Origin of the sequence: Nocardia sp. NPDC004068 (genome assembly GCF_042874315.1) — a bacterium.
GTDB lineage: Bacteria > Actinomycetota > Actinomycetes > Mycobacteriales > Mycobacteriaceae > Nocardia.
Map to the genome: position 1 here is coordinate 278,423 of NZ_JBIAMW010000004.1, position 57,671 is coordinate 336,093.

Annotated in this window: 38 protein-coding genes (2 of these 38 running past the window's edge); 26 read left to right on the plus strand and 12 right to left on the minus strand. The window is 69.0% G+C overall.

The window, feature by feature from the left end:
* The 3 genes in view from ACFYTQ_RS12140 to ACFYTQ_RS12150 are tightly spaced (at most 52 nt apart) and all read left to right on the plus strand, a layout consistent with a single transcriptional unit that may run on beyond the window.
* Positions 1–1,395: the 3' portion of a non-ribosomal peptide synthase/polyketide synthase gene (locus ACFYTQ_RS12140; protein ID WP_387359697.1), read on the plus strand. 23,595 nt of this gene lie to the left of the window's left edge; the window shows 1,395 of its 24,990 coding nt (coding positions 23,596–24,990); its start codon lies off the left edge, out of view; the stop codon is at positions 1,393–1,395.
* On the plus strand, positions 1,388–1,594 hold the full coding sequence (locus ACFYTQ_RS12145) for an MbtH family NRPS accessory protein (RefSeq protein ID WP_387359699.1): 207 nt from the start codon (positions 1,388–1,390) through the stop codon (positions 1,592–1,594). Before ACFYTQ_RS12140 ends, ACFYTQ_RS12145 begins: the two co-directional genes overlap by 8 nt.
* A 52-nt stretch (positions 1,595–1,646) precedes the next feature.
* The gene (locus ACFYTQ_RS12150; protein WP_387359701.1) at positions 1,647–2,357 is read left to right on the plus strand and encodes an NUDIX domain-containing protein; all 711 of its coding nucleotides are present in this window, start codon (positions 1,647–1,649) and stop codon (positions 2,355–2,357) included.
* A 13-nt stretch (positions 2,358–2,370) separates the two neighbouring features.
* On the opposite strand, the gene ACFYTQ_RS12155 is transcribed toward ACFYTQ_RS12150, so the two are convergent.
* Positions 2,371–3,735 (minus strand): TetR/AcrR family transcriptional regulator, encoded by a 1,365-nt coding sequence (locus ACFYTQ_RS12155; RefSeq protein WP_387359703.1) that lies wholly within the window; start codon positions 3,733–3,735, stop codon positions 2,371–2,373.
* Between the two features lie 190 nt (positions 3,736–3,925).
* Between ACFYTQ_RS12155 and ACFYTQ_RS12160 the strand changes: the two genes are divergently transcribed.
* Entirely contained in the window at positions 3,926–4,366 is a 441-nt protein-coding gene (locus ACFYTQ_RS12160) for an SRPBCC family protein (protein ID WP_387359705.1), read from the plus strand.
* On the opposite strand, the gene ACFYTQ_RS12165 is transcribed toward ACFYTQ_RS12160, so the two are convergent.
* Complete coding sequence (locus ACFYTQ_RS12165) at positions 4,367–6,469, minus strand: prolyl oligopeptidase family protein (protein ID WP_387359707.1); 2,103 nt, start codon at positions 6,467–6,469, stop codon at positions 4,367–4,369.
* Positions 6,470–6,859: 390 nt separating this feature from the next.
* Here ACFYTQ_RS12165 and ACFYTQ_RS12170 point away from each other — a divergent pair, with 390 nt between their 5' ends.
* Positions 6,860–7,180, plus strand: a complete 321-nt coding sequence (locus tag ACFYTQ_RS12170) for a hypothetical protein (protein WP_387359709.1) — start codon at positions 6,860–6,862, stop codon at positions 7,178–7,180.
* Here ACFYTQ_RS12170 and ACFYTQ_RS12175 read toward each other — a convergent pair.
* A complete protein-coding gene (locus tag ACFYTQ_RS12175; protein WP_387359711.1) occupies positions 7,145–7,624 on the minus strand; it encodes an NUDIX hydrolase in 480 nt (159 codons plus the stop codon). The genes ACFYTQ_RS12170 and ACFYTQ_RS12175 overlap by 36 nt on opposite strands.
* 97 nt (positions 7,625–7,721) lie before the next feature.
* On the opposite strand from ACFYTQ_RS12175, the gene ACFYTQ_RS12180 reads away from it, so the two are divergent.
* The 8 genes from ACFYTQ_RS12180 (at position 7,722) to ACFYTQ_RS12215 (ending at position 15,317) form a co-directional block, all read left to right on the plus strand.
* Positions 7,722–8,501: a GntR family transcriptional regulator gene (locus ACFYTQ_RS12180; RefSeq protein ID WP_387359713.1), complete on the plus strand. Its 780-nt coding sequence runs from the start codon at positions 7,722–7,724 to the stop codon at positions 8,499–8,501.
* 115 nt (positions 8,502–8,616) lie between these two features.
* Positions 8,617–9,651 carry an NAD-dependent epimerase/dehydratase family protein gene (locus ACFYTQ_RS12185; protein ID WP_387359715.1) on the plus strand — a complete coding sequence of 345 codons (1,035 nt, stop codon included), beginning with the start codon at positions 8,617–8,619 and terminating at the stop codon, positions 9,649–9,651.
* On the plus strand, positions 9,648–10,661 hold the full coding sequence (locus ACFYTQ_RS12190) for a hypothetical protein (RefSeq protein WP_387359717.1): 1,014 nt from the start codon (positions 9,648–9,650) through the stop codon (positions 10,659–10,661). The genes ACFYTQ_RS12185 and ACFYTQ_RS12190 overlap by 4 nt, the downstream gene beginning before the upstream one ends.
* Positions 10,658–11,593: a glycosyltransferase family 2 protein gene (locus ACFYTQ_RS12195; protein ID WP_387359719.1), complete on the plus strand. Its 936-nt coding sequence runs from the start codon at positions 10,658–10,660 to the stop codon at positions 11,591–11,593. The genes ACFYTQ_RS12190 and ACFYTQ_RS12195 overlap by 4 nt, the downstream gene beginning before the upstream one ends.
* Positions 11,577–12,446: a phosphotransferase gene (locus tag ACFYTQ_RS12200; RefSeq protein WP_387359721.1), complete on the plus strand. Its 870-nt coding sequence runs from the start codon at positions 11,577–11,579 to the stop codon at positions 12,444–12,446. Before ACFYTQ_RS12195 ends, ACFYTQ_RS12200 begins: the two co-directional genes overlap by 17 nt.
* Positions 12,446–13,570: a glycosyltransferase family 4 protein gene (locus ACFYTQ_RS12205; protein ID WP_387359724.1), complete on the plus strand. Its 1,125-nt coding sequence runs from the start codon at positions 12,446–12,448 to the stop codon at positions 13,568–13,570. Before ACFYTQ_RS12200 ends, ACFYTQ_RS12205 begins: the two co-directional genes overlap by 1 nt.
* Positions 13,571–13,572: 2 nt before the next feature.
* On the plus strand, positions 13,573–14,655 hold the full coding sequence (locus tag ACFYTQ_RS12210) for a glycosyltransferase family 4 protein (protein WP_387359727.1): 1,083 nt from the start codon (positions 13,573–13,575) through the stop codon (positions 14,653–14,655).
* Positions 14,652–15,317 (plus strand): histidine phosphatase family protein, encoded by a 666-nt coding sequence (locus ACFYTQ_RS12215; protein WP_387359729.1) that lies wholly within the window; start codon positions 14,652–14,654, stop codon positions 15,315–15,317. The genes ACFYTQ_RS12210 and ACFYTQ_RS12215 overlap by 4 nt, the downstream gene beginning before the upstream one ends.
* A 222-nt stretch (positions 15,318–15,539) precedes the next feature.
* Here ACFYTQ_RS12215 and ACFYTQ_RS12220 read toward each other — a convergent pair whose 3' ends face one another.
* Both ACFYTQ_RS12220 and ACFYTQ_RS12225 read right to left on the minus strand, forming a co-directional pair.
* Positions 15,540–15,944, minus strand: a complete 405-nt coding sequence (locus ACFYTQ_RS12220; protein WP_387359731.1) for a DUF397 domain-containing protein — start codon at positions 15,942–15,944, stop codon at positions 15,540–15,542.
* Positions 15,941–16,846, minus strand: a complete 906-nt coding sequence (locus tag ACFYTQ_RS12225; RefSeq protein ID WP_387359733.1) for a helix-turn-helix domain-containing protein — start codon at positions 16,844–16,846, stop codon at positions 15,941–15,943. The genes ACFYTQ_RS12220 and ACFYTQ_RS12225 overlap by 4 nt, the downstream gene beginning before the upstream one ends.
* 590 nt (positions 16,847–17,436) lie before the next feature.
* On the opposite strand from ACFYTQ_RS12225, the gene ACFYTQ_RS12230 reads away from it, so the two are divergent.
* Positions 17,437–17,895, plus strand: coding sequence for a DUF4254 domain-containing protein (locus tag ACFYTQ_RS12230; RefSeq protein ID WP_387359735.1), 459 nt, complete (start codon positions 17,437–17,439; stop codon positions 17,893–17,895).
* 72 nt (positions 17,896–17,967) lie between these two features.
* A complete protein-coding gene (locus tag ACFYTQ_RS12235; RefSeq protein WP_387359737.1) occupies positions 17,968–18,804 on the plus strand; it encodes a helix-turn-helix domain-containing protein in 837 nt (278 codons plus the stop codon).
* A gap of 18 nt (positions 18,805–18,822) precedes the next feature.
* Here ACFYTQ_RS12235 and ACFYTQ_RS12240 read toward each other — a convergent pair whose 3' ends face one another.
* Positions 18,823–19,416 carry a TetR/AcrR family transcriptional regulator gene (locus tag ACFYTQ_RS12240; RefSeq protein ID WP_387359739.1) on the minus strand — a complete coding sequence of 198 codons (594 nt, stop codon included), beginning with the start codon at positions 19,414–19,416 and terminating at the stop codon, positions 18,823–18,825.
* A 94-nt stretch (positions 19,417–19,510) separates the two neighbouring features.
* Here ACFYTQ_RS12240 and ACFYTQ_RS12245 point away from each other — a divergent pair, with 94 nt between their 5' ends.
* Genes ACFYTQ_RS12245 through ACFYTQ_RS12270 form a run of 6 tightly spaced genes read left to right on the plus strand, consistent with a single transcriptional unit; the run spans position 19,511 to position 27,498 of the window.
* A complete protein-coding gene (locus ACFYTQ_RS12245) occupies positions 19,511–21,088 on the plus strand; it encodes a carboxyl transferase domain-containing protein (protein WP_387359741.1) in 1,578 nt (525 codons plus the stop codon).
* Positions 21,089–21,099: 11 nt separating this feature from the next.
* Positions 21,100–23,109 carry a biotin carboxylase N-terminal domain-containing protein gene (locus tag ACFYTQ_RS12250; RefSeq protein ID WP_387360188.1) on the plus strand — a complete coding sequence of 670 codons (2,010 nt, stop codon included), beginning with the start codon at positions 21,100–21,102 and terminating at the stop codon, positions 23,107–23,109.
* Complete coding sequence (locus ACFYTQ_RS12255; protein ID WP_387359743.1) at positions 23,106–24,266, plus strand: acyl-CoA dehydrogenase family protein; 1,161 nt, start codon at positions 23,106–23,108, stop codon at positions 24,264–24,266. The genes ACFYTQ_RS12250 and ACFYTQ_RS12255 overlap by 4 nt, the downstream gene beginning before the upstream one ends.
* Entirely contained in the window at positions 24,263–24,745 is a 483-nt protein-coding gene (locus ACFYTQ_RS12260; protein ID WP_387359745.1) for a MaoC family dehydratase, read from the plus strand. The genes ACFYTQ_RS12255 and ACFYTQ_RS12260 overlap by 4 nt, the downstream gene beginning before the upstream one ends.
* Positions 24,742–25,545: an HpcH/HpaI aldolase/citrate lyase family protein gene (locus ACFYTQ_RS12265; protein ID WP_387359747.1), complete on the plus strand. Its 804-nt coding sequence runs from the start codon at positions 24,742–24,744 to the stop codon at positions 25,543–25,545. Before ACFYTQ_RS12260 ends, ACFYTQ_RS12265 begins: the two co-directional genes overlap by 4 nt.
* A gap of 18 nt (positions 25,546–25,563) precedes the next feature.
* Positions 25,564–27,498 carry an acetoacetate--CoA ligase gene (locus tag ACFYTQ_RS12270; protein ID WP_387360190.1) on the plus strand — a complete coding sequence of 645 codons (1,935 nt, stop codon included), beginning with the start codon at positions 25,564–25,566 and terminating at the stop codon, positions 27,496–27,498.
* Here the strand turns inward: ACFYTQ_RS12270 and ACFYTQ_RS12275 are convergent.
* Together ACFYTQ_RS12275 and ACFYTQ_RS12280 are read right to left on the minus strand one after the other, a co-directional pair.
* A complete protein-coding gene (locus tag ACFYTQ_RS12275) occupies positions 27,392–28,189 on the minus strand; it encodes an ABC transporter ATP-binding protein (RefSeq protein WP_387359749.1) in 798 nt (265 codons plus the stop codon). The genes ACFYTQ_RS12270 and ACFYTQ_RS12275 overlap by 107 nt on opposite strands.
* Positions 28,190–28,205: 16 nt before the next feature.
* Entirely contained in the window at positions 28,206–29,243 is a 1,038-nt protein-coding gene (locus tag ACFYTQ_RS12280; RefSeq protein WP_387359751.1) for an ABC transporter permease, read from the minus strand.
* A 129-nt stretch (positions 29,244–29,372) separates the two neighbouring features.
* Between ACFYTQ_RS12280 and ACFYTQ_RS12285 the strand changes: the two genes are divergently transcribed.
* The 3 genes from ACFYTQ_RS12285 to ACFYTQ_RS12295 are packed head-to-tail and all read left to right on the plus strand — an operon-like array spanning position 29,373 to position 31,611.
* Positions 29,373–30,521: a sensor histidine kinase gene (locus ACFYTQ_RS12285; RefSeq protein ID WP_387359753.1), complete on the plus strand. Its 1,149-nt coding sequence runs from the start codon at positions 29,373–29,375 to the stop codon at positions 30,519–30,521.
* Positions 30,518–31,135, plus strand: coding sequence for a response regulator (locus tag ACFYTQ_RS12290; protein WP_387359755.1), 618 nt, complete (start codon positions 30,518–30,520; stop codon positions 31,133–31,135). The genes ACFYTQ_RS12285 and ACFYTQ_RS12290 overlap by 4 nt, the downstream gene beginning before the upstream one ends.
* A 50-nt stretch (positions 31,136–31,185) precedes the next feature.
* Entirely contained in the window at positions 31,186–31,611 is a 426-nt protein-coding gene (locus ACFYTQ_RS12295; RefSeq protein ID WP_387359757.1) for a PPOX class F420-dependent oxidoreductase, read from the plus strand.
* Positions 31,612–31,613: 2 nt separating this feature from the next.
* On the opposite strand, the gene ACFYTQ_RS12300 is transcribed toward ACFYTQ_RS12295, so the two are convergent.
* From ACFYTQ_RS12300 to ACFYTQ_RS12315, 4 genes are all read right to left on the minus strand, one after another.
* The gene (locus tag ACFYTQ_RS12300) at positions 31,614–33,401 is read right to left on the minus strand and encodes an alpha/beta hydrolase domain-containing protein (RefSeq protein ID WP_387359759.1); all 1,788 of its coding nucleotides are present in this window, start codon (positions 33,399–33,401) and stop codon (positions 31,614–31,616) included.
* Positions 33,402–33,476: 75 nt separating this feature from the next.
* Positions 33,477–34,046: a hypothetical protein gene (locus ACFYTQ_RS12305; protein WP_387359761.1), complete on the minus strand. Its 570-nt coding sequence runs from the start codon at positions 34,044–34,046 to the stop codon at positions 33,477–33,479.
* A complete protein-coding gene (locus tag ACFYTQ_RS12310) occupies positions 34,043–36,433 on the minus strand; it encodes a hypothetical protein (RefSeq protein ID WP_387359763.1) in 2,391 nt (796 codons plus the stop codon). Before ACFYTQ_RS12310 ends, ACFYTQ_RS12305 begins: the two co-directional genes overlap by 4 nt.
* On the minus strand, positions 36,433–36,741 hold the full coding sequence (locus ACFYTQ_RS12315) for a hypothetical protein (protein WP_387359765.1): 309 nt from the start codon (positions 36,739–36,741) through the stop codon (positions 36,433–36,435). The genes ACFYTQ_RS12310 and ACFYTQ_RS12315 overlap by 1 nt, the downstream gene beginning before the upstream one ends.
* A 113-nt stretch (positions 36,742–36,854) precedes the next feature.
* Here ACFYTQ_RS12315 and cobM point away from each other — a divergent pair, with 113 nt between their 5' ends.
* Both cobM and ACFYTQ_RS12325 read left to right on the plus strand, forming a co-directional pair.
* Positions 36,855–37,610 carry a precorrin-4 C(11)-methyltransferase gene (cobM, locus tag ACFYTQ_RS12320; protein ID WP_387359767.1) on the plus strand — a complete coding sequence of 252 codons (756 nt, stop codon included), beginning with the start codon at positions 36,855–36,857 and terminating at the stop codon, positions 37,608–37,610.
* 341 nt (positions 37,611–37,951) lie between these two features.
* Positions 37,952–57,671 carry the 5' end (the start) of a non-ribosomal peptide synthase/polyketide synthase gene (locus ACFYTQ_RS12325; protein ID WP_387359769.1) on the plus strand. Its footprint extends 24,065 nt past the window's final position, so 19,720 of the gene's 43,785 nt are visible here — the first part of the coding sequence; the start codon lies at positions 37,952–37,954; its stop codon lies off the right edge, out of view.

Genomic DNA, 57,671 nt, shown 5'->3' on the forward strand with positions numbered 1-57,671 from the left:
CGCACCGGCGATATGGTCCGCTGGACCGCCGACGGCGACCTGCGCTACGTCGACCGCCGCGACTTCCAGGTGAAGGTGCGCGGCTACCGCATCGAACTCGCCGAGATCGAACACGCCCTGCGCGCGCATCCCGTGGTCGCCGAGGCGGTCGTGGCCGCGCACACGGATCAACTCGTCGGCTGGTACACCGCCACCGATCGGATCGAACCCGACGGCCTGCGGACCGCGCTGGCCGCCACCCTGCCCGGTTACATGGTGCCCCGGCACCTGATCCGGCTCGACGCGCTGCCCCGCACCGCCAACGGCAAGATCGACCGCGCCGCCCTCCCGGCACCGCGCCCGGTCGCCACCGAAAACCGCGCAGCCGCAACGGAACTCGAGGAACTTGTCCGCGCCACCGTCGCCGACGTGCTCGGCGTGGCGCGAATCAGCATGGACGACAACTTCTTCGAACACGGCGGCAACTCGCTGCTCGCCACCCGGCTGAGCGTGCGGCTGAGCGCCGCACTGGCCGAACAGGTTCCGCCGCTGTGGGTGTTCCTCGCGCCGACCCCGGCCGGGCTGGCCGCCCAGCTCGAGGCCCGCCGAGCGGGCCGGGCCCGTGTCGACGCCGACGCCGCCTTCGACGTGCTGCTGCCGCTGCGCACCACCGGAAGCCGCGCACCGCTGTTCTGTATCCACCCGGCGGGCGGCGTGGCGTGGTCCTTCGCGGGCCTGGCCGCCCACGTCGAGGACCGCCCGATCTACGGTCTGCAATCACCGGCGCTGAACGCGGCCGCGCCGCCGCCGGATTCGATCGAGGCGTGGGCCCGCCGCTACGTCCGCGAGATCCGGGCCGTCCAACCCGAGGGTCCCTACCATCTGCTCGGCTGGTCGCTGGGCGGCGTCCTCGCCCACGCCATCGCCGTCCAACTCCAGGACGAGGGGCAGCGGGTGGCGCTGCTGGCGGTCATGGACAGCGCGCTGCGCGTCGACCCGGACGCGACCGCCGCCGTCCCGCTCGCCGATCTGGCCGGGGGACTGCTCGGCGACGCCGCCGCGGACACCGACGCGGTCCTCGACCCGGCCGGGCTCACCGCCCGCCTCGCGGCCCTGCCCGAACCGTTCGCCTCCTTCGGCGTCGACCGTCTCGAGCGGGTACTCGCCGACGGCCTGCGCTCGCTGACGCTGATCGCCCGCTACCGGCCCCGCCCGTTCAAGGGCAACGTGCTGTATTTCACCGCCGCACACGACGATCCGACCGGCGCCACGGGCGCGGGCGAATGGCTCGACGCCGTATCCGGCACCGTCCACAACCACGCCACCCCGGCGACCCACTGGCGGATGACCTCCGGCGCCGCCCTGGAACGCGTCGGCCGCGTCCTGTCCGCGCACTGGGAGTCCATCGATGGATGACGACGACCCGCCCTGCTACGTGCTGATCGACGCCGACGGCCGCCCCACGGTATGGCCCGCCTTCGCGGCCGTTCCCGGCGGTTGGACCGTCGCGCACGGCCCGGCCCCGCGCTCGGACTGCCTCGACTACGCCGAAACCCACTGGACCGCCCTGCGACTGGCCGCGCTGCTCGCCGCCAGCCGCCCCGAGCCCACCTGAATCGAGCGCTCGCCCCCGCTTTATCGTCATTTTGACGATTACACTCCGATTCATGGGCAATGCTTTTCGCCTCAATGCGGCGGTCGCGGTGGAACTGGTCGTGCTCACCCTCGGCGCACGTCAGATCCCCAACGACACGCTGTGCGCCCTGCTGGTCCAACGCCTTTTCGCGCCCAATCGCGGGCGCTGGGGACTGCCCGGCGGACTGGTCCAGACCGACGAGAGCCTGTCCGCGGCGGCCGTGCGGGTCCTGCGCGAGGAGACCGGGATTCGTGGCGACCGCCTGCATCTGGAACAGCTCGCCACCTACGGCGAACCGGGTCGCGATCCGCGCGGGCGCATGATCAGCATCGCCTACCTCGCGCTGGTGCCGAATCTGCCCGCCCCGACCGCCGGACCCGAGGCCGCCGCGGCCGCCATCTGGTCGGTGGATCAGATGCTCGCCGACCGCAACCGGCTGGCCTTCGACCACCACCGCATCCTCACCGACGGCGTCGAGCGGGCCCGCGCCAAACTCGAATACACGCCGCTCGCCACCGCGTTCTGCGGGCGCGAGTTCACCGTGGCCGATCTGCGGCGGGTGTACGAGGTGATGTGGGGCACGAGCATCGATCCGCGCAACTTCCACCGAAAGGTCACCAGCACACCGGGTTTCGTGGAGGCCACCGGCCGCACCACCGCCCGCGACGGCGGCCGCCCGGCGCAGCTCTACCGGGCGGGCCCGGCGCGCGTGCTGCACCCGCCGATGCTACGACCCAATTGACCCCGACCCCTCGCTACGGCCGCGGACCGCCGAACAGCGTGACCTCCAGCAGCCGGATCACCTTGTCCTGCGGGCAGATCCGATCGTCGTGGAACGCGCGGCCCAGATCGACCACCAGGGCGAACGCCGCCTGCACCAGAATGCGGGCCTGCCCCTCGGACAGTTCGGGCCGCACCTGGACCAGCAGTTTCACCCATTCGGCCACGATCAGCCGCTGGATATTGCGCAGCACCGTGCGCTCCTCGGCGGGTACGTGCCCGAATTCGGCGTAGTAGACGAAGGTGAGCTCCCGCTCGGCGAACGAGCCCGCCACATAGAGGTCGATCAGCTTCGCCAACGCCTCCGCCGGACTGTTCGACGACGCCGTCGCCGGGCCGATCGCGCCCGAAACCCGGTCCGCCGCACGGCGGAACGCGGCGGCCAGCAGATCGCTCTTGCTGCGGTAGTACCGGTAGACCGCCGACGCCGCCGACAGATCGGCCGCCGTCGCGATGTCCTCGACGCTGACGTTCGGGTACCCGCGCTCGTGGAACAGCTCCACCGCCTTCTTCAGCAGCAGTTCGTGTTTGAACGACTGCGGTATCTCCGCCGCCCGATGGGTGTCCGAAACCGGTTCCGGCGCGGGCAGATCCGCGCGCACGATCGTCCACGCGGCCGAATTCAGCACCGCCGCCAGCGGTTTCACCGGCAGCGTGGCGTGGTGATCGCCGATGCTGCTGATCACGCTGAAGATCGCCACCGAGCGCACGCCGCGCTCGCGCCGCGACAGCTCCGGGCGCAGTTCCCCGATGAGGTCGCGCACCACCGCGACCGCCCTGGTGAATTCGCCGTCCAGCGTCTCGCGGTCGGTGTCGTCGAGATAGCGCCGCTCCCAGCGCACCAGCGCCACCGTGGGGCGGTTGGCGATCGTCTCCGCGATGACGGCGTCGATCACGTGCCCCAGCCGCCGCTCCGCGGACCACTCCGCGGCCTCCTCGGGCAGCGTCACCGCGGCCACCGTGGCACCGCTCAGCCGCAGCAGTTCCTCCCGGAACAACGCGTATTTGCTCGGGTAGTGCCGGTAGAGTGCCGCGGAGGAGATGCCCAGGCGGGTGGCGATGTCCTCCATGCTCACCCCGTGGTAGCCGAGCGAACCGAAGGCGGCCGCGGAGGTCGCGGCGATTTGTGCACGGCGATTCTTCGGGCGTCGACGGATGACCCGCTCCGGCGGATCGCCGGCGGGCTGCTCGGTCGGCTGCGCGGCCCCGCGCTGTCCTCGGCTCAAGGTGATGGCCTGTCTCTCGGTTACGGCACGTCGCGCCGGGTTCCGGCGGGCGCGCTCGGGCTGGGGAACGGCGGCGCCGTCCGCACGGGCACGGCGGCGTTCCTCGACATTCATGGTCGCTATCGTAGCGAGCAGCGGTTTTGTGACTGATCAGTGTTACCGACGGTTTCGGCGAAACCGCACTATCCGGTATCGAAACGGCATCGGTTCGTCCCGTTGTACTGGTTCGCCCGGCGGCGCGGGCCGTAGGCTCCCCCAGTCCCAACTCTCTCATCCCACCCCCGGTCGCCCGAACGGAGTACCCATGCGCACGTTGGACCTGGAACGCACCATCCAGGCGCCCATCGCCGACGTGTTCGAATGGTTGTCCGACGCCACGAATTACCAACGGGTACACCTGATTCGGCGCGTCACGCTGGTGCGTCCGGGCGATGTCGCCGAGCACGGCGTGGGCGCGGTCCGGCTGATCGTCACCCCGCTCGTGCGCGTCACCGTGCGGATCGTCGAATACGATCCGCCGCGCCTTTTCCAATACCGGATACTGAAGTCCGTTCCGCCGCTGCGGTATCAGGACGGTCTAGTCGCCTTCGCCGAAGCGGGTTCGGGCACGCGGGTGCACTGGCATTCCCAATTCGAGGTCGCCGCACCGCTTTTCGCCGGACAGTGGACGCTGGCGCTAGCGCCGATCATGTCGGTCGGCCTGCGCGGCGTGCTCGCGCGCGCCGACCTCGAGCTCCGCCGCTGACTACATCAGCCGTCGCATGAAATAGGTGAACCGCAGCGCGGTCGTGGTCGCGGACTCATCGATGTTCGCGCCGGTGCCGTGCCCGCCCTCGGAGCCCTCGTAGAACAGGTAGGGGTGGCCCTGCTCGGCGAGCTTCGCCGCGAACTTGCGGGCGTGCTGCGGGCCGACCCGATCGTCCTTGCTGGTGGTCCACAGGAACGGTTCGGGATAGGTCACTTCCGGCCGCAACTGCTGATACGGCGAGATCCGTTCGAGGAAGGCCCGCTGCGCCGGATCGTCGACGCTGCCGTACTCGCCGACCCAGGACGCGCCCGCGGCGATGTGCTCGTAGCGCAGCATGTCCAGCAGCGGGACGCCGATGTCGACGGCGTTGAACAGCTCCGGATGCTGGGTCATGGACACACCCATGAGCAGTCCGCCGTTGGAGGCCCCGGTGATGCCGAGGCGGCGGGCCGAGGTGATCTTCCGGTCGGCGAGATCGCGACTCACCGCCGCGAAGTCGTCGAAGGCCCGCTGCCGGTTGGTGGTCAGCGCCGCATCGTGCCACGCGGGCCCGAATTCGCCGCCGCCGCGAATGTTCGCCAGCGCGAACACCCCACCCCGCGACAGCCACAGCCGCCCCGTCTCCGCCCCGTAGTGCGGGGTCATGGTGGCTCCGAAACCGCCGTAGGCGTTGAGGATCGTGGGATTGGAGCCGTCGTAGGGCATATCGGCCCGATGTACGACGAAATAAGGGACCTGGGTGCCGTCGGTGGAGGTGGCCTTCAACTGTTCGACCACCAGGCCCGTCGAATCAAATTGCGGCGGAACGCTTTTCACGGGCGCGGAGGCGTTCGTCACGGTGTCGAGCCGCCACAGCGTGGGTGGTTCGAGAAAGGAGGTGACGGTCAGATAGGCCAGCCCGCTGTGATCGTCGGCCGCCGTGGCCGAGATGGTCGCGTTGTCCGGCAGGGCCAGCGGCGTCGCCGCCCACGACCCGTCCGCCCCCGGGTGGTAGACGGTGGCCCGGCCGCGCACATCGTGCAGCGACAGGACCACCACCTGGTCGCGGGTGGTCATCACATCCTCGAGCGCGTCGGCCGGGCCCGGGGTGTACACCGCCGACGGATGCGGGTGGGCGGGGTCGCGGATGAGCGCGTCGGCGTCGAGCGCGACCAGCGTTCCGGCGGGAAAGTTCGTGCCGTCCACGGCCCAATCCTGTTGCAGCGCGACCAGTATCCGCCCGGCGACCATGCCGCGCATTTCGGCCTTGGCGGGCAGCGCGAGCGCCGGGGAGCCGTCGGCGAGCAGCCGGTACTCGTGGTCGAAGAACGACGAACTGCGGTCGAGCAGGGCCACCGTGCGATTCGTGCCGTCGGTCAGCACGAGCGGCCGGGTGCTCACATCCTCCCGGGCACCGCGCCCGACCTCAACGGCGGCGTCCAGCGGACGCCCGCGCTCCCACCGCTTGACCACGTACGCGTAACCGGAACTGGTCAGCTCACCCGGCTGCCACTCCCGCCCCACCAACAGGGTGTTCTCGTCCAGCCACGACACCTCCTGCTTGCCACGCGGCAGCACGAAGCCGTCCGCGACGAATTGCCCGGTCTCGGTGTCGAATTCGCGGGCCGTGACCGCATCCTCCCCACCCTCCGACAGGATCACCAGGCACCGGGTCTGCCGGGCGGGCGCGCAGTCCACGCCCTGCCACACCCAGTTCCGCCCCTCCCCGGCGGCGAGCGCGTCCACATCCAGCACGGTGGACCAATGCGGTTGCGCCGCTTGGTAGTCGGCGACCGAGGTCTTGCGCCAGACGCCGCGCGTATGGTCGGGATCCTGCCAGAAGTTGTAGATCTCACCATGGATCACGGTCGGTGTGGGCAGCCGATCCGGCGAATTCCCGATCTCCTTGGCCGCGGCCAGATTCCCGCCCCACCGCGGATCCTGTTGCAACACCCCGAAGGTCTTGTCATTCTCCGCCCGCACCCACTCCTGCACCCGCGCGCTGTCGTTGTCCTCCAGCCACTGATTCGCATCGGTCGCCGCCGACGCGGAATCCCCACACGCCACAAGCACGATCGCGACCACCGCGACCCCGACAGCCCCGAACCACCGACCACCCATACCAACCTCCCCGAATCGTCCCCCGCCGCCTCACGGTACCGGCGCGGGCGGCCGCGCGGGCGACGACGCGCTCAGCCCGCAGACTGATCCCCACCAGCGGGAGTGACGGCGGATACGGGTGCCGCTGCCGGAACCGATGGCTCATACTTGGCCGTTCGACATCGGGCGCGGCGCACCGCACCGAGGATCGGAGAGAAACGTGGACGACGGCTAGATCGCGATGGATCTCGACGTGGAGATCGATCCGAGGACCCGACCATGGCTGGGGCTGCTGCAGAGGTAGGTGACAACCGAGATGGCTTGCCAAGCGGTGAGCCTGAGAGGATGTCGCAGTGCCCAAGCGCGCCGCGGCGTATCTGTCGCAGGCGCAGGAAATGGCTCTACCCGCTCGTGAAAGAGCTTGTCGCCGAAGGAATTCCCGTGGCGGTGACGTGCCGGGTGCTGCAGCTCGCTCGCCAGCCCTACTACCGGTGGCTGGCCGATCCGGTCACCGCAGGCGAACTCGCCGGGGCGTATCGGGCCAACGCGTTGTTCGACGTCACCGCGACGATCCCGAATTCGGTTACACACCTTGCGGCGGAACTCCTCGGGATAACGCCTGGGCACGAACAAGTCTCCTTCGACGACATCGTGACCGAGCGTCATGCAAACCGACTCCGTCAAACCGGGGGAACATCAGCGGGTTTTCTGGTTCCGGCTGGAACCCGTTGATGGGGTCGGTTGGGAGCTGCTCGACAAGTTCGTACCGTCATGGGTGCGCAGCTTCGGTTCGCCGCCGTCGAGGGCGTCCAGTACGCGGATGGCGAAGGCGGGCACCATCGCGTCGCGAACTTCATCCGCGGTCATCCAGCGGACTTCGCGGGCTTCGTCGGTTGGGTGCGACGCTCCGGCCTCGGAGGTGCAGCGAAAGACGAGGGCGACGATGCCTGCGGCCAGGTTCTTGTAGATGCCGGTGAGCCGGTCGACCCGGACGGTCAAGCCGGTTTCCTCGGCGACTTCGCGGCGGACGCCCTCCTCGAACGCTTCGTCCAGTTCGAGCACGCCGCCGGGGGCTTCCCAGTGGCCGTTGTCGGCACGCCGGATCACGAGCACCCGGTTGTCGGCATCGACGACGATGCCGGAGACGCTGACGGAGTGCTTTGGTAGGTCGACCATTCGGCCCTTCCCTCGCGTTGTTGCGTTGCTCGGCAGTTGTGCCGGTTCAGCCTAAGCTAGTTGTCTAGGTAAGTTTGGGCGCTGAGCGGAGGATGTGATGCTGCGGTTCGGGTCGGTCGATCGTTCCGATCCGCGCGCGCCGTACCGCCAGATCGCCGACCAGTTCCGGGCAGCGATCACCACCGGTGAAATCGCTCCCGGTGAGCGGTTGCCCTCGGAAACGGAGCTGATCGCCTATTTCGGTGTGGCGCGGATGACGGTGCGGCAGGCGCTGCAAGAACTCAAAGCCGAGGGGTTGGTCCACGCGCAGCAGGGCCGCGGCGTGTTCACCCGATCCGCTCCGCCGATTCGGCGGCTGGCGTCGGATCGGTTCGCCCGCAAGCATCGGGCCGATGGCAAGGCCGCGTTCTCGGCGGAGGCGGAGAAGGTCGGGTTTGCGCCGGGGGTGGACCGGATCCGGATCACCCGCGCGGTTGCCGGTCGTGATGTGGCTGAGCGGCTGCGTGTCGAGCCCGCTGCCGAGGTGGTGGTGCGCACGCGTCGGTATCTGGCCGATGGCGTGCCGGTGGAATTGGCGACCTCCTACGTTCCGAGCAGCTTGGCAGCCGGAACGCGGATTGAGGAGCCCGACACCGGGCCCGGCGGGATCTACGCGCGTCTCGAGGAGATGGGCCACACACTGGCGCGGTTCACCGAGGAAGTCGGAGCCCGCATGCCGACGCCGGATGAACGCGCGCAGTTGGAGATTGGCGATAGAGAGCCGGTAATCACCGTCGTGCGAACGGCTTTCGATACGGATGACGTCGCCGTCGAGGTGTGCGACACGGTCAAAGTCGCCAGGGCGTATCTCCTCGAATACGACTTCCCCGCTCGCTGAGCAGCACCAGCGAAGTCCTGTACTTGTCTAGAGGAGTCGGCTACCATCGGTCTTCTACTTGTCTAGAGGAGTGGTTCTGAGCAACAGTGCTGCGCCTACCTGGACGAAGGAGGGGATGGTGGACGAACAGGATGGGGCGTCGCGCCGCCTGGAGACGGACAGCGCGAACAGGGCCAGGAATCGACTGAGCGGCGCCCGGATCGTCGTGACCGGCGGGGCGGGTTTCATCGGAAGTGAGGTCACCGCGAGCCTGCTTCGGGCCGGAGTCGACGTCAAGGTGGTCGACGATTTATCGACGGGGCGAATGTCCCTGCTCGGCAGTGCCTTTCGGTTCGGACTCACCGATCGTGATGTCCGTGTCGTCGATGTGCGCAGCAGCGAATGCGCGGATCTGATCGTGCGCTGGCGGCCTGATGTGGTGGTGCATATGGCGGCTCAGGCGAGTCTGCCTGCCGCGCTTCGAGCGCCGTTGGTGGATGCGGATATCAACATTCGGGGCAGCGTCAATCTGCTGCAGGCGTGCGTGCAGGCCGAGGTGGGGTTGGTCGTGTTCGCGGCCAGCGCTGCGATGTACGGCCAGGTGCCGCCGGAACAGCTGCCGGTCACCGAAGCGCAGCCGCTCACACCGTCGTCGCCGTACGGGCTCAGCAAGGCAACCGTGCTTCACTATCTGGAGCTGTTCCAGCGCCACCACGGCCTCGCCCACGTGGCGCTGGCACTGGCAAATGTCTACGGCCCAAGGCGCTTTGGCTCCGGCGGCGGGGTGATTCCCAAGATTGCTACGGACGTCGTTCATGCTCGGCGACCGCGGATCACGGGTGATGGACACCAGACGCGTGACTTCGTCTACGTCACCGATGTTGCCGAGGCGGTGGCGCTCGCCTGCACCGGCGAAGCATCCGGGCTCATCAACATCGCTTCGGGCAAGGAGACCAACGTGCTGGAGGTCGTCGAAACGGTCGGTCGAGTCGCGGGCGCGGACATCGCCCCGGTGTTCACGCCCGCGGTGCCGGGAGAGGCCCGGCGCATGGTGATGGATATCCGCCGGGCCCGGGAGGTGCTCGGCTGGCAGCCCAAAGTCGATGTGGGAACCGGGATTACGGCGGTCGTTCGGGCTGTGCACGCCGCGCAGCAGGGGGTGGCCGTATGACGCCACGAAGCTATGTCTGTCGCCTCGGGCCGGTATCGGTCGGCCTGATAACGACAGATGCCACCGTGCTGACGTACTTGCGCGAGTTCTACGCCATCGCCGAATCCTCAGTACCGCCAGGCAATTGGACGATCGAGGCGCGGGTGGCACGCCCGGCCGTGACGATGGCGGTCAACCGGTGGGGCGTCGGCCGCGCGGTCGACGCGAACGCGAGGCGGGTGCGGTTGCAGGCGGCGGACGCGCGCTGCGTGGCCATCACGACTCGCAAAACGCTGCGCGAGGTGCTGGTCGACTACTGCGAGCAGCGGCGCTACGTCATGCTGCACGCCTCGGCGGTCGGCGATCACGAGCGGGTGATCGTGATCGTGGGGGACAAGGGCAGCGGCAAGACGACGTTGGCGCTGAAGGCGATGCTCGGGCGCGGCATGCGCTTGCTGTCCAACGACCACCTGATCGTGTACCCCGACTCGGCCGATCAGCCAACGACGGGGCTCATGCTGACGTCGCTGCCCACCATGATCCCGCTGAAAATCGGCACCTACCTCGATCTGGAGGCCGAGCTGCCGTCGCCATGGAGCACCGAGGGGTTGGATCTCGACGTCTACCGCACGGTGGCCCGCCACCAGCTCTATCGACTCGACCGACGGGTGCTCTACACGTATTCGTCTCTGGGACAACCCAATCCGCTCGCCGCAGCCCTGCATGACGCGGGCAGCGGGCCCGACGTCATCGTGGCGCTGGCCCGCTACACGCACGGCCATCCGGCAGTGGTACCGGTCGACGATCCCGTCGAGGCGCTGCTGCCGCACGTGCGTACCGACTGGATGTTCGATCCCGAGCTGAACCAGCGCTATCTGCCGCGGACTGAACGCGCCCGAGCCGACTACCTCACGGACGCCCGGCAGTTGATGGCGGCGCTGGCCGACCGAGCGAGCATCGTCTCCTTCGCTCATGGCGGTGACCCGACGCTGCTGCTGCATGGCACCAACCTGGAACGGAAGATCTCATGACCCCCCTGGTAAGCGTGGTCATCCCGACCTACCACCGGCCCCGGCAGCTGGCGCTCGCGCTCAACAGCGTTGCCGCTCAACGGAATCTACCGGGCCCCGTCGAGGTGATCGTCGTCAATGACGGTGGCATCGATGTCGCCTCCCCGGTCGAGGCCGCCTGCCGCGGCGGTTTGGACGTGCGCCTGATCGACCTGCCGACGAACCGCGGCCTGCCGATCGCGCGTAACACCGGTATCGACGCGGCGCGTGGCGAATTCCTGGCGCTGCTCGACGACGACGATGTGTTCTTGCCGGATCACCTGGCCACGATGCTCAGCGCCATCGAGCACGAGGACGTCGACGCCGCCTACGGTCGCTGTTTCATCAGCAGCACGCGGGTGAATCCGCTTGCCGCACCAGCGTTTCCGCCGATGCCGCCATTCGCGTTCGACGCTGACCTGTTGGCCGTCGCGAACTACATTTCCGTGCACACCGCGGTCCTGCGTATGCCGCCGCCTGGCGCACGCTACGACCCCGCCTTGCCTGCGCTCGAGGACTGGGACATGTGGCTGCGGCTCGTTCGGGAGCACGGCTACCGGTTTCACGCGGTCGGGGAGGTGACGGTCGTCTACCACCGCATCCCCACTGACGACAGCCTGTGCGGTGGCACCGTCACCGAAGCGGCCGCCCTGGCACGATTCGGTCGACTCGTCCAGCAGCTGTGGGCCCGCTGGCCCGCCCCCAGCGAGCGCACCCACCGCTTCCGCCTGTACATCGCCGTCCTCTACTGGAACGCCCTCGCCCAACTCGCCGACGGTGTCCGGCTGGCCGACGACTACTTCCAACGCTGCATCGAGGAAATCGCCACCGTCTGGCACGGTGGCCGCTCCGAATATGACCTGCCCGAACGGATCGTCGAGGCCCTGCAGGAGCGCTGTGTTCACGTTGCCTGAGCCCGCCGCGGCCGCGGCCCGCGCGGCGGGTGTGGAGATCGCCGAGGTTGTGCACCGGACCGACAAGACGCTGTGCGCCGCCGGTAGCCGCGACGGTCGGCGCGTCGTGATCAAGCTGCTGCTCGACCCGGAGCCGTTCTGGATCGCCAAGTGGCAGCATGAAATACGCGTCTATCGGCTCTTCCGCCACACTCCACCACCAGTACGCACACCCGAATTACTGTTCACCGATGACGAGCGGCTGATGGTGCTGAGCTGGCTCGACGGCACACCGCTGGACAGCGAACGCTACCCCCAGCGAACGCTCACCCCTGCCGAGATCGACGCGGTGCTGGCGGGCATCGCCACGTTCACCCATTGGCACCCGCCCGCGGGCGCGCTCGACGTCATGTTCGACTACTCCGACCGGTTCCGTCGCTACCATGCGGCCGGATACCTGAGCGACGCCGACGCTGCAGCGCTCGAACAACTGCTCAACACCCTCGTCGCCGCGGCCGAACCCAACCACGGCGATCTGCTTGCCAGCAACATCCTCATGGACAAGCAGGGCGAGATCGCGTTACTGGATTGGGAATTCACCGGCCTGTTCCTGCCCGGGTTCGATCTGGCCTTGAGCCACACGCTCTTTGGCGCCGCCACGTCCGAGATACGACGCCGTATCGACGACACCGTCACGGCGGCTGGCACCGAGCGCCCGTTCCTGATCAACCTGGCGGCCGTGCTGACACGGGAACTACGAATCCACCACGAACTACCGGAGGGGCCGCAGCGGGCGGCGCGACTGAACACGATCGAAGCGGCCTGGGCGCAGGCCCGCGAACGGATCCATCGCCTTGCGCGTCGGAGCCCATGATGGATATCGCGCTGGTTCATCGGGATCTTCATCAACGCACGCGCGGCGGCATCTGCACCCTCTACCGCGCGCTCGCCCCGCGCCTGACCGCCCGCGGCCACCGCCTCACCTTGATCACGCAGGCCACGCCGCATCCGGTCGTCGTCGATAGCGCGCGGGTCATCAGCCTGCCGCGCACCGACGATCCGAACGCCCACCGCGCGGCTGTCGCCGCAGCACTCCAGCGGCTCAGACCGGACGTTGTCGACTGCTCGACCTGGGAAGCTGAAACCCTGACCTACACGAACATCCCGCGCGGCGATCGGGCACCGGTGCTGGTTCGCGGCGAATTCTCTGCCGCCACACTCGGAGCACCGGAACTGGCGGCAGCCGAACAACAGCTGGTGCAACGCGCCGAATGCGTTATCGCCGTCAGCCACTACGCCGCCCGCGACCTCACCGAGGCATACGGCATCGAACCGCCAGAGGTCGTCTACAACGGCATCGACCACCACCGGTTTCATCCAGCCCGACCGATCCCGCCGAAAAGCGGTGTGCGCGTTTGTGTAACGGGGGACGGGCAGCTGGTCGACGCCCACCCGATTCCGGCACTTCTCGCGGTCGGCGAATCTGTCCCGCCGTTCACCGCCGACCCGTTCGGCCGGGTGCGGCTGGTCTGGGTCGGCAAACTCACGCCGATGAAAGGCTGGGACATCCTCGAACAGCTGGCTTTCCGGCTCCAGCACCTCGCCACGATCACGGCTGTGCTCGGACACTCCGCCGCCTTCAGCCCGATCACGCAGCGGGCAGACGGCCTCACCCTCCTGCACGACCTCGACGACGCCGACATGCCACAGCTCTACCGCAGCGCCGACTGGTTCCTGTCCACCTCCCGCTGGGAAGGCTTCGGCCTGGCCATCACCGAGGCCATCGCCTGCGGCACACCAGCGCTGCTGCCCGAGCGTCTGGCGGTCGCGCCGGAACTGCTCACCACCGGCGCCGGATACACCTACCGGGACGCCGATCACTTGGCCGAGCTGCTCGCCACCCGCACCCCGCCGCCCGCGCTGCCTGCGGCGCAGTTCGACTGGGACCGCAACGCGGCATCCACTCTCCGCCACTACCAACAGCTCATTCAGGTATAGCCATGCGCATCCTGCTCATCGGACCCACCGGCAACGGCGGCAGCCTACCCCCCTACCTCGACATCCTCACGACAGCACTGCGCGGCTGCGGCGCACACGTGGATCGGCTCGGGGCAACCGAAATTCCCTACGACACAAGCCAGTCCGCATTCTGGTCCGCCGAGCGAATCGTGGCCGCCGCCGAGGAGTTGCTCGCCCGCGTCGACCTCAACGACTACGACCTGTTGAGCGTCCACTACGGCAACCTCGAAATCGAGCAGTTGCTCCCGACACTCTGGCCCGCACGCCGGCCGCCTGCGGTGCTGCACGTGCACAGCCTGACACCCACCCTGTTCACCGCCCACGTTCCCGAACCACCACTCGCCGCCGCGGTCGATAACGCCGCCGACATGGTGGACGGGTTCGTCTTCTTCGGCGAATACGGACGCGAACAATGGGTTCGGCACCACCGGAGTTCCGCGCCGTCGACCGTCAGCTGGCTGCCGACAACCATTCCGCAGGGTTGCCAACCCACGAGCGACGGCCCGCTGCACCAGGCACTTTCACAGTGCGACAGCAGCGTCACCGGCAGTCTGTACGGATTCGCGGCACCATGGAAAGATCTCGGCACTCTCCTTGCGGCCAGCCGACGGGCGACACGCATGTGCAGACTGCTTGTGGCGGGACCGTTTTGGGACGATGCGGCGCAGACCGGTGCGGAGGTCATCGTCGTACCCACTTACCTCGACCCGGCCGACCGGGCGCTGCTGATGCGGCACTCCAACTTCGCCGTCTTCCCATACCGGCACCAGCCGACGTTCCAAGGCAGCGGCGCCATTGCCGACTACCTTGTCCATGGAATCCCCGTCATCGCCACAAACGTCGCCAACATGGCTGAGCTGATCGGCGACGCGGGCATCATGACCACACCTGGCGATTCCAATGCCTTCGCAGCGGCAATCGACCGAATCGTGGGTGACAATGCGTACCGAAAAGCATTGAGCCAGAGGGCATCTCGGCGCGCGCACCGGTTCATCCCCAGCCACCACGCTGCCGAATGCCTTCGCTTCTACGCCGGAGTGATCGAATCGAGGGGCACATCATGAAGAACGACACGCCGCCGAGCGAGCTACTCATCGTCCGGCACGGGGAAGCCCACTGCAATCGCGAGGGCATCATCGGCGGGCGAGTCGGCTGCCGCGGCCTCACCGGCCGCGGTCGTCAACAGATTGAACTGCTCGCGCGACGGCTCGCGCAGCGCCAAGGCGAGCACCCGATCCATGCGTTGTACACCTCGCCGCTACGCCGAGCACGGGAGAGCGCGGCGATCATCAGCGAATCTCTTGGGATTTCTGTCCTTGCCGTTGAGGACCTGGCGGAGCAGGACCACGGCAGCGGTGACGGTCGTCCATGGGCTGACGTGGTTGCTGAATTCGGTGACATCCCGGCCCAGCATCCCAACCGGCCGCTGGTGCCCAACGGCGAGACGTGGCTCCAGTACCTCGAACGCTCACGGAGGGCGCTGGAACAGCTTCTTGCCCGTCACCGCAGCCAGCGGGTCCTTCTGGTCGGCCACGGCGAGACCGTCTCGACGGCCTACCACTACTTCTTCGGGTTGCCTGGTACCAGCCAATCGTTCGCAACAGCGGCCGTATACAACGCGAGCATCACTGTGTGGACGCAACAACCAATCTCGTGGACGAGACCCGATGCTGGCAGTCGCTGGGCGCTTGTGGTTCATAACAGCACTCAACTTCTCGAACAATGAAATCGAGTAATGAGAAGATTCTGAGCATGGGACGCTGGAACCACAACTGACAATCGCAGGTCGGCACCGCTACGCCTGGTCTAAACGCCTGCGACACGCCAGGTCTCGGTTGATATGTTGAACCGGCGATGCGCGGTCGGCACGCCACCCCGAACGACGGCGGCAGTATCCGCCACGCGCTTCAAGAAGCTGACCGAAGCAAGAGCAACCATGCGAGACGGTTTAAGCGGCCATCGCCGATGGCTCGAATTCTCCTGCCAAGAGGCCCATCTTGAAAGCGGTCCACTCCTCTGACGTAAAAGCCAGCGTTGTCCCGTCTACCCCTCGGAGGATTACTCCGTTGTCAGACTGTTCGATTTCAGGTTGACCCACTAGCCGATCTGAGCCACGTCCCAGAACGACAGCTTGAAGACTATCCCAAGCGGTTGCGGGCATCTCGATGATGGGCTCGTCCTCAGGGGGATTACCTGGGACTCGCAGGTATTTGCTGTCCCTTATATAGACCGACTTTTCATTGGGTTTCCGACGGATGAGAACGCATTGGCCGCCGCCGTCGCTGGCGGACGACTTGACGTAACCGTCAAGCGGCCGACACCTGGTGACGTTCCTGTTCCTCACTGCTTTCACTGCTCCTTCGCAAGAATTTCTGCGTTCCGGGCGACCAGTTCTCGGCTGTCGTCCGGTGGTAGGGCTATCTCATGCAATCGCCGCCAGAGCCGTTCATGGTTGGAAACCTCGGAATGGTCGCGAAGCAGCACATCCTCGGTCAGAGACTCCACCATCACCAGCGGTGGGTCGCCTGCGCTGAAGTCGTAGATTTCCCAGGGCGAGCGAGGTGCTCGGAGGCCGAGGAGTTCGCCGCCGACCGGCAGGATGCGGAAATCGATCCGGGAATTGGTGTCGATGAGCTTCATCAGATGCTTGAGTTGTTCGATCATCGCTGGCCGCGGAACCATGAGTCGCCGGACGACAGTTTCTTCGACCACGACTTCGATCCGCGGGCCACCTTCGGCGAGCGCTTCTTGTTGGCGGCGTTCGCGTGCGCGAATTTCGACGGGATTATCGGAGGAGTGGTCGTTGGTGACGGATGCGTCGTGTCTCGCACGGACGTACGCCGGAGATTGGAGAAGACCTGGCACCAGTGCGAAGTCGTACCAGCGGATGCGGCTGGCCCCTGCTTCGAGATCGGCAGGGAGGGCTTGGCGACCCGATAGGCCACGGAAGGCGCGTCCTTCCCACCATCCAGTTTGAGCGGCGTCACGGGCGAGGGCGTAGATCTCTTGCCAGAGGGGAGAGTGCTGTTCGACGCCAAGGTGCTCGGCGACCCGCATGCTGACGTCAGCCGCGACACGACGCTGCGCGGTTTCGATCCGCGTTAACAGTGTCCGGTCTATATCGACGTGACCAGCAACCTGTTGAATCGAGAGATTTCGCTCTTGGCGCAGATTGCGGAGCTTCTCGCCGAGGTGGAGCCGCCGACTGTAGGGCGAGATCCGGCCGTCGTTAGCCGAAGTCAAGTTCTGGGGCACCGGTCACACCTCCTCTGGCGCACAGTGACGCACCTGTCACGGGGGCATTCTGTCACAGCCTGGCTCCGGTGGGGACGGCAACATTTCAGACAACAAGAGCCCAGCCGGTTCAGCCGATCGCCTTGCACATTGCTTGTCACTGTGACATTCTGACACAGCGCGCAGCAATGTGACTGGCGCACCTGGTCAACCTCAAGATCAATGCAGGTGGGACTCATGACAACGGATCTCATTGCGACTTCGCTCGCCGACCGTGGCGGCGTAGCTCCAGCTGCGGCGCTGCGCCCGATCATGGGAGGGCCGACAGCCGATCCTGACCTACCCGCTTCCGGCCGCGTACTGGGTGTTCGTGGTCGGCTCGGGGCCAAAAGGCGTTCACGCGAAGAACATTGGATGCGCTCGCGGCGCGCGGCTTGCGGGTGCTCGATGCCGGGCAGCGAATCTGGTTGCCGATGAGTGACTACCCGACCACGTGGCGTTGGGTGTCGCCACCAAGAGAGACACAGCCGTTGTACTCGCGCTCCACCGTGCTGGAGGTCGCCCGTGAGCACCTGGCTCCGCCACAGGCTCGTTGCGGGGGCAGGTGAAGGATGCGTCTCATTTCGCACGGTCCGCAGCCGCACGTGCTGCCCTCGGGAGAGGAGCTGTGCGCGGCCATCCGCGGGCACCATATCGGCGGGCATCCGTTGCTCGAACTCGCCGCCGAGTTGGGCAGCTTGTATCAGACGATGCGAGCCTGTCCGCATCAATGTTGTTGCCCGAGAGTCGAACTGGTGCTTGCCGTCGACACATGGGCGGCGAACCACCTGCCGGTCCCGTGCGGCGGGGCGCGGATGCACACCGAGTCCCTCGGTGCGGTGATCGACCGGCTGGCTCGCCTACAAGTCCACGCCTACCACCTGTTGATGACGGTGGAAGACCTCGGCAAGGACCCGCAGGTGCACGCGGCGTGGTACCGGCTGGCCGAACTGGTCGAGGGCTACACCGATCTCAACACCGAACTCAGCCGCCGATCGTTGCGCCTACCGGCGCTCGGCGACGGTGGCTGACAGCAATCCGCCTGCGCCCCCGATCTTCTCGCTGCCCCCCACACCACCATCCGAACATCCAAGGAGACTCCTATGCCCCCTGAAGGTTCGTCATCCGCGCGCCGCACCCTCGGCGAGAAACTGCGCGCCCTGCGCAAGAGGGCGGAGGTGAGCCAGGCAGCCGCGGCCCGCGTCCTCGGAATCTCCCCCCAAACCATGGGCCGACTCGAGGAAGGACTCTCGGCCCGCTCGGCCAGCGACCTCTACATGAACACCCTGTGCAACCTCTACCACGCCACCGACGACGAGCGCCGCCTGATCCTCGCCCTGGCCTGCGAAACACGCGTCACCGCCCAGCGCGGCGGCGGCTGGTGGCAGTCCCACCTCGACCGCGTGATCAGCGACTTCGACCGCTATACAATGCTGGAACAGCAAGCCATCCGCGTGACGACGTGGGCGGTCATTCTCCTGCCCGTCCTCGTCCGCACTCCCGACTACTGCCGCGCCGTGGCCTGGACCGACACCCCCAACGCCCCCACCGACCAGATCGAAGAACGAGTCCAACGCCAACTGAAACGCCAAGCCCGCCTTGATGATCCGGCCTTCACCACCGAAATCTTCGTCTCGGAGGCCGCGCTGCGCGAGGAATGGGGCGGCCCCGCGGTCATGGCCGACCAACGCGAACACCTCACCGAACTCGCCCACCGCCCCAACGTGTCGATCCGCATCGTCCCCTTCACCACCCGCAACCACATCGGCGCACTCCTCGGCTCCTTCTCCCTCCTGGAGTTCCCGAAGATGCCCAAATCCAAGATGACCCAACCCCCGATAGTCCACATCGAAGAACACGTCGGCGACCTCTATCTCGAACGCGCCCACGAGATTGCCCGCTACAAATCCGCCATCACCGAACTCCGAAACTCGGCGTGACACGTGTCGGCGCGGGTTTCAGCCGAGGGCGGCCAAGGCCATGGCCCGCAGAATCGGCCGAGCCCGATTCGCCTGCGCGGCAGGCGCACTGTGCGGGGTCGAGTTGAGCAGCCCGAACACCGCGTGCGCCTGCACCCGCGCCGACGCCTCGGGCAGGTCCGGCCGCAACTCGCGCAGCACCGCCACCCACACCTCGACATACCGGCGCTGGGTGCGGCGCACTTGGCGACGCGCCGAATCCGGCAGATTCTCCAGATCCCGATCCTGGATGCGGATCAACTCCGGCTCGCCCAGCGCGAAGTCGAGATGGAAATCGACCAACCCCGCGAGCGCCCGCTCCGGCGAATCGGATTGCGCGACAACGGCTTCCCCGCCCGCGAGTAGCCGCCGACTGATCCCCACCAGCAACTCGACCAGCACCGCCTCCTTGTTGGGGAAGTGCCGGTACACCGCCGGTCCGCTGATCCCCGCGGCGGCGCCCAGATCCTCGAGCCGCACACCGGGAAAGCCCCGATCGGCGATGAGCCGCGCACCGGCCCGCAACAGCTGCTCCCGGCGTTGCGCCTTGAGCTGTTCGCGGCGGGTGGGCGCGACGGGATCACTGGTGGTCATCGCGCCTCCTCTCCTCGACCCTCGACATTTCGGTTAATCCACATTATCTTGAATTTCAGTTATTGGCGATTAACCGATCGGGCAGGATGGCGTGATGACGGTTACCCAGGACATCCGGGTCGGCAACCGGGAGGCGCATCGGGCGCTGGTGGCCGAGCTGCGGGACCGGCTCGCGACGGCCGCGCTGGGCGGTCCCGAGCGGGCCCGTGAACGGCATGTGGCGCGTGGCAAGCTGCTGCCCCGCCAGCGCGTGGACCGGTTGCTCGATCCGGGCAGCCCGTTCCTCGAGCTGTCCCCGCTGGCCGCCGACGGCATGTACGGCGGGGATTGTCCGGGCGCGGGCGTGATCGGCGGCATCGGCAGGATCTCGGGGCGCGAATGCGTCGTGGTGGCCAATGACGCCACGGTCAAGGGCGGCACCTACTACCCGATGACGGTCAAGAAGCATCTGCGCGCGCAGGAGATCGCGCTCCAGAACCGGCTGCCCTGCGTCTATCTGGTCGACTCGGGCGGCGCGCACCTGCCGCATCAGGACGAGGTGTTCCCCGACCGCGACCACTTCGGCCGCATCTTCTACAACCAGGCGACCATGAGCGCCCAGGGCATCGCCCAGATCGCCGCCGTGCTCGGTTCGTGCACCGCGGGCGGGGCGTACGTACCCGCGATGAGCGACGAGGCCGTCATCGTGCGCGAGCAGGGCACCATCTTCCTGGGCGGCCCGCCGCTGGTGAAGGCCGCCACCGGCGAGGTGGTCACGGCCGAGGAACTCGGTGGCGGCGAACTGCATTCGCGCGTCTCGGGCGTCACCGATCACTTGGCCGAGGACGACGAGGACGCGTTGCGCATCGTGCGCCGCATCGTCGCCACGCTCGGCCCGAAATCCGCCGCGCCGTGGGAGGTTTCGCCCACCGTCGAGCCGATCGCGCCGCAGGAGGAGCTCTACGACGTCGTCCCGGTCGACGCGCGCACCCCCTACGACGTGCGCGAGGTCATCACCCGGATCGTCGACGGCGGCGAATTCGGCGAGTTCAAGGCCGAATACGGCCGCACCCTGGTCACGGGTTTCGCCCGCATCCACGGCCACCCGGTCGGCATCGTCGCCAACAACGGCGTGCTGTTCGCCGAATCCGCCCTCAAGGGAGCGCATTTCATCGAACTGTGCGACAAGCGCTCGATCCCGCTGATCTTCCTCCAGAACATCACCGGCTTCATGGTCGGGCGCGACTACGAGGCGGGCGGCATCGCCAAACACGGCGCGAAGATGGTGACCGCCGTGGCCTGCGCGCGGGTGCCCAAGCTGACGGTGGTCATCGGCGGCTCCTACGGCGCGGGCAACTACTCCATGTGCGGGCGCGCGTACTCCCCGCGCTTCCTGTGGATGTGGCCCAACGCCCGCATCTCGGTCATGGGCGGCGAGCAGGCCGCCTCGGTGCTGGCGACCGTGCGCGGCGATCAGGTCGGCGACTCCTGGAGCGAGCGGGAACAGGAGGAGTTCAAGGCGCCCATCCGCGAACAGTATGAGCGCCAAGGCAATCCGTACTACTCGACCGCGCGGCTGTGGGACGACGGCGTGATCGATCCGGCCGACACCCGCACGGTGCTGGGCCTGGCCCTGTCGGTGTGCGCGCAGGCGCCACTGGCTCCCGTTTCCTACGGCGTCTTCCGGATGTGATGGCGATGATGATGCGGACCACCCAACCCCTCCCGTTCGACACCGTCCTCGTCGCCAATCGCGGCGAGATCGCGGTGCGCGTCATCCGCACGCTGCGCGCCCTGGGCATCGCCTCGGTCGCGGTCTACAGCGACGCCGACGCCGACGCCCGCCATGTGCGCGAGGCCGATGTCGCGGTGCGGCTCGGCCCGGCCCCGGCGCGGCAGAGCTATCTCGACATCGAGCGCGTGGTGGACGCCGCGCTGCGCACCGGCGCGCAGGCCGTGCACCCGGGTTACGGTTTCCTGTCGGAGAATCCGGCCTTCGCCGCCGCGCTGGCGGCCGCGGGCGTCGTATTCCTCGGGCCGCCCGCGCGGGCCATCGAGATCATGGGCGACAAGATCGCCGCCAAGAACACCGTCGCCGCGTTCGGCGTCCCCGTGGTGCCCGGCATCGCGCGACCCGGCCTCACCGACGCCGAATTGATCGGCGCCGCAACCGAAATCGGCTATCCGGTGCTGGTGAAGCCGTCCGCGGGCGGCGGCGGCAAGGGGATGCGGCTGGTACACGAGCCCGCCGGGCTGCCCGACGCGCTGGTGAGCGCCCGGCGCGAGGCGGCCGCGGCCTTCAGCGACGACACCCTGTTCCTGGAGCGGTTCGTCACCCGGCCCCGGCACATCGAGGTGCAGATCCTCGCCGACCGCTACGGCGGGGTGCTGCATCTGGGCGAGCGCGAATGCAGCCTGCAACGCCGCCATCAGAAGGTCATCGAGGAGGCGCCCTCCCCGCTGTTGGACGCCGAGACCCGGGCGCGGATCGGCGCGGCGGCCTGCGACACCGCCCGCAGCGTCGACTACGTGGGCGCGGGCACGGTCGAATTCATCGTCTCCGCCGACCGCCCCGACGAGTTCTTCTTCATGGAGATGAACACCCGCCTCCAGGTCGAGCATCCGGTCACCGAACTGGTCACCGGCGTCGATCTGGTCGAATGCCAGATCCGGGTGGCCGCCGGGGAGAAGCTCGCCGCCGAACAGGACGACATCCGCCTCACCGGGCACGCCGTCGAGGCCCGCGTCTACGCCGAGGATCCGGGCCGCGACTTCCTGCCCACCGGCGGCACGGTGCTCGCTCTCGCCGAACCGGACGGCGACGGCGTGCGGGTGGATTCGGGTCTGCGCGCGGGCACCGTGGTCGGCAGCGACTACGACCCCATGCTCGCCAAGGTCATCGCGTACGCCCCCGACCGGGACCGGGCCCTCGCGAAACTCGATCGCGCCCTGGCGGATACGGCCGTTCTGGGCGTGCGCACCAATACCGATTTCCTCCGCTTCCTGCTCGCCGACCCCGACGTCCGCGCGGGTCGCCTCGACACGGCCCTGCTGGACCGCCGCGCCGCCGACTTCCACCCCGCCGACCCCGGCGACGGCCATTTCATCGCCGCGGCCGCGCTGCGCTGGCTCGCCCACTGGCCCACCGACCCCGCCACGCCCTGGGACCAGCCCACCGGCTGGCGGCTCGGCGCCCCGGCCCCGACCACCTTCCGCCTCACCGGCGGGGACCGCACCGTGCACGTCTCGCTGACCGGCACCCCGGCCGACGCGCGGGTGTGGCTCGACGAGGGCGACAAGCGTTCTCTCGCCGTGACTTCGGGCCGCGACCTCACCCTGACCCTCGACGGCGTCCGCACCACCTACCTCGTGGCCCACCACGACGATCAGATCTGGGTCGCCGACCGCACCGCCGTCACCCTCGTCCGCGAGGTGGCCGAGGCGAGTCCGCGCGCCACCACCGAACAGGCCGCCGACGCCGAGATCCGCAGTCCCATGCCGGGTTCGGTGATCGCCGTCCCGGCCACCCCGGGCGCGGTGGTCCCCGCGGGCGCCCCGGTGGTCGTCGTGGAGGCCATGAAGATGGAACACACCCTCACCGCCCCCATCGCCGGAACCGTCGAACTGCTGGCCGGACCGGGCGATCAGGTGCGGGTCGACCAGGTCCTCGCCCGCATCGTCCCCGACACCGATCCGAAGGACACCCCCGCATGACCGAATTCCTGTCCACGGGAACGCTTCCCGACCACTACCGCGATCTGGCCCTGACCGTGCGCGACTTCGCCCGCCAGGTGGTCGCCCCGGTCGCGGCGAAACACGACGAGGAGCACAGCTTCCCCTACGAGGTGGTCGCGGGCATGGCCGATATGGGCCTGTTCGGCCTGCCGTTCCCCGAGGAGTACGGCGGGATGGGCGGGGACTACTTCGCCCTGTGCCTGGCCCTCGAGGAACTCGGCAAGGTCGACCAGAGCATGGCCATCACCCTGGAGGCCGGAGTCTCGCTGGGCGCCATGCCGATTCACCGGTTCGGCACCGAGGAGCAGAAGCGGGAGTGGCTGCCGCAGCTGACCAGCGGGCACGCCCTGGCCGCGTTCGGCCTCACCGAACCGGGCGCGGGCAGCGACGCGGGCGGCACCCGCACCACCGCGGTCCTCGACGGCGACGACTGGATCATCAACGGCAACAAGCAGTTCATCACCAACTCCGGCACCGACATCACCCGCCTGGTGACGGTGACCGCGGTGACCGGCCGCTCCGGGGACAAGAAGGAGATCTCCACCATCCTGGTCCCCACCGACACGCCCGGCTTCACCGCCGAACCGGCCTACAGCAAGGTCGGCTGGAACGCCTCCGACACCCACCCGTTGACCTTCACCGATGTCCGTGTGCCGCGGGCGAATCTGCTCGGCGAACGCGGCCGCGGCTACGCCAACTTCCTGCGCATCCTCGACGAGGGCCGGATCGCCATCGCCGCGCTGGCCGTCGGCGCGGCGCAGGGCTGTGTGGACGAGAGCGTGCGCTACGCGGGCGAACGGGAGGCGTTCGGTCAGGTCATCGGCCGCAATCAGGCGGTCGCGTTCAAGATCGCGCGAATGGAGGCGCGCGCCCACGCCGCCCGCGCGGCCTACTACGACGCCGCCGCGCTCATGCTGGCGGGCAAGCCGTTCAAGAAGCAGGCGTCGATCGCCAAACTCGTCGCCAGCGAGGCCGCGATGGACAACGCGCGCGATGCGACGCAGATCTTCGGCGGCTACGGTTTCATGAACGAATACGCTGTGGCACGGCATTATCGGGACAGCAAGATTCTGGAAATCGGTGAGGGCACCACGGAGGTGCAGCTGATGCTGATCGGACGGGAGCTGGGCCTGTGAGCGCACCCCTACGCCGCGAGGTGCAACGCGGCCTGTGGTTCGAGGAGTTCGCCACCGACGTGATCTACGAGCACCGCCCCGGCCGCACCATCACCGAGGCCGACAACGTGCAGTTCACCACGGCCACCATGAACACCCAGGCGCTGCATCTGGACGCGGCGTTCGCCGAGGCGCAGCCGCCGTTCCATCAGCGGCTGGTCAATTCGATGTTCACGCTGTCCACCCTGGTCGGGCTGTCCATCACCCAGCTCACCCAGGGCACGATCGTCGCCAATCTCGGCTTCTCCGAGGTCGCCTTCCCCAAGCCGCTGTTCCACGGCGACACCCTGTACGCGGAGACCGTGGTCACCGACAAGCGGGAGTCGCGCAGCCGCCCGGGGGAGGGGATCGTGACCTTCGCCCACACCGGCCGCAATCAGCACGGCGACGTGGTGGCCACCGCCGTGCGCAAGACGCTCGTCCGGATGAGGCCCGCATGACCTGGGAGATGGCCGGTCCGGCCTGGCTGTTCTGCCCCGCCGACCGCCCCGAACGCTTCGCCAAGGCCGCCGCCGCGGCCGATGTGGTGATCCTCGATCTGGAGGACGGCGTGGCCCCCGCCGACAAGGCCGCCGCCCGGGAGGCGCTGCTGTCCACACCGCTGGACCCGCGGCACACGCTCGTGCGCGTGAACGCCCCCGGCGGGACGGACCACGCGCTCGACCTGGAGACCCTCGCCCGCACCTCCTACGAGCGCGTCATGGTCCCCAAATGCGAGAGCGCCGAACAGCTTTCGGCGCTGCCGTACCAGGCCGTCGCGCTCATCGAATCCCCGCTGGGCGCGCTGGCCGTCGACGCGATCATGCGCTCGGACACCGCCATCGGCGTCATGTGGGGCGCGGAGGATCTGGTCGCCGCGCTCGGCGGCAACGCCAGCCGCCGCGCGGACGGCGAGTACCGCGACGTCGCCCGGCACGTCCGCTCGGCGTCCCTGCTCGCGGCCAAGGCGTACGGCAAGTTCGCCCTCGACTCGGTGTATCTGGACATTCGCGACCTGGACGGGTTGCGGGCCGAGACCGAGGACGCGGTGGCGGTCGGCTTCGACGCCAAGGTGGCCATCCATCCCACCCAGGTGCCGGTCATCCGCGCCGCCTACACCCCCACCGACGACGAATTGTCCTGGGCCCGGCGAATACTCGCCGCGGTGCCGGACAATCGGGGCGTCTTCGCATTCGAGGGCCGCATGGTCGACGGCCCGGTCATCCGCCACGCCGAACGGATCGTCCGGCGCGCGGGCTAGGACAGGAGAGTGATCGCGATGCAGCCGCAGTGGGTGCCGGATCAGCGGGACGTCGCGCGGGCGCGCGTCACCGACTTCGCCCGGTTCGCCGGTGCGCGAACCGGACTCGACTTCCCGGACTACCACGCGCTGTGGCGCTGGTCGGTCGACGACCTGTCCGGCTTCTGGGGTGCGCTGTGGGCGTACTTCGACCTCGGCCCCGCCCCGGAGACGGTGCTGTCCGACGCGAGTATGCCGGGCGCGCAATGGTTTCCGGGCGTGCGCCTGAACTATGTCGATCAGGTGGCGCGGCAGGCGCGCACCGATCGGCCCGCCATCGTGTATCTGAGCGAGGGCGGCGCGGCGACCGAGATCTCCTGGGCCGAGCTGCTGGGCCGCACCGCGACCTTCGCGGCGGTGCTGCGCGCGCGGGGCGTGCAGCCCGGCGATCGGGTCGTCGGCTATCTGCCCAACATCCCCGAGGCCGTGATCGCCTTCCTCGCCACCGCCAGCCTCGGCGCGGTGTGGAGCGCCTGCGGCCAGGACTATTCGGCCAAGGCCGCGCTGGATCGGCTCGGCCAGCTCGAACCGGTCGTGCTGGTGACCGCAGACGGCTACCGCTACGGCGACAAGGCGCACGACAAGACCGCGGAGATCGCCGAGCTGCGTGCGGGCCTGCCGACCCTGCGCGACACCGTCGTGGTCTCCCGGCTCGGCGCGACGGTGCCCAACTCGCAGGACTGGGCCGAGATCACCGCACCCTCCGGGGCCGAGATCGACACGGGCGAGGTCGATTTCGACCACCCGCTGTGGGTGCTGTACTCCTCGGGCACCACCGGCAAACCCAAGGGCATCGTGCACGGCCACGGCGGCGTCGTGCTGGAACATCTCAAAGCCGTTGCGCTGCAAGCCGATATCGGCCGCGACGACGTGTTCTTCTGGTACACCAGCCCGAGCTGGATGATGTGGAACTTCCAGGTGGCGGGCCTGCTGGTCGGCGCGACCATCGTCTGTTACGACGGCAGCCCGGCCTGCCCGACACCGGACGCGTTGTGGGACTTGGCCGCTCGCACCGGAACCACGGTGCTCGGCACCAGCCCCGGCTACGTGCTGTCGTGCGTCAAGGCCGGTGTCGTGCCGAAGCGCGACCACGATCTGTCCGCCTTGCGCACGGTCGGCATCACCGGTTCGGCGCTGCCGCCGTCGTCGTCGCTCTGGTTGAGCGAGAACGTCGGCGAGCGCGTGCAGGTGTCCTCGATCAGTGGCGGCACCGATGTGGTGTCGGCCTTCCTCGGCGGCGTGCCCACGGTCCCGGTGTGGCCCGGCGAACTGTCGGTGCCGTTCCTCGGCGCGGCGGTCGACGCGTGGGACGTCACCGGGCATCCGGTGCGCGGTGAGGTCGGCGAGCTGGTGCTCACGAAACCCATGCCGTCCATGCCGGTGAAGTTCTGGAACGATCCCGACGGATCCCGGTATCGCGCGGCGTATTTCGACATGTTCCCCGGCGTGTGGCGGCACGGCGACTGGATCACCATCACCGACCACGGCAGTTTCGTGGTGCACGGCCGCTCCGACTCCACCCTCAACCGGCACGGCATCCGGATGGGTTCGGCCGATATCTATCAGGCCGTGGAGGCGCTGCCGGAGGTCGCGGAGTCGCTCGTCATCGGCGTCGAGCGGCCGGACGGCGGCTACTGGATGCCGCTGTTCGTGGTGCCCGCCGAGGGGGCCGAACTCACCGACGAACTGGCCGACCGGATCAAGGCCGTGATCCGCGCGGAGGTCTCGCCCCGGCACGTGCCCGACGCGATCATCCCCGCGCCGGGCGTCCCGCACACCCGCACGGGCAAGAAGCTCGAGGTGCCGATCAAACGGCTGTTCCAAGGCGCGGATCCGGCGAAGGTGGTGGAGCGCACCGCCGTCGACGATCCGGCGCTGTTGGACTGGTACGCGGCGGTGACCCCGCCGCGCTGAGCGTCCCGTCGACCATGCGGTAGACCGCGTCCATCCGGTCCAGGTGGTCTACGTCGTGGGTGACCAGCAGGGTCGCGGTGCCGTGGGCGCGCGGGATGTCGAGCAGCAGGTCCAGGACGGCCGCGCCGCGCTCGCGGTCCAGGGCGCTGGTGGGCTCGTCGACCACGAGCAGGTCCGGATCGTGCACGAGGGCGCGGGCGATGTCGACACGCTGGCGTTGTCCGCCGGAGAGTTGCTCGGGGCGTTTGTGCTCGTGCCCGGCCAGGCCGACCGCGGCGAGGAGATCGGTTGCGCGCGAACGGATTCGGCGGCGTTCGCGCGGCGGCACCAGCGGGCGGCCGCCGAGGTGGGCCATGACCTCGAGCTGTTCGAGGGCGGTGAGGGCGGGGAGGAGATTCGGCTGCTGGAAGACGATGCCGATCCGCTCCCGGCGCAGCCGCGCGGCCTCCCGTCGGCCCAGCGCCGTCAATTCGATTGTGCCGGAATCGGTTTCCAGGTCGATGCGGCCGGAGTCCGGGCGGATCAGCGTCGACACGGCGGCGAGCAGGCTCGACTTCCCCGATCCCGAGGGGCCGGTCACGGCGGCGATCTCGCCGCCGCGCACCCGCAGGTTCACCGCGTCCAGCGCGGTGACCCGCCCGGCGCCGTCGGGATAGGTGAGGGTCAGGTCGGTCACGGTCAGTGTGGTCATCGAAACATCCTGTCGCTCAACGGTTCCGGTTCAGGGCGGTCAGCGGATCGGCGGCGGCGAGGAAGCGCACCGCGCCCGCCGCGCCCAGCAGGCCGAGCCCGATCAGCGCGGCCGCGGGGGTGAGCGTCGTGGCGGCGGTCAGCGCGAACGGCACGGCGTCGCCGAGGAATCCGGCTGCCACCGCCGTCACCCCCACCCCGAGCCCGACGCCGAGCACCAGCACCAGCAGCGCCTGACCGAGCGCGTCGCGCACCAGGGATCCGGTGGTGGCGCCCAGGGCCTTCAGCGTCGCGATGTCGGGGGTGCGCTGGATCGTCCACACCACGAAGAACGCCCCGATCACCAACGCGGAGAGCGCGAACAGCAGGACCGTCATGAGGGTCAGGGAGGTGTGCTCGGCCTGGTACGACGAGATCGCCTGCGGCGCATCGGAAACGGGGATCGCGCGGGTGCCGGTGGTCGGAGGGTGCGGGACGCCGGAGACCACGAGGACCGTCGCCGCGCCGCCGCGCGGCAGCACGGTTCGCCAGTCCGCCAGGGTCGTCCAGACCACCGGCGTGTGCGCGTACCAGTCGTCGCCGCCTACCGCCGCCACCGTGAACTCGGCCGGGCCGATCGTGACCCGATCACCGGCCGCGGCCCCCAGCCGGTTCGCCGCGGGCGCGCTCAGCACCACGGTCCCCGGTCTGGTTGCCATTGGTTTGCCGAAGGCGTCACCGTCCACTCCGAACACGGCGATCAGGGTGGGCGCGCCGCCCGCTCGGGTGGCCTGGACCCGGCCCACACCCACCGGATCGACCACGCCGCCGGACTGTTGCCATTCCCGTACCTGTTCCGTGCTCAGCGCCGACGCGTCGAACGACGGCGACGACCCGGTGTCGGCGAAGACCACCGCGTCCCCGCGGATCCGCTGCACCGCGGCGATGTTCTGATGGGCCAGCCCGGCGGTCAACCCGCTCAGGAAGCTCACCAGCAGCGCGACCAGCACGACGACCGAGGTGATGAGCAGGAAGCGGCCGCGGGCGGCCCGCAGATCCCGGAGTGCGACGAACATGCCTCCACCCTGTCGGCGATCGGCGCGCGTGCCATCGGGCGCGGGAACCATTCGCGGCCCATCGCGCGATGGCCGCCGAATCCGACTTTCGATGGATGCCGTCCCGATAACCCCGCATAAGCTGACACGGTGCACCGCTCGCCGCTCGCTCCCGTCTTCGCCGCGTTGCAGGCCGGCCTGCACGCGCTCATGGTGGCGCTGACGGTCGTGGTGGTCGTGCGGGGGTTGCTGCTCGACAGCGGACATCGGTGGGCCGTGGGCGTGCTGGCCGCGGTGTTCCTGCTCACCTACTTCGCGGGCGTCCGGCTGCGCGGGCGGCCCATCGCGGCCCGGGTGTGGCTGGGCGTGCTGACGCTGCTGTGGGTGGGGTTGGTGGCGATCGTGCCGGACGCCGTCTACCTGGTGTTCCCGCTGTACTTCCTGTATCTGCATCTGCTGCCCCGGCTGTGGGGCGTGCTCGCGGTCGCGATCGCCACCGCGGCGGCCGTGCTCGGTTACGAACTGCACAAGGGCTGGAACGTCGGCGGCGTGATCGGCCCGATCGTCGCCGCGCTGGTGGCTATCGCGATCGGCCTCGGCTACCGGGCCCTGTTCCGCGAGGCCGCCGACCGGCAGCGCCTCATCGACGAATTGCTCACCACCCGAGCCACTCTCGCCGAACAGGAACGCACCGCCGGGAAGCTCGCCGAACGCGAACGGCTCGCCCAGGAGATCCACGATACGGTGGCGCAGGGCCTGTCGAGCATCCAGCTGCTGTTGCACGCCGCCGAACGCGCGGCCCCCGATCATCCCGCGCTGCCGCAGATCCGCCTGGCCCGCGACACCGCCGCCGACAGCCTGGTCGAAACCCGCCAGCTCATCGCCGAACTCACGCCCGCGCCGCTGGACGGCCAATCGCTGACCGACGCGCTCGACCGCATCGCCCAGCGCGCGGGCGCGGCCGGGGTGCGGGCGCAGGTGCTGGTCGAGGGCGAACCCGAGCGGCTGCCCATGCCCGTCGAGGCCGCGCTCGTGCGGGTCGCGCAGGGCGCGGTGTCGAATGTGGTCCGGCATGCCCGCGCCGAACGCATGCGCATCACGCTCACCTACGCGGGCGACGCCGTGCATCTGGACGTGGTCGACGACGGTGTCGGGATCGACCCGGAGGTGTTCGGGCGCGGCACATTCGGGCTCAACGCCATGCGCAGCCGCGTCGAACAGCAGGGCGGCGGCATGAGCGTGGAATCCGAACCCGGCCACACCGCGGTCACCGTCTCGTTCCCGCTGGAGGAGCCGTGATCCGGTTGCTGCTCGCCGACGATCACGCCATCGTCCGCGCCGGGCTGAAGGCGCTGCTGGATTCGGGGGAGGACATCCTCGTCGTCGGCGAGGCCGCCACCGCGGAGGAGGCCGTCGCCTTCTGTCGCGCGCATCCCGTGGACCTGGTGTTGATGGATCTGCGCTTCGGCGCGGGCACCTCGGGCGTGGCCGCCACCGCCGCGGTGCGCGGGCTGCCCGGCCCGCCGAACGTCCTCGTGGTCACCAACTACGACACCGACGCCGACATCCTCGGCGCGATCGAGGCGGGCGCGTGCGGCTACATCCTCAAGGACACCCCACCCGCCGAACTCCTCGCCGCCGTGCGCGGCGCCGCGGCCGGGGAGAGCGTGCTGTCCCCGTCGGTCGCCTCCAAACTCATGACCCGCGTCCGCAAACCCGACACCACCCTGAGCCCGCGCGAGATCGAGGTGCTGCGCCTGGTGGCCGACGGCCACTCCAACCGGGAGATCGGCAAACGGTTGTTCCTCAGCGAGACCACGGTGAAATCCCATCTGGTGCACATCTATTCGAAGCTCGGCGTCAAATCGCGCACCTCCGCCGTGGCCCGCGCCCGCGAACGCGGCGCGATCTGACCCCGCCGCGCTTCACCCCCGTTCCCGCCGCCGCCCCGTACGCTCCCCCCATGGCCTCACTCACCGACCCGCAGGTCCGCGACTTCCTCTCCGAGGGCACCCGCACCGCCAAACTCGCGTTCGTGACCACCGACGGCCGCCCCGTCATCAACCCCGTCTGGTTCATCGTCGAAGACGACACCCTGGTCTTCAACACCGGCAAAGCCACCGCCAAGGGCAAGGCGATCCTCCGCGACCCCCGCGTAGCCCTCTGCGTAGACCTGGAGCAACCCCCCTACGGCTACTTCCAAATCCAAGGCACCGCAACGACTTCCGAAGACCCCAGCGAACTTCTCCGTACCGCCACGGCCATCGCCGCCCGGTACATGGGGCCGGAGCGGGCGGAGGAATTCGGCAAACGGAATGGGGTACCGGGGGAATTGGTGGTCCGGGTGCGGCCGACGAAGATCCTGGGCGGTCTGAATATGACGGAATAGCTTCAGTATTCGGCCACGGTCTCCGCCACCACCCAGTCCACGTCCTCGGCCAGCAGGAAACCCTGTGTCACGAGCTGGTCCGCCGCCGCACGCACCGCTTCGGCGTATGCGGCGCGCGTCGGGTAACGCTCCGTGATCGAGGGGCGGTCGGGTGGGAAGGGGAGTTTGCTGCCGAGGCGTTCGTAGAGGACGTTCGGCAAGCCCTCGATCGGGCGGCGGGGATTCCAGCCCGTGTAGACGGCGAGTGGGGCGGCGACGGCCGGGAGGCGGATACCGGCTATCTCGTTGCCGTCCTCGTCGGTGGCGGGGACGAGGCTCGGGTAGGGCTCGCCGCGGACGACCGGCCAGCGGCCGATGCCGTGGTCGGCGTCCGGGCCGAGGTCCAGGTGGTGGATGCGGGGGAGCAGGGCCGGATCCGGGTGGGGGACATGGGCGAACGGGTCGAGCGCCTGTTCGGGCGGGACGGCGGTTCCGTCGGCCACGCGCGGGACCCGGCTGGCCGGTGCGGGCACTCCCTCGTACACCCAGCGTTGTAGTGCGATCATCAGCGCGCGCAGCACGGGTTGGGAATCGAGGTCGTGCGGCGGATTGCTGCCCGCCATAACGCTTTTCAACGGATTCGGCCCGAAATGATCTGTTCCCGCGATCGAGTAGACCCGCACGTCGGGGTCCTCGTCGGCGTCCACCCCTTCCGGCGCGTGCACCAGCGAGCCGTCGCCGCGCCAATACTCCGAGGCGCTGTTGCTCAGCAGCACCTTCGGCACGCCTCCCGATTCTCGTTGCCGCGCAAGCAATCCCGCATTGTCGAACGGTGGCAGACTCCCGAACCCGTCCACCCCCGTCAACGACGGCTGCGCGTATCGATGGTTGAACTCTCCCCGCGCCCCACTCGCAACATGCGCGAACACCCCATCGAATACCTGACGCCCACTCTCGTCGAGATTCATCCCCTCCCAGAGGAACTGCCGCAGAAACCGCCCCGACTGCGAGATCCCGAACCCGAAGGCCCGCTCGATCCCTCCCTCGGACCGCAAATGCGCCACCACATCCCGAACCGCCAGCAACCCACACCCCACGACCGGCGCGAACTCGGTCCGGTAGAACAACTCGTACCAGTGGAACGCCTTGAATCCCCCCTCCAGCTCGACATGCGTCGAATCGGTGAATCGCCAAGCCCCCCGCGGGATCTCGGTCCGCTCCCCGCCCGGCGCGGTCCGCACGGTCAACACCGCCTCCGGATCATCCACATCCACCGTCGGATACGCCGAGAACCGAAAGAACACCCCCATCCCCGGCATGGTGTCACTCACCGAATGCCGCCGCTCATCACTGTCCCCCCGCCACTCCACCCGCATCCACCCCGGCCCCACCGCAACCTCCGGCACGGTCACCCCCAAACTCCCCACCCCTCTCCGCACATCCCACTGCCACCCACACCAGACAACCGTCCACCCCCGCTCCAACAAAAACCCATCCCCCGGATCGACCCGCTCGAGATCCCTGAAATCCACCACAGCCCCCCGACTGAACGGCAACGTCCCCAACCGCCCCCGATTGGGCACCACCAACAACAAATCCCCGTTCCCCCCACCCACCGGCCGCAACACCCGAAGATCGGCATCGAACCGAACCTTGCCGTCGAGATCCCGCTTCACCCGATCCAGATCGACGATCCGTGCGTTAGCCGGGTGCCCGGGATCCACCGCGAACCCGACCGTCCCCGTGACCAATTCGTACCGGTCATCGATGTACGGCGAAACCGATTGCACCCGAACTGCTTCCACTGCCATGGGGTGAGTCTATGGTCGGTAGCGCGCCGGAGGCGAGCAGGGGGATTCCCGGCGTCCTCGCTATCAGTTCCGGACCTACTTCTTCGCGAGCGCGATAGGGGTCACTTCATCGGCGAACTCGACCAATATCTGACATGGGTCTCTCTTGTCGTCCCGGGACGACGTGCCCGTGTCGAACCGCACCGCACCTCCCGGTACATCGACAAGGACCATGCACAATGAAATGCTCGAATCAGTACTCGCTTTGACCACCGCCTTCTGCCCGCTCACCAATCGCGGCTGAACCGTAGATTCGTGATGATAGAAACGGTAGTAATCCGTCGTCATATTGGTTTCTTCGATACTTATCCCGGCCCATGACGACAAATTGTCCCCGCTCTTTCCGTGATAAGTGCAACCTCTCGTCTTCACCTCTTCGGAAGTACTCTCTTCCGAAGACGGGTCGGGCCGAGGGTCGGATGTCAATCCGGAATTCGACAGAATCTCGGTCGGTATGTCACTGCAGGATCGGAAAGCTACCTGAATTCGCGAGGGAATTTCCGGCGCCCTTGCCGCATCGGTCGTCCCGCATCCGCCCGCGAGGGAAGCGGCCACGGCGACGGCCGTCATCAGCACGGGGTGACGTAAAGCATACGTCTTGTTCACTTCGTCCCCTCTGAGCTGTTAGGTGCCTGGGCGCCGCCGGTCGCCAACTGGTCCAGATCGTTGTTGTTGGTCACGAGATTAGCCGCAACTATGTCGTTGTACACGCGCTCATATGTATTCACAATGTCGACTCGTTGCTGAGATGACGGCGGTTGCTCGCTTCGCGCTATCGCTTCGTCAAGATGATCGCCGAATTTGCTATCACCGAACCGCCAAGCCGCTTCCTTGTCTGGATACTGCACTTTGGCAGGGGTCGGATCGGGATTGATACCTTCCATAAACGCGTCGTATAGTGGGTCCTCGGCCAAGCCCTTCACCGTGTTGACTGCCGCACCGCCGGGAACGGGAATATTGTCTACCAAGCCCTTGACTGTGTTGCCGATCTTCTGTCGATCGTCGTGAGCATGCTGTGCTTGCTCGTTCTGCGCAGCAACATCATTGTTGTGCTGGTAGATAATGGCATTGCGGCCCGCATCGTCGATATGGGCGTCCAAGCCTGCTATCTTCTTGATGATATCGTCCGCTGCCGTCGGATCCGAACCTGCCCCGTGCGTCAGCTGGTACAGGGCCGCGTTGTCATAAGTTTGGCGGGCGAGGTCCAGTGTGACGCGCCCTTCATTCGTCTGGCTGGCCAGGAACAACAGCCGCTCCGAGTCCTTGAGTTCGAGCGGAACTGCCGGGGGTGCGGCATGCGCACTGGTAGCGACACCCGAGAAGGCGTCGATATTGGAAGCGGCTACCCGAGCGAGGCTGTTAGCGAGTTCGGGATTCTTGTTGAAAGCGTCGGCGCTCTGCTGGAACACGGTCGTACCACTCTCGGTGGTCAGCAGACGGTCCCCGTTTTTTGGAGCGAACACGTCGGGCAGTGCGCCGATGGTTTTGCGTGCCAAATCTCCTTCCGCGCCTTGGTCGTGCGTATGGTCCGCAGTCCAGTCGAACAGAGTCGCAGGAAGTTTCCCCTGGTCACCCCAGTCGTGCCCGAAGACGAAGTTGGTGAATTTCTTGGCGTCGTAATCACCCGTGGCGGCATACTCATTGCCCTGCGCTCCGAAAGACAGATCATCCGGAATGGCGTTGCCTGTGTACGGGTCTCGCCCGGTCAGTAATTGATAGCTCGCTTCGTGGTTGCGGGTGCCCGCGCTCAAGAGTTTTGCCGAAGCGTCCTTGATCTTGTCGTGGTCGCCGTCGCGGAATCCAGGCGGCATCGCTCCGTTGGAGGTCTTGTCCGCGCCCTCGATGTACTGGGCCATACTCGCGCCTTGGCGTGCTATTTCGGTGCTGAAGGTTCTGCCACCGGACATGTCCGGGTCTGCCTTGGACAACAGGTCCGCGAATCGCGCTCGGTCTTCGAAGCGCTGCCGGAGCGCCTCAGGGCTCGACCCCTTCGACGGATCGTGTTCCTGCTCCCGCCCCGAGACCAACTGTCGAATGTCCGGCGGCAGATTCGTATACGAACCCGCCGACGTGAGCTTCCCATCCGGCCCCCTACCCGTCCCCAGATGCTCATTCGTGATCGCCATCATCCCATCGGCCAACGCCCGCTGCTGCGTGACCGCGGCCGCACTCGTCGGGCTACCACTGGACGCCTGGGCATCGAGGCGATCGTTCAATGCCAGCAGGCCGTCCTTGCCCGCGCCCGCGAAGAACTCCTTGTAGTAGTCCTGAAGCTCAGCGGGCATCGTCGGAACGTCCTGTCCGTTGGACAAGGCTTGGATCTGATCCGGCGTCAGCGCGTAAGTCGGTAGGTGCGAAGCGATCTCGTCGAGTTTGGCAGTGTCGTGGTTGCGGGCGGCGTCCGCGACCGCGCGGCCGTCCTCGGAGCCGATGCGGCCGCCCTGGGACTTCGTGTCGGCGACATCGATGTCGGAACCGAAGAGATCGCCTGCGATGCGGACGAATTCGGCCGCCTCGCTGATCTTGGTGCATGCGGTGGCGACGGCGTCGAAGAACGGCCACAAAGCGCTGTTGATCGCGTCCTGGTGCGATTGCAAGGTACTGGCCGAGACGCCTTCCTTTTCGGCGACCACCCAGTTGTCGGCGACGGTGAGACCGGCCGCCCGAGCCTCGTTCACCTTGCCCAGCAACACGTTTCGGTACGACTCGACGGTCGAGGCGGCGGCGTTCACCTCTGTGACCAAGTCATCCACATACGCCCAGACCTTGGATGCCTGGGTGTGGTCCTCGCCGATCCGGTCGTAGGCGGCGTCGTAAGCCGCTCCCTGCCAACTGTTTCCGGCCTCGGTGAAGAACCTCTTCGTGTTGTCGATGTTGGTACGGAAGGTGTCGTTGTTGGCGGTCGCCAGCGCGGTCGCGAAGTCGGACAGTGCCGATGTCCGCCACTTCTCCACCTTGGAGAGGAGCAGGGTGGTGGTACCGGGGGCGACCATTACTGCTGTCCCGCGTGATGGATGTCGAACTTGCGCATCTCCGCGGCGAAATCGGCGTCGCTGGCCAGATACCACTGCGCTGTGGTCTCGATCTTCCCGCCGACCTGTTCCAACTTGCCCGCCACCCGCTGGTAGGCGCCGTCCACGAACTGGCCCGCTTGGGTGCAGACGCTGTCGAGGCCGCTGCCGGGCATGGCCGCGGCGATGCCGCTGGCGGCTACCGCCGCCTTCACCTGACGAATGGTCGTTGCCGCGGCCGCCAAGGTGCCCGCCAGCTTGTGAAGCTCATCGATGTCGGCCTGTAGCACGCCAACTCCCCGCCTGTTGGTCCTGAATGTCCGGGAAATGACGATAGTCGATCTCCCTGCGACGGGCATCGAACGCTTCCGGACGTCCCCACCCCCACCCCTACACTCACCCCATGACCGTCCACTTCATCGGCGCAGGCCCCGGCGCCGCGGACCTGCTCACCCTCCGCGCAGTCCACCTGATCCAACGGTCACCCGTCTGCCTCTACCCCGGCACCTACCTCGACCCCGACATCCTCACCCACAGCGCGCCGAACGCCGAGCTGATCGACACCCAGCACCTGAACCTCGACCAGATCATCGCCCACTGCCGCCGAGCCCACGCCGAGGGCAAGGATGTGGCCCGGTTGTGTTCCGGGGACCCCTCGACCTATTCGGCCGTGACCGAGCAGGCCCGCCGCCTCGACGCGCATGCCATCCCCTGGGACGTCACGCCCGGCGTGCCCGCGTACGCCGCCGCCGCCGCGGTGCTCGGTGCGGAACTCACCGTGCCCGAGTTGGCGCAGTCGGTCGTGCTCACCCGCGCGCAGGCCCGGTCGACGGCCATGCCCGAGTCGGAGGCGCTGGCCGGGTTCGCTCGCACCCGGGCGACCCTCGTGCTGCATCTGGCCATTACCCGTGTTGCGGAACTCGCCGACGAACTGGCCGAGCACTACGGCACCGACTGTCCGGCGGCCGTCGTGTATCGGGCCAGCCAGCCCGAACAGCTCGTGCTGCGCGGGACCCTCGCGACCATCGCCGACCGGGTTCGGGAGGCGGGGCTGCGGCAGGCGGCGGTGATCCTGGTGGGGCGCGCGCTCGAACCGTCCGTGCACTGTGTCCAATCGCACCTCTACGATCCGGGCCGGAGCAGGTCCGGAGGCGAGTGAGACCGAGCGGTATGTCCGCATCCCGAAATTTTCCGGCGACACCCGGAGGGACCTGGTCCGATGCCCTTCGGCTATGGCGCTTTTTGGCCGCCGGGGGCTCGTAAACGGTAGATTGGTTCGGTGTTCATCAGCGAGGTTCAGTGTGTGACCGATCCGCGGCCGACCGGCATGGTCAGGGCCATGTAACAAGATCGGCCTACGGGGCGTATAGGTCCTATGAACATCTTTGTCTGATTGAGTTTCGAAGTGAGCCCCGACCGCCGGACGCCACAATTGAGTGAGCGTCGGCGTCGGTGTGCCGTCGGGGAGCGCTGTAGGGCGTTTCGGAAGCGAGGTTACGGTTGGACCGGCTGGATTTCGGCGGAAACGGCGAATCGGGGGAGGAACTCTTCCCGCTGTCTCCGGCGCAGCTCGGCATCTGGTATGCCCAGCATCTGGATCCGCAGGTGCCGATCACAATCGCCCAGTACGTCGATCTGCGCGGCGAACTGGACGTCGAGGTGCTCGAGCGGGCCAGTATCGACGCCTCGCACGAGCTGGGTTCGGGTTTCCTGCGCATCGTCGAGCGCGACGGTGAGCCCATGCAGTTCGTCGATCACTCGATCGGCGACTACGACAAGGTCGTCTATGTAGACCTGCGCTCGGCCGAGGACCCCGAGGCCGCCGCGCACGAGTGGATGCGCGCCGAGTACAGCGCCCCGCTGAACCTGGTCACCGACCGCTTGATCAAGATGGCGGCCCTGCGGCTCGCCGACGACCACTGGTTCTGGTACACCCGCGCCCACCACATCGCGCTCGACGGCTTCGGCGCGATGACCAACATGAACCGCATCGCCGAGCTGTACACGGCGTATCTGGCGGGCGCCGAGCCCACCCCCTCCAAGGCCGCCGACCTGCGCACGCTGGTCGAATCCGAGTTCGCCTATCGCGAGAGCACCCGCTTCCAGACCGACAAGCAGTACTGGGCCCAGCGCGTCGAGGGGCTCGAGGAGGGCACCAGCCTCACCGGCCGCAACGCCGCGCCCGCCCCGCTGAACGGCGTGGTGACCGCCGCGCTGTCCGACGAGCTCGGCGCGGTGCTGAACGAGGCCGTGCGACGGCATGATTCGTCGCCCGCGGGTCTGCTGCTGGCCGCGTTCGCCGCGTATCTGGCGCAGTGGACCGGCAGCGAGGATGTCATCCTGAGCCTGCCGGTGACCGCGCGCACCACCGCGGTGATGCGGCGATCCGGCGGCGCGTCGTCGAACATCGTGCCGCTGCGCCTGCACGTCGGCTTCGACGACACCGTCGGCGACCTGCTCAAGGCCGTGCAGGTGGAGGTGTCGGGCGCGCTGCGGCATCAGCGGTACCGGCACGAGGACATCCGCCGCGACAGCGCCGGGGGCGGCGCGGTCACCAAGGAGTTCTTCGGTCCGTGGGTCAACATCATGTTGTTCCACGACGAGCTCGCCCTGGGCGCCGAGGTCGGCAAGCTGCACGTGCTGTCGACGGGCGCCATCGAGGATCTGGGCGTCAACTTCTACCAGTCCGAGGGCGGAGCGCGGTCGCGGATCGACTTCGAGACCAACCCGAACCTGTACTCCGAAACCGAAGCGCGCCAGCATCATTCGCGGTTCCTGGAGTTCTTCGACCGGTTCCTGTCCGCGGGCGCGGACGCCGCGCTGTGGGATCTGCCGATCACCACCGAGGCCGAACTGGATCGGACCCTCGCGGCGTGGAACGACGCCGAGCACGACGTGCCCACGACGACGCTGCCGGAGTTGCTGGACGCCCAGATCGCGCGCACGCCGGACAATGTCGCGCTCGAGTTCGAGGGCGAACATCTGACGTACGGTGAGTTCGGTGCGCGGGTCAACAGACTCGCACGCTACCTGATCGCCGACGGCGTCGGGCCGGAATCGCTTGTGGCGCTGGGTATGCGGCGTTCGCTGGACCTGGTGGTCGGTATGCACGCCGTGCTGAAGGCCGGTGGCGCGTACGTGCCGATCGATCCGGATCACCCGGCCGACCGTACCGCCTACATCCTCGAATCCGCCTCTCCTGTCTGCGTTCTCACCGTCTCCACCGACGGCCTGGAACTCCCGGAGACCGTGCGCCGGGTGGAGATCGACACCCTCGACACGAGCGCGCACTCGCCCGAGCCGGTCACCGACGCCGACCGCCGCGCCCCGCTGCGCGCGGGCAACACCGCCTACGTCATCTACACCTCCGGTTCCACCGGCCGCCCCAAGGGCGTCGCGGTCACCCATCACGCGATCGTCAACCAGCAGCTGTGGATGCTGCACGAATACCGGCTGACCAGCGACGACGTCTACCTCCAGAAGACCGCGACCACCTTCGACGTGTCGCTGTGGGGCTACTTCCTGCCGCTCATGGTCGGCGCGAAACTCGTCGTCGCCACCCCCGACGGGCACCGCGACCCGATCTACGTCGCGGAAACCATTGCCCGCCACAAGGTGACGGTCACCGACTTCGTGCCCTCGATGCTCACGGTGTTCGTCTCGCACGCCACCGCCGCCCAATGCGAAACCCTCCGTGCGGTTTTCGTCATCGGCGAGGCCCTGCCCCCCGAGACCGCCGCCGGATTCCGGCAACTCACCACCGCCGGACTGCACAACCTCTACGGCCCCACCGAGGCCGCCGTCTCGGTGACCTATTGGGAGGCGACCGAGGCCGACACCACCACCGTGCCGATCGGCGTGCCGGAGTGGAATGTCGAAGTCTACGTACTGGATTCGCGGCTGCGACCGGTCGCGATCGGCGCACCGGGTGAGCTGTATCTCGCGGGCCGCCAACTCGCCCGCGGGTACCGGGGCCGACCGGACCTGACCGCGGATCGGTTCGTGGCCAACCCCTTCGGGGGACAAGAGGGCGCCGATGGCGAGATCGTCGGCGAACGCATGTACCGCACCGGCGACCTCGTGCGCTGGCGCGAGTCCGGCGCCCTGGAGTACATCGGCCGCACCGACTTCCAGGTGAAGTTCCGCGGCCAGCGCATCGAACTCGGCGAGATCGAGACCGATCTGCTCGCCCATCCGGCGGTCAGTCAGGCCGCGGTGCTGGTGATGGACACCGCGACCGGTCAGCAGCTGGTCGCGTATGTCGTTCCCGCGCCGGGACTTTCGGTGGATCCGGCGGATCTGACGCGGTTCGTGGCGGAGAAGCTGCCGAGCTACATGGTGCCCGCCGCGATCATGGTGCTCGACGCCTTCCCGCTCAACACCTCCGGCAAGCTGGATCGTAAGGCGTTGCCGGAACCGGTGTTCAGCGCCGACGCGGCCGGGTACCGGGCGCCGCGCACGCAGGCCGAGGAGATCGTGGCCGGTGTGTTCGCCGATGTGCTGAGCCAGGAACGGGTCGGCGTCGACGACAACTTCTTCGACCTGGGCGGTAACTCCCTGGTCGCCACGCAGGTGGTGGCGCGGATCTCCGCGGCGTTCGGCATCCAGCTCGGGGTGCGGGCGCTGTTCGAGACCCCGACCGTCGGCGGGATCGCCGCGCGCGCCGAATCCGCCACGGCCAGTGAGGTTCCCGCCGTGGTGCGGCCGCCGCTGGTGGCGCAGCGGCATCCCGAGCGGGTGCCGTTGTCGCTGGCGCAGCAGCGGATGTGGTTCATCAACCAGTTCGATCCGAGCCAGCCCACCTACAACCTGCCGTTCGTGGTGCGGTTGCGCGGGCGGGTCGATATCGACGCGTTGACCGCGGCGCTGCGCGATGTGATGCAGCGGCAGGAGTCGCTGCGCACGATCTTCCCCGAGTCCGGCGACGGCGGCTACCAGCAGGTGCTGCCCATGGACCGGGTCGATCTGGGTGTCGAGGTGCGGCCCATCTCCGCGGCCGAACTGCCCGGTGAGCTGGCCGCGTTCGCGTCGCAGGGCTTCGACGTGTCGCGGGAGCTGCCGATCCGGGTGCGGATCTACCAGACCGCGGGTTCCAACGGGCACGGGGCCGACTACGCGGTCGCGTTCGTCGTCCACCACATCGCCGCCGACGGCTTCTCGTTCGGGCCGCTGGCCCGCGACGTCACCGCCGCCTATCTCGCGCGCGCGAACGGCGAGGCCCCCGGGTGGGAGCCGTTGCCGGTGCAGTACACCGATTTCAGCCTGTGGCAGCGTCAGGTGCTGGGGTCGGAGGACGATCCGGAGTCGATGGCCGCGGGCGAGATCGCCTACTGGCGTTCGGTATTGGCGGGTCTGCCCGATCAACTGGATCTGCCCGCCGATCGCCCGCGCCCGCCGGTGCAGAGCTTCCACGGCAGCCGGGTCGCGTTCGACATCGACGCCGAGTTGCACGCCCGGCTCGCGGGTTTGGCTCGCGCGCAGGGTGTTTCGCTGTTCATGGTGTTGCATTCGGCGCTGGCGGTGCTGCTGGCCCGGCTGTCGGGCACCAGCGACATCGCCATCGGCACCCCGGTCGCGGGGCGCGGTGAGCAGGCCCTCGACGATCTGATCGGCATGTTCGTCAACACGCTGGTGTTGCGGTCGCAGGTCGACGGCGCGGAGTCGTTCGCCGAATTCCTCACCCGCACACGGGAAACCGATCTGGCGGCGTTCGCGCACGCGGATGTCCCGTTCGAGCGGCTGGTCGAGGTGCTCAACCCGACCCGCTCCCAGGCGCGGCACCCGCTGTTCCAGGTGATGTTGTCGTTCCAGGAGCTCTCGCACGCCACGATGGAAATGGCGGGGCTGTCGGTGTCGGCCGAGGAGCTCGAGGTCGACATCGCCAAATTCGATCTGCAATGGACGCTGACCGAACAGCGCGGCTCGAGCGGCGAGCCGACCGGGGTGTCGGCGGTCGTCTCCTACGCGACCGATCTGTTCGACGCCGAGACCGTCGCCGAGTTCGGCCGCCGCTATCTGCGGGTCCTCGAAGCGGCGGTCACCGACCCGGCGGCGCGGGTGCGCGAGATCGAGATCCTCGACGACACCGAACGCGTCCAGGTCCTCGAGGCGTGGAACCGCACCGCCCGCGACCTGCCCGCGGTGACCACGGTCGCGGACCTGTTCGCCGCGCAGGTCCGGCAGCGTCCGCAGGCGACCGCGCTGATCTTCGACCCGGGCGAACGTTCCGGCGGGGAGTTCGGCCCGCTGGTCGAGTTGTCCTACGCCGAGTTCGCGGCGCGGGTCAACCGGTTGGCCCGCAGACTGGTCGAGGCCGGTGTGGGGCCGGAATCGCTTGTCGCCGTGGGCATCCGGCGATCGCCGGAGATGCTGGTGGCGATCTACGCGACCATGGTCGCGGGCGGCGGCTACGTGCCGATCGATCCGGACTACCCGGCCGAACGCATCCACTACATCCTCGACACGGCCGATCCGGTGGTCGTGCTGAGCACCGCCCGCGACGCCGAGGACCTGGGCACCGACCGCGACGTGCTCACCATCGACACGCTCGACCTGTCCGACTACTCCGACGCACCGGTCACCCCGGCCGAGCGGCGCGGGCCGCTGCGCGGGCACAACGCCGCCTACGTGCTGTTCACCTCCGGCTCCACCGGCCGCCCCAAGGGCGTGGCGATCCCGCACTCCGCGGTGGTCAACCAGATCGCCTGGATCACCGGCGAATACGACATCGACGACACCGATGTGATCCTGCAGAAGACGCCGGTCACCTTCGACGTGTCGGTGTGGGAGCTGTTCGCCACCCTGGCCGTCGGCGCGCGCATGGTCATCGCCGCCCCCGACGGGCACCGCGACCCGATGTACCTGTCGGAGATCATCGGCCGCCACCGGGTCACCATGACCTCGTTCGTGCCGTCGATGCTGTCGGTGTTCGCCACCAGCGCCTCGCCCGCGGAATGCCTGTCGCTGCGCGCGGTCCTCGTCGCCGGTGAGGCCCTGCCTCCCGCGACCGTCACCGCGTTCCGCAAGTTCTCCACCGCCGCGGTCCACAACCTGTACGGCCCAACGGAATTCACCGTCCACGCCACCGCATGGCATCTGGCCGAACCGAATCCGGCCTCGGTGCCGATCGGCCGCCCCGTCGCCAACGCGCAGGCCTACGTGCTCGACGAGGGCCTGCGGCCCGTGCCCGCCGGAGTGCCGGGCGAGCTGTACCTCGCGGGCGCGCAGGTCGCGCGCGGCTACCACGGCCGTCCCGACCTGAGCGCGGAACGATTCATCGCCAACCCCTTCGGGGTACAAGGAGACGCCGCTGGCGGAGCCGCACAAGGGGACGCCGCTGGCGAAATCGCGCAAGGCGGCACCGCGGGCTCCCGCCTGTACCGCACCGGCGACCTCGTGCGCTGGCGCGGGGACGGGGTCATCGAGTACATCGGCCGCACCGACTTCCAGGTGAAGTTCCGCGGCCAGCGCATCGAACTCGGCGAGATCGAAACCGCGCTGCTGGCCCACCCCGCCGTCAGCCAGGCCGTCGTGCTGGTCATCGACACCGTCGCCGGGGATCAGCTGGTCGCCTACCTCGTCACCAGCCCCGGCCCGGTCGACCTCGACCACATCAAGAACACCCTGCACCGCACCCTGCCCGCCTACATGGTGCCCTCGGCGTTCGTGCTGCTGGAAGCGTTGCCGCTCAACGCCTCCGGCAAACTCGACCGCCGCGCCCTGCCCGCCCCCGTGTTCGAGGTCCGCGAATTCCGCGCTCCCACAACCCCGATCGAGGAGATCGTCGCCCAGACCTTCGGCGAGGTACTCGGCGTCGCCCGCGTCGGCGTCGACGACGACTTCTTCGAACTCGGCGGCAACTCGCTGATCGCGACCCAGGTCGCCTCCCGGCTGGGCACCGCGCTCGACACCCGGGTGCCGGTGCGGATGCTGTTCGAGGCCAGCACCGTCGCGGCGTTGGCCGCGCGCATCGAATCGCACGCCGGGGACGGCGCGCGCAAGGCGCTGGTCGCCCGCGAACGGCCCGAGCGGGTGCCGTTGTCGCTGGCCCAGCAGCGCATGTGGTTCCTCAACCGCTTCGACACCGGTTCCGCGGTCAACAACATCCCGGTCGCCATCCGGCTCAGCGGTGAACTGGACGTGGCCGCCTTGCAGGTGGCCGTCATCGACGTCATCGACCGGCACGAATCGCTGCGCACGGTGTTCCCGGAGACCGGCGACGGCCCGGTGCAGGTCGTGCTGGACGCCGCGCAGATCGTCCCGGACCTCACCCCGGTGCCGGTCACCGAGGACAACCTCATCGACCACCTGGTCGAGCTGGCGTCGATGGCCTTCGACGTCACCTCCGAGGTGCCGCTGCACGCCCGGCTGTTCGAGATCAGCGAGACCGAGTACGTGCTCGGCATGGTCGTGCACCACATCTCCGCCGACGGCTGGTCCATGGGTCCGCTGGCCCGCGACGTCATGGTCGCCTACGCCGCGCGCACCTCGTGGGAACAGCCCGCGTGGGCCGAACTGCCCGTGCAGTACGCCGACTACGCGCTGTGGCAGCGCGAGGTGCTCGGCTCGGAGGACGATCCGCACTCGTTGATCTCCAGCCAGATTCGCTACTGGACCGAGCAACTGGCCGATCTGCCCGACGAACTCGTGCTGCCCGCGGACCGGCAACGGCCCGCGGTCGCGAGCTACCGGGGCGGCACCTATCCGTTCGTGATCTCCGCCGAGACCCAGCGGCGGCTGATCGAGCTGGGGCGCAAGCACAACGCGTCGCTGTTCATGGTCATGCACAGCGCGCTCGCGGTGCTGCTGGCCCGCATGTCCGGCACCGGCGACATCGCCATCGGCACCCCGGTCGCCGGTCGCGGCGAGGCCGCGCTCGACGACCTCATCGGCATGTTCGTCAATACGCTCGTGCTGCGCACGGCCGTGGACGGCTCGGCCACCTTCGCCGATCTGCTGGCCCGCTCGCGCGACACCGATCTGCACGCGTTCGCGCACGCGGACGTGCCGTTCGAGCGGCTGGTCGAGGTGCTCAACCCGGCCCGTTCGCAGTCGCGACACCCGCTGTTCCAGGTGATGCTGACCTTCCAGAACACCCGGCAGGCGACCCTGGAACTGCCCGGTCTGCGGGTCAACGGCATCGAGTACGACGCCCGCCTGGCCAAGTTCGATCTCCAGCTGACCTTGCAGGAGGCGCAGGACATCGGCGGCGAGGCCGGGGGCATGTCGGCCGAATTCTCCTATGCCCTGGACCTTTTCGACGAGCCGACCATCGCCGCGTTCGCGCGCCGCCTGGATCGGGTGCTGGCCGTGGTCACCGCCGATCCGGAGGCCGTGATCGGGGACATCGACCTGATGTCCGCCGACGAGCGCGGCCGGGTGCTCACCGCCTGGAACGAGACCGAACACGACGTTCCGGCCGAGACGCTGGTCTCGCTGTTCGAGCGGCAGGCTGCCGCCACCCCCGACGCGATCGCGGTCGTGTTCGAGGACGAGCGGCTCACCTACGGCGAGTTCGCCGGGCGCGTGCACCGGCTCGCGCGGCGGCTCATCGCCGCCGGTGTGGGGCCGGAAACCCTTGTGGCGCTGGCCATCCGGCGTTCGATCGATCTCGTGGTCGCCATGTACGCGGTGCTCGAGGCGGGCGGCGGGTACGTGCCGCTGGATCCCGATCAGCCCGCGGATCGCATCGATTACGTGCTCGATGTCGCCCGCCCGGCGGCCATCCTCACCACCGGCCGCGACGACTTCGTCACCGGCCGCAATGTGACCGTGCTCGAGGTGGATTCGCTGCCGTTGGACGGCTTCGCCGACGGCCCGATCGCCGATGCCGAACGCGTGCGACCGATCCGGTCGCACAACACCGCCTACGTCATCTTCACCTCCGGGTCCACCGGCCGCCCCAAGGGCGTCGCCGTCGCGCACGGCGCGATCGTGAACCGGCTGCTGTGGATGCAGGCCGAGTACGGGCTCGGCCCCGACGACGCGGTCCTCCAGAAGACGCCCGCCACCTTCGACGTGTCGGTGTGGGAGTTCTTCTGGCCCTTGCAGGTCGGGGCCCGCCTGGTGGTCGCCAAGCCCGACGGCCACCGGGACCCGGTGTACCTGGCGCGGATCATCGCCGAGCAGGGCATCACCACGGCCCACTTCGTGCCCTCGATGCTCTCGGTGTTCGTGAGCGCCCTCACCGCCTCCGGCGTCGAGGGACAAGAGAATGCGCGCCTCGAGGGACAAGGGAATGCGCGCGTTGAGGGACAAGCGGTCGCGCGCGTCGAGGGACAGGAAGGTGTGCGCGTCGAGGGCGAGGCCGCTCCCGACACTATGCCCCTGCGGCAGGTGTTCGCGTCCGGGGAGGCGTTGCCCGCGCCGACGGCGCGCAAGCTCATCGAGTTGACCGGGGCACGGCTGCACAATCTGTACGGGCCGACCGAGGCCGCGGTGGACGTCACCTATCACGAGGTGGGCGAGGCCGATGTCGCGGGCGTGCCGATCGGGCGGCCGGTCTGGAACACCCGGGTCTACGTGCTGGATTCGCGGCTGCATCCGGTCGCCCCGGGTATCGCGGGTGAGCTGTATCTGGCGGGCGATCAGCTGGCGCGGGGTTACCTCGGCCGCCCGGATCTGTCCGCGGACCGGTTCGTCGCCGACCCCTTCGGGGAGCTGCGGGGTGAGCCCGGCGCGCGGATGTACCGCACCGGCGACCTGGTCACCTGGACCGCCGACGGGGAACTGAACTACCTGGGCCGCACCGACTTCCAGGTGAAGCTGCGCGGCCTGCGCATCGAACTCGGCGAGATCGAGGCCGCCCTGCTGGCCCAGCCGGGCGTGGCGCAGTCGGTGGTCGTGGTGCGCACCGACGCGCACGCGGGCGATCAGCTGGTCGGCTACCTGGTGCGCCGCCCGGACGCCGCCGTCGACACCGACGCGGTGAAAGCCGCTCTGGCGCAGACGCTTCCGGCGTACATGATCCCGGCCGCGCTGGTCGTGCTGGACGCCTTCCCGCTCAACGCCTCCGGCAAGCTGGACCGCCGCGCGCTGCCCGCCCCGGTGTTCGAGGCCCGGCAGTTCCGCGCGCCGTCCACCCCGATCGAGGAGATCGTGGCGGAGATCTTCGCCGATCTGCTCGGCGCCGAGCGCGTCGGCGTGGACGACGACTTCTTCGAACTGGGCGGCAACTCGCTGGTCGCCACCCAGCTGGTGGCCCGGCTGAGCGCCGCGCTGAGCACCGAGGTCGGCGTGCGTACGGTCTTCGAGGCCCCGACCGTGGAGGCGCTGGCCGCGCGGGTGGAGTCCCGCGCGGGATCGGCCGCGCGCCAACCACTCACGGCGCGCCCGCGCCCGGAGTACCCGCCACTGTCGCTGGCCCAGCAGCGGATGTGGTTCCTCAATCGGTTCGACACCGACTCCGCCGCCAACAACATCCCCGCCGCCGTGCGGCTGACCGGCGCGCTGGACGCCGACGCCCTGCGCGGCGCCGTCGCGGACGTGGTCGCCCGGCACGAGTCGCTGCGCACGATCTACCCCTCGCACGAGGGCATCGCCTACCAGAAGGTGCTGCCGTCCACCCGGGCCCTGCCCGAGGTCGCGATCGTCGACGTCACCGAGACCGAATTGGCAAGCGCCGTGGCCGATTTCGCGGGCCGCGGCTTCGACGTGACCCACGAGACCCCCGCGCGGCTGCGGCTGTACCGGCTGGGCGCCGACGACCACGTCCTCGTCGTGGTCGTGCACCACATCGCGGGCGACGGTTTCTCGATGCGGCCGCTGGTGCGGGATCTGATCACCGCCTACGTGGCCCGCGCCGCCGGAACCGAACCGGGCTGGACGCCGCTGCCGGTGCAGTACGCCGACTACGCGCTGTGGCAGCGCGAGGTGCTCGGCTCCGAGGACGACCGCGGCTCGCTGCTGGCCCAGCAGCTCGGCTACTGGCACGACGCCCTCGCCGGACTGCCCGAGGAACTGCGGCTGTCGACCCGCCCGCGCCCGGCCGTCGCCTCCAATCGCGCCGCGACACACCGTTTCCGGGTGCCCGGCGAGACCATCGAGGCGCTCAACCGGGTCGCGCACGCGCAGGGCACCACGCTGTTCATGGTCGTGCACGGCGCGTTCTCGGCCCTGCTGGCGCGGCTGTCCGGCGGCGACGACATCGCGATCGGCATCCCGGTCGCCGGGCGCGGCGAGCGCGCGCTCGACGATCTGGTCGGCATGTTCGTCAACACGCTGGTGCTGCGCGTCCAGGTGGACGGCGGCGCGCGGTTCACCGATCTGCTGTCCCAGGTGCGCCAGCGCGACCTGGCCGCGTTCGCGCACGCGGACGTGCCGTTCGAGCGGCTGGTGGAGCTGCTCAACCCGGTGCGGTCGCAGGCGCGGCACCCGCTGTTCCAGGTCATGCTGTCGTTCCAGAACCTCGGCCGCACCGAACTGGAACTGCCCGGCCTGACCGTCGCCGAACTCCCCATCGATCAGCAGACCGCGAAATTCGATCTGCAACTGTCGCTGATGGAGAGCGACGCGTCGGCGATGGACGCCGAACTGGTGTTCGCCACCGACCTTTTCGACACGCGCTTCGCCACCGCCTTCGGCCGCCGCTTCCTGCGCGTGCTGGCCGCGATCGGCGCCGACCCGGCCACGCCGGTCGGGGAGCTGCCGCTGCTCGACGACGCCGAACGCGCCCGCGTGCTCGAGCGCTGGAACGAGACCGACTACCCGATCGACGCCGCCCTGCCGACCGTGTCCGAGGACACCGCCGCGACCCTGCCGTCGCTGTTCGAGGCACAGGTGGCCCGCACCCCCGACGCGGGCGCGGTCACCTTCGAGGGGACGAGTCTGTCCTACGCCGAATTCGCTTCCCGCGTACGGCGTTTGGCGCGCTGGCTGGTCGACGCCGGGATCGGACCGGATTCCCTGGTGGCCCTGGGGATGCGGCGCTCGATCGATCTGGTGGTCGGCATGTACGCGGTCAGCGCCGCGGGCGGCGCCTACGTGCCGCTGGATCCCGATCACCCGGCCGACCGCCTCGAGTACATCCTCGACACCGCGCGCCCGGTGTGCGTGCTCACCTCCGGCGACGACCTGGAAACCGGTGCGGCGCACCAGGTTCGGATCGACGAGCTGGATCTGTCCGGCTTCGCTGACACCCCGCTCACCGACGCCGACCGCCGCGCCCCGCTGCGCGCGGACAACACCGCCTACGTGATCTTCACCTCCGGCTCCACCGGCCGCCCCAAGGGCGTGGCCGTGACGCACGGGGCGATCGTCAACCAGCTGGTGTGGATGCACGCCCAGTACGGCCTGGCGGCCTACGACGTGGTGCTCCAGAAGACCCCGGTCACCTTCGACGCGTCGGTGTGGGAGTTCTTCTGGCCCTTGCAGGTCGGCGCGCGGCTGGTGGTCGCCAAGCCCGACGGGCACCGTGACCCGGCCTACCTGGCCCGGCTCATCGCCGCCGAGCACGTCACCGTGGCGCAGTTCGTGCCGTCGCTGTTGCAGCAGTTCGTCGCCGCGCCGCGAGCGGCCGCGGTGGACACGCTGCGCCTGGTGTTCGCGGGCGGCGAGGGCCTGCCCGGGGGGCTGGCCCAGCAGGTGCGCACGAAACTCGGTGCGCGCGTGCACAATCTGTACGGTCCGACCGAGACCGCGGTGCAGGTCGCCGCGCACGAGGTCACCGACGCCGACACCGCGACCGTGCCGATCGGCGCGCCGGTGTTCAACACCCGGGCCTACGTGCTCGACGCGCGACTGCGGCCGGTTCCGGTGGGCGTCGCGGGTGAGCTGTACCTGGCGGGCGCGCAGCTGGCGCGCGGCTATGTGGCGCGGCCGGGGCTGAGCGCGGAACGCTTCGTGGCCAACCCGTTCGGCGACGACACCGCGGCCGCGGGTGCGGGATCGCGCATGTACCGCACCGGCGACCTGGTCATGTGGACCGAGGCCGGGGAGTTGCAGTACCTGGGCCGCACCGACTTCCAGGTGAAGCTGCGCGGCCTGCGCATCGAACTCGGCGAGATCGAGTCGGCGCTGACCGCCCTGCCCGAGGTCGGCCAGGCCGTGGCGGTGGTGCGCGCCGACGAGCGCGTCGGCGATCAGCTGGTGGCCTACCTGGTTCCGGCGGCCGGGGCGTCGGTCGCCGTGGACGCCGTGAAGGCCGCGCTGTCGGAGAGCCTGCCGAGCTACATGGTGCCCGCCGCGTTCGTGGTGCTGGACGCGTTGCCGCTCAACGCCTCCGGCAAGCTGGACCGCCGCGCGCTGCCCGCGCCGACCTTCGCCGCGCGCGCCTTCCGCGCCCCCGCCACCTCGGTCGAACAGGCGGTGGCCGACACCATCGCCGAGGTGCTCGGCGTCGAGCGCGTCGGCCTCGACGACGACTTCTTCGAACTGGGCGGCAACTCGCTGGTCGCCATGCAGGTGACCGCGCGGCTCGGCGAGGCGCTCGACACCGAGGTGCCGGTGCGGCTGCTGTTCGAGAACACCACCGTCGAGTCGCTCGCCGCCCGCCTGGAAAGCCAAGCGGGACAGGGCGTCCGGGTGCCGCTCACGCCGCGCCCGCGGCCCGAGCTGGTGCCGCTGTCGCCCGCGCAGCAGCGGATGTGGTTCCTCAACCGGTTCGACAACCGCACCGCGGTCAACAACATCCCGGTCGCGGTCCGGCTGACCGGTGAGCTCGATCTCGCGGCCTTCACCGCGGCCGTGCACGACGTGATCGCGCGGCACGAGACGCTGCGGACGGTATACCCCGAGGTCGAGGGCGTCGGCTATCAGCGCGTGCTGTCCGCCGCCGACGTCACCGTCGAGCTGACCCCCGAACCGGTCACCGCCGCCCAGCTGCCCGCGCGCATCGCCGCGCTGGCCGGGGTGTTCTTCGACGTCACCCGCGAACTGCCGTTCCGGGCGAACCTGCTCACCCTGGGCGAACGCGATCACGTGCTCGTGCTCGTGCTGCACCACATCAGCGGCGACGGCTTCTCCATGCGCCCGCTGCTGCGCGACGTGGTCGCCGCCTACACCGAGCGCACCCGCGGTGAGGCCCCCGGCTGGGCGCCGCTGCCCGTGCAGTACGCCGACTTCGCCCTGTGGCAGCGCGAGGTGCTCGGCGACGAGGGCGATCCGGAGTCCACCGCGGCCCGCCAGATCGCCTACTGGACCGAGCGATTGCGCGATCTGCCCGATCAGCTCGAGCTGCCCGCCGACCGGCCGCGCCCGGAGATCGCCTCCAATGCCGGTGGCACGCACGCGTTCTCGATCGACGCCGAATTGCATTCCGCGCTCACCGAATTGGCGCGGGCGCGCGGCGTGACGCTGTTCATGCTCATGCACGCCGCGCTGGCGACCTGGGCGGCCCGCCTGTCCGGCGGCAGCGATATCGCCATCGGCACGCCGATCGCGGGCCGCGGCGAGCGCGCGCTCGACGAGCTGGTCGGCATGTTCGTCAATACTCTTGTGCTGCGCACCGAGGTGGCGAGCTCGGCCTCGTTCGCCGAGCTGCTCGACCAGGTGCGCCGCACCGACGTGGCGGCCTTCGCGCACGCGGACGTGCCGTTCGAGCGGCTGGTGGACGTCATCAGCCCGGTGCGTTCGCAGGCGCATCATCCGCTGTTCCAGGTGGCGCTCACCTTCGCCGCCGCCGATCAGCGCGACCTCGGCCGCGTCTCGCTGCCCGGCCTGGATCTCGACGTCGTCGAATTCGACGACAGCACAGCGAAATTCGATATCCAGCTGACCGTCGCCGAGACCCCCGACGGCGGACTGTCGCTGTCGTGGAACTACGCCACCGATCTGTTCGATCCGGAGACCGTCGCGGCGTTCGCCGACCGGCTGGTGCGGATCCTGCGCGGGGTCGCCGACGACCCGGCCGTCGTGGTGGGCGATATCGACCTGCTCGGCGAGGGCGAGCGGCTCGACGTGTCGCAGCGGTGGGTGTCCTCGGGCATCGATGGCGGGCACGGGCTGTTCGGTGATCCGGCCGTCACGCTGTCGGACCTGTTCGACGCCGCCGCGGCCGCGCACGCGGACCGGGTGGCGGTCCGGTTCGGCGACGACAGGCTCACCTACGCCGAACTGGATCAGCGCTCGAATCAGTTGGCGCGCAAGCTGATCGCCGAGGGCGCCGGACCGGAGACGCTGGTCGCGGTCGTGCTGCCGCGCTCGCTGGATCTGGTGGTGGCGCTGCTGGCGGTGATCAAGTCCGGCGCGGGCTACGTGCCGATCGATCCGACCTATCCGGCCGACCGCATCGCCTACGTCCTCGCCGACTCGAAGCCCACCACGGTGATCGTCGACGGCGGCACCGAGGTGGAACTGCCCGCGGGCCTGTCGATCGTGTCGATGGACGGCTTCGGGGTGGAGACCCCCGATCTGGTGGACGCGGGGGAGCGGCCGATCACCGACGCCGACCGTCGTGCCCCGCTCACCGCCGACAGCATCGCCTACGTCATCTACACCTCCGGGTCGACCGGCCGCCCCAAGGGCGTCGCGGTCGCGCACCGGAACGTGGTGCGGCTGTTCGCCAACACCGACCGCGAATTCGGCTTCGGGCCCGACGACGTGTGGACCCTGTTCCACTCCTTCGCCTTCGACTTCTCGGTGTGGGAGCTGTGGGGCCCGCTGCTCTACGGCGGCACCCTGGTCGTGGTCGACTACTACACCTCCCGCTCGCCCGAGCAGTTCCTGGAACTGCTGCGCCGGGAACGGGTCACGGTGCTCAACCAGACCCCGTCGGCCTTCTACCAACTGGCCGAGGCCGACCGCAACGCCGCGCAGGCGCGCGAGCGGCTGAACCTGCGCTACGTGGTGTTCGGCGGCGAGGCGCTGGAGCTGCGCCGCCTGGCCGACTGGGTCGCCCGGCACGGCGACGGCCGCCCCGCCGCCCCGCCCACCGCGGCCGGAACCGTCGCGCCGGTCGGGCCGCGCCTGGTGAACATGTACGGCATCACCGAGACCACGGTGCACGTCTCGCATCGCGTGCTCGACGCCAAAACCATCGCCGCCGCAACGGGTTCGGTCGTGGGCCGGGCCATCGCGGGGCTGCGGGTGTACGTGCTCGACGACCGCCTGCACCCGGTGCCGGTCGGCGTCGCGGGTGAGATGTACGTCGCCGGACCGCAATTGGCGCGCGGCTACCTCGGCCGCCCCGATCTGACCTTCGCGCGGTTCGTCGCCGACCCCTTCGGGGACAGCGGGGGAGCCTCCGGCGGGGGCGGGGGCGGCGGTCGCCTGTACCGCTCGGGCGACGTGGCCCGCTGGAACCGGCACGGCGAGCTGGAGTATCTCGGCCGCGCCGACGATCAGGTGAAGGTGCGCGGCTTCCGCATCGAGCTCGGCGAGATCGAGGCCGCGGTGCTGGCCCAGCCGGGTATCGCGCAGGCGGCGGTCGTCGTGCGCGAGGACCAGCCCGGCGATCAGCGGATCGTGGCGTACGTGGTGGCGACGGGAGCGCCGGACATCGACGCGGTCCGCGAGGGCGCGGCCGACCGGCTGCCGTCCTACATGGTGCCGTCGGCGTTCGTGGTGCTGGATCGAATCCCGTTGACCGTCAACGGCAAACTCGATCGTCGCGCGTTGCCCGCCCCCGCGGCGCGGTCGCGCGCGTTCCGGGCGCCGGAGACCCCCGTGCAGGAGACGGTGGCCGGGGTGTTCGCCGAGGTGCTCGAGCTCGACCGGGTCGGCCTGGACGACGAGTTCTTCGCCCTGGGCGGCAACTCGCTCGTCGCGACCCGCGTGGTCTCGCGGCTGGGCGCCGCGCTCGGCACGACCGTCGCGGTCCGGATGCTGTTCGAGGCCCCGACGGTGGAGGCGCTGGCCGCGCGGCTGGAGTCGCACACCGGCGGTGAGTCGCGCCCGCGCCTGGTCGCGCGCGCCCGCTCCGCCTCGGAGCTGGTGCCGCTGTCGTTCGCGCAGCAGCGCATGTGGTTCCTCAACCAATACGACAAGACCTCCGCGGCCTACAATCTGCCGCTGGCCATCCGGCTGTCCGGCGAACTCGACACGGCCGCACTGGAATTGGCGGTGTTCGACGTGGTGCGGCGGCACGAGTCGCTGCGCACCCGCTACCCCGAGCACGGCGGCACCCCGATGCAGGTGGTGGTCCCGGCCGAACAGATCGCGCTGGACCTGCGCGCCTACCCGGTGCAGGACACCGAACTGCTCACCGCGGTCACCGAATTCGTGGCCACCGGCTTCGACGTCGCCGACCGGGTGCCGTTGCGGGCCCGGCTGTTCCAGGTGCAGGCCGACGAGCACGTGCTGGTCGTGGTCGTGCACCACATCGCCGCCGACGGCTTCTCCATGACCCCGCTGGCCCGCGACGTGATGACCGCCTACACCGCCCGCACCCAGGGCAGCGCCCCCGGCTGGGCGCCGCTGCGGGTGCAGTACGCCGACTTCGCCATCTGGCAGCGCGAGGTGCTCGGCTCGGAGGACGATCCGGAGTCGCTGCTGGCCCGCCAGGTCGGCTACTGGCAGCGCGCGCTGAACGGCGTGCCCGACGAGCTGGCCCTGCCCACCGACCGGCCGCGGCCCGCGGTCGCGTCCCATCGCGGCGCGACCCTGCACCGCACGCTCGCGCCCGAACTCGTGGGCGCGCTGGAAGGCGTTGCGCGCGAACACGGTTCGTCGCTGTTCATGGTCATGCACGGCGCGCTGTCGGTGCTGCTGGGCCGGTTGTCCGGCGGCGACGACATCGCCGTCGGCACCCCGATCGCCGGTCGCGGCGAGGCCGCGCTCGACGACCTGGTCGGCATGTTCGTCAACACGCTGGTGCTGCGCACCGGGCTGGACCCCGCCGAGGAGTTCACCGCGCTGCTGGCCCGCATCCGCGATATCGACCTGGAGGCGTTCGCCAACGCCGACGTGCCGTTCGAACGGCTGGTGGAACTGCTGGCGCCGGAGCGCTCGCAGGCCCGCAATCCGCTGTTCCAGGTGATGCTGGCCTTCCAGAACCTCGACCGCGCCACCCTGGAACTGCCCGGGCTCACGGTGTCGTCGCTGGATCTGGAGGAGAACTTCGCCCGCTTCGATCTCCAGTTCACGCTGTCGGAGATCGCCGCGGAGCAGGGCGGTATGGCGCTGGCGCTGACCTACGCCACCGACCTGTTCGACGAGGCCACCGCCGCGGAGATCGTGCAGCGCTGGGTCTGGGTGCTGGAGGCCATCGCGCGCGACCCGCGCATCGCCGTCGGGGCCGTCGACATCCTCGACGCCGCCGAACGCGCCGATCTGGTCCGCCGCGCCGGCCTGCCCGCCGAACCCGCGCGCACCCTGCCCGAGCTGCTGGCCGAGGCCGCCGCGATCGATCCGGCAGCGCCCGCGGTCGTGTTCGAGGGGCGGAGTCTGTCCTACGCCGAGCTGGACGAGCGCTCGAACCGCTTGGCGCGCTTGTTGATTCGGCGCGGCATCGGCGCCGAGGATCTGGTGGCCGTCGCGATCCCGCGCTCGGAGCTGTCGTATCTGGCCGAATGGGCGGTGTCGAAGTCGGGTGCGGCGTTCGTGCCGATCGACCCGACCTACCCCGCCGACCGCATCGCGCACATGGTCACCGACTCCGGTTCGCCGGTCGGTCTGACCGTGTCGGCGGTGCGCGGCGAACTGCCGGAGTCGGTGGACTGGCTCGTGCTCGACGACCTGGACGACACGGAGTCCAGCGCGGCCGCGATCACCGACGCCGACCGGGTGCGGCCCGTGCGGCCCGAGCATCCGGCCTACGTCATCTACACCTCCGGCTCCACGGGCGTGCCCAAGGGCGTGGTGGTGACCCACGCCGGTCTGGCCAACTTCCGGGCCGAGCAGAACGAGCGCTACCACGTCGACTCCGACACGCGCGCACTGCATTTCGCCTCGCCCAGCTTCGACGCCTCGATGCTGGAGTTCCTGCTCGCCATCGGCGCGGGCGGCACCCTCGTGGTGGTCCCGCCGGGCGTCTACGGCGGCGAGGAGCTGACCGAGCTGATCCGCCGCGAGCGGGCCACCCACACCTTCCTCACCCCGTCGGTGCTGGCCTCGCTGGATCCGGCCGCGCTCGCCGACATGAAGGTGATCGTCGCGGGCGGCGAGGCCGTCCCGGCCGATCTGGTCGCGAAATGGGGTGGCTCCCCGGACGATTCGGGCCGCCGCTTCCACAACGGCTACGGTCCGACCGAGACCACCATCATGACCAATATCAGCGATCCGCTGGCGCCGGGCGATCCGGTGACCATCGGCGGCCCGATCCGCGGGATGCAGTCGCTGATCCTGGACGGCCGCCTGCGGCCGGTGCCGGTGGGCGTCGCGGGTGAGCTGTACCTGTCGGGCGTGCAACTGGCGCGCGGCTACCACGCGCGGCCGGGCCTGACCGCCGAGCGGTTCGTGGCCAACCCCTACGGCGACGAGGCCAGCGGCACCGCCCGCATGTACCGCACCGGCGACGTGGTGCGCTGGACCCAGCACGGCGAGGTCGAATACGTCGGCCGCTCCGACTTCCAGGTGAAGGTGCGCGGTTTCCGCATCGAACTGGGCGAGATCGACGCCGCGCTGGCCGCGCACGAGAGCGTGGACTTCGCGGTCACCGTCGGCCACAAGAGCTCCGCCGGGGCGACCTCGCTGGTGTCGTATGTCGTTGCCGCGCAGGGTCATTCGATCGACGTGGCGGTGCTGACCGAATTCGTCGAACAGCGCCTGCCCGCCTACATGGTGCCGTCGTCGATCATGGTGATCGACCGGATCCCGCTGACCCCGGTCGGCAAGCTGGACCGCCGGGCGCTGCCCGAACCGGTCTTCGCCACCGAGGTCACCTTCCGCGCGCCGCGCACCCCGGTCGAGCACACCATCGCCGAGGTCTTCGCCGAGGTGCTCGGCGTCGAACGGGTCGGCGTGGACGATTCGTTCTTCGCGCTGGGCGGCGACTCGATCGTGTCCATCCAGCTGGTGTCGCGGGCAAAGGCGCGCGGGGTGGTCTTCAGCCCGCGCGACGTGTTCGAACAGCGCACCGTCGCCGGACTGGCCGCCGTCGCCGAATCCGCCGAGGGCCGTGGCGATTCCGCGCCCGCGCTGGTGGAACTGCCCGGCGGCGGCGTGGGCCCCATGCCGCTCACCCCGGTGGTGCGGTTCATGGTGGAGCGGCCCGGCTCGTTCCGGCGCTTCAATCAGCTGCTCGCCCTGGAACTTCCGCTCGGCATCGACCGGGCCGGGATCGCGGCCACGGTCGGCGCGGTCGTCGACCGGCACGACATGCTGCGGGCGCGGCTGCGCCGCCACG

Bases quoted from the DNA above. Each gene is read 5' to 3' on its own strand.
- ACFYTQ_RS12145 (WP_387359699.1), top strand. From the start codon at position 1,388: ATGGATGACGACGACCCGCCCTGCTACGTGCTGATCGACGCCGACGGC.
- ACFYTQ_RS12150 (WP_387359701.1), top strand. From the start codon at position 1,647: ATGGGCAATGCTTTTCGCCTCAATGCGGCGGTCGCGGTGGAACTGGTC.
- ACFYTQ_RS12155 (WP_387359703.1), bottom strand. From the start codon at position 3,735: ATGAATGTCGAGGAACGCCGCCGTGCCCGTGCGGACGGCGCCGCCGTT.
- ACFYTQ_RS12160 (WP_387359705.1), top strand. From the start codon at position 3,926: ATGCGCACGTTGGACCTGGAACGCACCATCCAGGCGCCCATCGCCGAC.
- ACFYTQ_RS12165 (WP_387359707.1), bottom strand. From the start codon at position 6,469: ATGGGTGGTCGGTGGTTCGGGGCTGTCGGGGTCGCGGTGGTCGCGATC.
- ACFYTQ_RS12175 (WP_387359711.1), bottom strand. From the start codon at position 7,624: ATGGTCGACCTACCAAAGCACTCCGTCAGCGTCTCCGGCATCGTCGTC.
- ACFYTQ_RS12180 (WP_387359713.1), top strand. From the start codon at position 7,722: ATGCTGCGGTTCGGGTCGGTCGATCGTTCCGATCCGCGCGCGCCGTAC.
- ACFYTQ_RS12185 (WP_387359715.1), top strand. From the start codon at position 8,617: ATGGTGGACGAACAGGATGGGGCGTCGCGCCGCCTGGAGACGGACAGC.
- ACFYTQ_RS12190 (WP_387359717.1), top strand. From the start codon at position 9,648: ATGACGCCACGAAGCTATGTCTGTCGCCTCGGGCCGGTATCGGTCGGC.
- ACFYTQ_RS12195 (WP_387359719.1), top strand. From the start codon at position 10,658: ATGACCCCCCTGGTAAGCGTGGTCATCCCGACCTACCACCGGCCCCGG.
- ACFYTQ_RS12205 (WP_387359724.1), top strand. From the start codon at position 12,446: ATGGATATCGCGCTGGTTCATCGGGATCTTCATCAACGCACGCGCGGC.
- ACFYTQ_RS12210 (WP_387359727.1), top strand. From the start codon at position 13,573: ATGCGCATCCTGCTCATCGGACCCACCGGCAACGGCGGCAGCCTACCC.
- ACFYTQ_RS12215 (WP_387359729.1), top strand. From the start codon at position 14,652: ATGAAGAACGACACGCCGCCGAGCGAGCTACTCATCGTCCGGCACGGG.
- ACFYTQ_RS12230 (WP_387359735.1), top strand. From the start codon at position 17,437: ATGCGTCTCATTTCGCACGGTCCGCAGCCGCACGTGCTGCCCTCGGGA.
- ACFYTQ_RS12235 (WP_387359737.1), top strand. From the start codon at position 17,968: ATGCCCCCTGAAGGTTCGTCATCCGCGCGCCGCACCCTCGGCGAGAAA.
- ACFYTQ_RS12240 (WP_387359739.1), bottom strand. From the start codon at position 19,416: ATGACCACCAGTGATCCCGTCGCGCCCACCCGCCGCGAACAGCTCAAG.
- ACFYTQ_RS12245 (WP_387359741.1), top strand. From the start codon at position 19,511: ATGACGGTTACCCAGGACATCCGGGTCGGCAACCGGGAGGCGCATCGG.
- ACFYTQ_RS12250 (WP_387360188.1), top strand. From the start codon at position 21,100: ATGCGGACCACCCAACCCCTCCCGTTCGACACCGTCCTCGTCGCCAAT.
- ACFYTQ_RS12255 (WP_387359743.1), top strand. From the start codon at position 23,106: ATGACCGAATTCCTGTCCACGGGAACGCTTCCCGACCACTACCGCGAT.
- ACFYTQ_RS12265 (WP_387359747.1), top strand. From the start codon at position 24,742: ATGACCTGGGAGATGGCCGGTCCGGCCTGGCTGTTCTGCCCCGCCGAC.
- ACFYTQ_RS12270 (WP_387360190.1), top strand. From the start codon at position 25,564: ATGCAGCCGCAGTGGGTGCCGGATCAGCGGGACGTCGCGCGGGCGCGC.
- ACFYTQ_RS12275 (WP_387359749.1), bottom strand. From the start codon at position 28,189: ATGACCACACTGACCGTGACCGACCTGACCCTCACCTATCCCGACGGC.
- ACFYTQ_RS12280 (WP_387359751.1), bottom strand. From the start codon at position 29,243: ATGTTCGTCGCACTCCGGGATCTGCGGGCCGCCCGCGGCCGCTTCCTG.
- ACFYTQ_RS12295 (WP_387359757.1), top strand. From the start codon at position 31,186: ATGGCCTCACTCACCGACCCGCAGGTCCGCGACTTCCTCTCCGAGGGC.
- ACFYTQ_RS12300 (WP_387359759.1), bottom strand. From the start codon at position 33,401: ATGGCAGTGGAAGCAGTTCGGGTGCAATCGGTTTCGCCGTACATCGAT.
- ACFYTQ_RS12310 (WP_387359763.1), bottom strand. From the start codon at position 36,433: ATGGTCGCCCCCGGTACCACCACCCTGCTCCTCTCCAAGGTGGAGAAG.
- cobM (WP_387359767.1), top strand. From the start codon at position 36,855: ATGACCGTCCACTTCATCGGCGCAGGCCCCGGCGCCGCGGACCTGCTC.